The sequence below is a fragment of the Nonomuraea sp. NPDC050733 genome, assembly GCF_040654215.1.
Lineage (GTDB): Bacteria > Actinomycetota > Actinomycetes > Streptosporangiales > Streptosporangiaceae > Nonomuraea.
On record NZ_JBFAHO010000006.1, the window covers coordinates 171,950 to 227,719 of the forward strand.

General features: G+C 71.3%; 50 protein-coding genes and 2 pseudogenes (2 of these 52 only partly in view). 33 read left to right on the forward strand and 19 right to left on the reverse strand.

The features are described from left to right. Positions 1 to 82 carry the 3' portion of a dihydrofolate reductase family protein gene (locus AB0H64_RS14255; protein ID WP_357623785.1) on the forward strand. The gene continues 476 nt to the left of window position 1, outside the view, so 82 of the gene's 558 nt are visible here — the last part of the coding sequence; its start codon lies off the left edge, out of view; its stop codon occupies positions 80 to 82. A 34-nt stretch (positions 83 to 116) separates the two neighbouring features. Here the strand turns inward: AB0H64_RS14255 and AB0H64_RS14260 are convergent, their stop codons facing one another. Then, the gene (locus AB0H64_RS14260) at positions 117 to 752 is read right to left on the reverse strand and encodes a transcriptional regulator (protein ID WP_357623786.1); all 636 of its coding nucleotides are present in this window, start codon (positions 750 to 752) and stop codon (positions 117 to 119) included. Further along, positions 749 to 1,144, reverse strand: coding sequence for a DNA-binding protein (locus AB0H64_RS14265; RefSeq protein ID WP_357623787.1), 396 nt, complete (start codon positions 1,142 to 1,144; stop codon positions 749 to 751). The genes AB0H64_RS14260 and AB0H64_RS14265 overlap by 4 nt, the downstream gene beginning before the upstream one ends. A 57-nt stretch (positions 1,145 to 1,201) precedes the next feature. Here AB0H64_RS14265 and AB0H64_RS14270 point away from each other — a divergent pair, with 57 nt between their 5' ends. Together AB0H64_RS14270 and AB0H64_RS14275 are read left to right on the forward strand one after the other, a co-directional pair. Next, on the forward strand, positions 1,202 to 2,485 hold the full coding sequence (locus AB0H64_RS14270) for a PEP/pyruvate-binding domain-containing protein (RefSeq protein ID WP_357623789.1): 1,284 nt from the start codon (positions 1,202 to 1,204) through the stop codon (positions 2,483 to 2,485). Then, positions 2,482 to 3,096 (forward strand): histidine phosphatase family protein, encoded by a 615-nt coding sequence (locus AB0H64_RS14275; protein WP_357623790.1) that lies wholly within the window; start codon positions 2,482 to 2,484, stop codon positions 3,094 to 3,096. The genes AB0H64_RS14270 and AB0H64_RS14275 overlap by 4 nt, the downstream gene beginning before the upstream one ends. 24 nt (positions 3,097 to 3,120) lie before the next feature. Here AB0H64_RS14275 and AB0H64_RS14280 read toward each other — a convergent pair whose 3' ends face one another. Continuing rightward, positions 3,121 to 4,332 carry a sigma-70 family RNA polymerase sigma factor gene (locus tag AB0H64_RS14280; protein WP_357623791.1) on the reverse strand — a complete coding sequence of 404 codons (1,212 nt, stop codon included), beginning with the start codon at positions 4,330 to 4,332 and terminating at the stop codon, positions 3,121 to 3,123. After that, a complete protein-coding gene (locus tag AB0H64_RS14285; protein WP_357623792.1) occupies positions 4,329 to 4,700 on the reverse strand; it encodes a YciI family protein in 372 nt (123 codons plus the stop codon). Before AB0H64_RS14285 ends, AB0H64_RS14280 begins: the two co-directional genes overlap by 4 nt. Positions 4,701 to 4,883: 183 nt before the next feature. On the opposite strand from AB0H64_RS14285, the gene AB0H64_RS14290 reads away from it, so the two are divergent. Beyond that, a complete protein-coding gene (locus AB0H64_RS14290) occupies positions 4,884 to 6,377 on the forward strand; it encodes an MFS transporter (RefSeq protein ID WP_357623793.1) in 1,494 nt (497 codons plus the stop codon). A 34-nt stretch (positions 6,378 to 6,411) separates the two neighbouring features. Here AB0H64_RS14290 and AB0H64_RS14295 read toward each other — a convergent pair whose 3' ends face one another. After that, positions 6,412 to 7,236: an NmrA family NAD(P)-binding protein gene (locus AB0H64_RS14295; RefSeq protein WP_357623795.1), complete on the reverse strand. Its 825-nt coding sequence runs from the start codon at positions 7,234 to 7,236 to the stop codon at positions 6,412 to 6,414. A 104-nt stretch (positions 7,237 to 7,340) separates the two neighbouring features. Then, entirely contained in the window at positions 7,341 to 9,641 is a 2,301-nt protein-coding gene (locus tag AB0H64_RS14300; RefSeq protein WP_357623796.1) for an excinuclease ABC subunit UvrA, read from the reverse strand. A gap of 200 nt (positions 9,642 to 9,841) precedes the next feature. Between AB0H64_RS14300 and AB0H64_RS14305 the strand changes: the two genes are divergently transcribed. Beyond that, positions 9,842 to 10,945, forward strand: a complete 1,104-nt coding sequence (locus AB0H64_RS14305; protein ID WP_357623798.1) for a winged helix DNA-binding domain-containing protein — start codon at positions 9,842 to 9,844, stop codon at positions 10,943 to 10,945. A gap of 11 nt (positions 10,946 to 10,956) precedes the next feature. Here the strand turns inward: AB0H64_RS14305 and AB0H64_RS14310 are convergent, their stop codons facing one another. The 3 genes from AB0H64_RS14310 to AB0H64_RS14320 form a co-directional block, all read right to left on the reverse strand. Beyond that, complete coding sequence (locus AB0H64_RS14310) at positions 10,957 to 11,409, reverse strand: nuclear transport factor 2 family protein (RefSeq protein WP_357623800.1); 453 nt, start codon at positions 11,407 to 11,409, stop codon at positions 10,957 to 10,959. A 232-nt stretch (positions 11,410 to 11,641) separates the two neighbouring features. Then, positions 11,642 to 12,529 carry a VOC family protein gene (locus tag AB0H64_RS14315; protein WP_357623801.1) on the reverse strand — a complete coding sequence of 296 codons (888 nt, stop codon included), beginning with the start codon at positions 12,527 to 12,529 and terminating at the stop codon, positions 11,642 to 11,644. A 43-nt stretch (positions 12,530 to 12,572) separates the two neighbouring features. Next, complete coding sequence (locus AB0H64_RS14320) at positions 12,573 to 13,013, reverse strand: DoxX family protein (protein ID WP_357623803.1); 441 nt, start codon at positions 13,011 to 13,013, stop codon at positions 12,573 to 12,575. 104 nt (positions 13,014 to 13,117) lie between these two features. On the opposite strand from AB0H64_RS14320, the gene AB0H64_RS14325 reads away from it, so the two are divergent. Together AB0H64_RS14325 and AB0H64_RS14330 are read left to right on the forward strand one after the other, a co-directional pair. Beyond that, a complete protein-coding gene (locus AB0H64_RS14325) occupies positions 13,118 to 13,687 on the forward strand; it encodes a WHG domain-containing protein (protein WP_357623805.1) in 570 nt (189 codons plus the stop codon). A 38-nt stretch (positions 13,688 to 13,725) separates the two neighbouring features. Next, a complete protein-coding gene (locus tag AB0H64_RS14330) occupies positions 13,726 to 14,124 on the forward strand; it encodes a hypothetical protein (RefSeq protein ID WP_357623807.1) in 399 nt (132 codons plus the stop codon). Positions 14,125 to 14,170: 46 nt separating this feature from the next. Here the strand turns inward: AB0H64_RS14330 and AB0H64_RS14335 are convergent, their stop codons facing one another. After that, positions 14,171 to 14,392 carry a hypothetical protein gene (locus AB0H64_RS14335; protein ID WP_357623809.1) on the reverse strand — a complete coding sequence of 74 codons (222 nt, stop codon included), beginning with the start codon at positions 14,390 to 14,392 and terminating at the stop codon, positions 14,171 to 14,173. 107 nt (positions 14,393 to 14,499) lie between these two features. Here AB0H64_RS14335 and AB0H64_RS14340 point away from each other — a divergent pair, with 107 nt between their 5' ends. Together AB0H64_RS14340 and AB0H64_RS14345 are read left to right on the forward strand one after the other, a co-directional pair. Beyond that, positions 14,500 to 14,982: a metallophosphoesterase family protein gene (locus AB0H64_RS14340; RefSeq protein ID WP_357623810.1), complete on the forward strand. Its 483-nt coding sequence runs from the start codon at positions 14,500 to 14,502 to the stop codon at positions 14,980 to 14,982. A 26-nt stretch (positions 14,983 to 15,008) separates the two neighbouring features. Further along, positions 15,009 to 15,194 (forward strand): hypothetical protein, encoded by a 186-nt coding sequence (locus AB0H64_RS14345; protein ID WP_357623812.1) that lies wholly within the window; start codon positions 15,009 to 15,011, stop codon positions 15,192 to 15,194. On the opposite strand, the gene AB0H64_RS14350 is transcribed toward AB0H64_RS14345, so the two are convergent. Beyond that, positions 15,181 to 16,203, reverse strand: a complete 1,023-nt coding sequence (locus tag AB0H64_RS14350) for a LacI family DNA-binding transcriptional regulator (protein WP_357623814.1) — start codon at positions 16,201 to 16,203, stop codon at positions 15,181 to 15,183. The two genes, AB0H64_RS14345 and AB0H64_RS14350, sit on opposite strands and share 14 nt — an antisense overlap. 138 nt (positions 16,204 to 16,341) lie before the next feature. Between AB0H64_RS14350 and AB0H64_RS14355 the strand changes: the two genes are divergently transcribed. From AB0H64_RS14355 to AB0H64_RS14400, 10 genes are all read left to right on the forward strand, one after another. Further along, positions 16,342 to 18,240, forward strand: coding sequence for a beta-L-arabinofuranosidase domain-containing protein (locus AB0H64_RS14355; RefSeq protein WP_357623815.1), 1,899 nt, complete (start codon positions 16,342 to 16,344; stop codon positions 18,238 to 18,240). Positions 18,241 to 18,250: 10 nt separating this feature from the next. Further along, on the forward strand, positions 18,251 to 19,621 hold the full coding sequence (locus AB0H64_RS14360) for an extracellular solute-binding protein (RefSeq protein WP_357623817.1): 1,371 nt from the start codon (positions 18,251 to 18,253) through the stop codon (positions 19,619 to 19,621). Beyond that, a complete protein-coding gene (locus AB0H64_RS14365; RefSeq protein ID WP_357623818.1) occupies positions 19,622 to 20,503 on the forward strand; it encodes a sugar ABC transporter permease in 882 nt (293 codons plus the stop codon). Further along, positions 20,500 to 21,402 carry a carbohydrate ABC transporter permease gene (locus tag AB0H64_RS14370; protein ID WP_357623820.1) on the forward strand — a complete coding sequence of 301 codons (903 nt, stop codon included), beginning with the start codon at positions 20,500 to 20,502 and terminating at the stop codon, positions 21,400 to 21,402. The genes AB0H64_RS14365 and AB0H64_RS14370 overlap by 4 nt, the downstream gene beginning before the upstream one ends. 11 nt (positions 21,403 to 21,413) lie before the next feature. After that, entirely contained in the window at positions 21,414 to 23,342 is a 1,929-nt protein-coding gene (locus AB0H64_RS14375) for an Ig domain-containing protein (protein WP_357623822.1), read from the forward strand. Positions 23,343 to 23,353: 11 nt separating this feature from the next. Then, complete coding sequence (locus AB0H64_RS14380; protein WP_357623824.1) at positions 23,354 to 24,853, forward strand: Ig domain-containing protein; 1,500 nt, start codon at positions 23,354 to 23,356, stop codon at positions 24,851 to 24,853. A 175-nt stretch (positions 24,854 to 25,028) separates the two neighbouring features. Continuing rightward, positions 25,029 to 28,565, forward strand: a complete 3,537-nt coding sequence (locus AB0H64_RS14385) for a S8 family serine peptidase (protein WP_357623826.1) — start codon at positions 25,029 to 25,031, stop codon at positions 28,563 to 28,565. Between the two features lie 175 nt (positions 28,566 to 28,740). After that, positions 28,741 to 30,378, forward strand: a complete 1,638-nt coding sequence (ctaD, locus tag AB0H64_RS14390) for a cytochrome c oxidase subunit I (RefSeq protein WP_357624067.1) — start codon at positions 28,741 to 28,743, stop codon at positions 30,376 to 30,378. A 78-nt stretch (positions 30,379 to 30,456) separates the two neighbouring features. Further along, a complete protein-coding gene (locus AB0H64_RS14395) occupies positions 30,457 to 31,710 on the forward strand; it encodes an NAD(P)/FAD-dependent oxidoreductase (RefSeq protein WP_357624068.1) in 1,254 nt (417 codons plus the stop codon). 31 nt (positions 31,711 to 31,741) lie between these two features. Continuing rightward, a complete protein-coding gene (locus tag AB0H64_RS14400; RefSeq protein ID WP_357623828.1) occupies positions 31,742 to 32,569 on the forward strand; it encodes an MBL fold metallo-hydrolase in 828 nt (275 codons plus the stop codon). Between the two features lie 34 nt (positions 32,570 to 32,603). On the opposite strand, the gene AB0H64_RS14405 is transcribed toward AB0H64_RS14400, so the two are convergent. Further along, entirely contained in the window at positions 32,604 to 33,611 is a 1,008-nt protein-coding gene (locus AB0H64_RS14405) for an endonuclease/exonuclease/phosphatase family protein (protein WP_357623830.1), read from the reverse strand. 276 nt (positions 33,612 to 33,887) lie between these two features. On the opposite strand from AB0H64_RS14405, the gene AB0H64_RS14410 reads away from it, so the two are divergent. Next, positions 33,888 to 34,652, forward strand: a complete 765-nt coding sequence (locus AB0H64_RS14410; protein WP_357623831.1) for an SDR family oxidoreductase — start codon at positions 33,888 to 33,890, stop codon at positions 34,650 to 34,652. Between the two features lie 146 nt (positions 34,653 to 34,798). On the opposite strand, the gene ugpC is transcribed toward AB0H64_RS14410, so the two are convergent. After that, on the reverse strand, positions 34,799 to 36,019 hold the full coding sequence (gene ugpC / locus AB0H64_RS14415) for a sn-glycerol-3-phosphate ABC transporter ATP-binding protein UgpC (RefSeq protein ID WP_357623833.1): 1,221 nt from the start codon (positions 36,017 to 36,019) through the stop codon (positions 34,799 to 34,801). Positions 36,020 to 36,196: 177 nt separating this feature from the next. Here ugpC and AB0H64_RS14420 point away from each other — a divergent pair, with 177 nt between their 5' ends. Both AB0H64_RS14420 and AB0H64_RS14425 read left to right on the forward strand, forming a co-directional pair. After that, a complete protein-coding gene (locus AB0H64_RS14420) occupies positions 36,197 to 37,270 on the forward strand; it encodes a LacI family DNA-binding transcriptional regulator (protein ID WP_357623834.1) in 1,074 nt (357 codons plus the stop codon). 106 nt (positions 37,271 to 37,376) lie between these two features. Further along, positions 37,377 to 40,322, forward strand: coding sequence for a BTAD domain-containing putative transcriptional regulator (locus AB0H64_RS14425; RefSeq protein ID WP_357623836.1), 2,946 nt, complete (start codon positions 37,377 to 37,379; stop codon positions 40,320 to 40,322). A 7-nt stretch (positions 40,323 to 40,329) separates the two neighbouring features. On the opposite strand, the gene AB0H64_RS14430 is transcribed toward AB0H64_RS14425, so the two are convergent. Then, positions 40,330 to 40,503, reverse strand: coding sequence for a hypothetical protein (locus tag AB0H64_RS14430; protein ID WP_357623838.1), 174 nt, complete (start codon positions 40,501 to 40,503; stop codon positions 40,330 to 40,332). A gap of 114 nt (positions 40,504 to 40,617) precedes the next feature. Here AB0H64_RS14430 and AB0H64_RS14435 point away from each other — a divergent pair, with 114 nt between their 5' ends. Genes AB0H64_RS14435 through AB0H64_RS14450 form a run of 4 tightly spaced genes read left to right on the forward strand, consistent with a single transcriptional unit; the run spans position 40,618 to position 44,809 of the window. Continuing rightward, positions 40,618 to 41,586 (forward strand): alpha/beta hydrolase, encoded by a 969-nt coding sequence (locus AB0H64_RS14435; RefSeq protein ID WP_357623840.1) that lies wholly within the window; start codon positions 40,618 to 40,620, stop codon positions 41,584 to 41,586. Continuing rightward, positions 41,583 to 42,746, forward strand: a complete 1,164-nt coding sequence (locus AB0H64_RS14440; RefSeq protein WP_357623842.1) for an acyltransferase — start codon at positions 41,583 to 41,585, stop codon at positions 42,744 to 42,746. The genes AB0H64_RS14435 and AB0H64_RS14440 overlap by 4 nt, the downstream gene beginning before the upstream one ends. A 33-nt stretch (positions 42,747 to 42,779) precedes the next feature. Then, complete coding sequence (locus AB0H64_RS14445; protein ID WP_357623843.1) at positions 42,780 to 44,138, forward strand: sensor histidine kinase; 1,359 nt, start codon at positions 42,780 to 42,782, stop codon at positions 44,136 to 44,138. Further along, positions 44,135 to 44,809: a response regulator transcription factor gene (locus tag AB0H64_RS14450; protein WP_357623845.1), complete on the forward strand. Its 675-nt coding sequence runs from the start codon at positions 44,135 to 44,137 to the stop codon at positions 44,807 to 44,809. The genes AB0H64_RS14445 and AB0H64_RS14450 overlap by 4 nt, the downstream gene beginning before the upstream one ends. A gap of 10 nt (positions 44,810 to 44,819) precedes the next feature. Here AB0H64_RS14450 and AB0H64_RS14455 read toward each other — a convergent pair whose 3' ends face one another. After that, positions 44,820 to 45,929 (reverse strand): FAD-dependent oxidoreductase, encoded by a 1,110-nt coding sequence (locus AB0H64_RS14455; RefSeq protein WP_357623846.1) that lies wholly within the window; start codon positions 45,927 to 45,929, stop codon positions 44,820 to 44,822. Between the two features lie 193 nt (positions 45,930 to 46,122). Between AB0H64_RS14455 and AB0H64_RS14460 the strand changes: the two genes are divergently transcribed. Beyond that, entirely contained in the window at positions 46,123 to 46,485 is a 363-nt protein-coding gene (locus AB0H64_RS14460) for a helix-turn-helix domain-containing protein (protein ID WP_357623848.1), read from the forward strand. A gap of 311 nt (positions 46,486 to 46,796) precedes the next feature. On the opposite strand, the gene AB0H64_RS14465 is transcribed toward AB0H64_RS14460, so the two are convergent. Next, positions 46,797 to 48,155 (reverse strand): MFS transporter, encoded by a 1,359-nt coding sequence (locus AB0H64_RS14465; protein ID WP_357623850.1) that lies wholly within the window; start codon positions 48,153 to 48,155, stop codon positions 46,797 to 46,799. Here AB0H64_RS14465 and AB0H64_RS14470 point away from each other — a divergent pair. Further along, the gene (locus tag AB0H64_RS14470; RefSeq protein ID WP_357623852.1) at positions 48,154 to 48,306 is read left to right on the forward strand and encodes a hypothetical protein; all 153 of its coding nucleotides are present in this window, start codon (positions 48,154 to 48,156) and stop codon (positions 48,304 to 48,306) included. The two genes, AB0H64_RS14465 and AB0H64_RS14470, sit on opposite strands and share 2 nt — an antisense overlap. A gap of 28 nt (positions 48,307 to 48,334) precedes the next feature. Further along, entirely contained in the window at positions 48,335 to 49,315 is a 981-nt protein-coding gene (locus AB0H64_RS14475; protein ID WP_357623854.1) for a WYL domain-containing protein, read from the forward strand. 176 nt (positions 49,316 to 49,491) lie between these two features. Here AB0H64_RS14475 and AB0H64_RS14480 read toward each other — a convergent pair whose 3' ends face one another. Beyond that, positions 49,492 to 49,977: a glutathione peroxidase gene (locus AB0H64_RS14480; protein ID WP_357623856.1), complete on the reverse strand. Its 486-nt coding sequence runs from the start codon at positions 49,975 to 49,977 to the stop codon at positions 49,492 to 49,494. 344 nt (positions 49,978 to 50,321) lie between these two features. On the opposite strand from AB0H64_RS14480, the pseudogene AB0H64_RS14485 reads away from it, so the two are divergent. Together AB0H64_RS14485 and AB0H64_RS14490 are read left to right on the forward strand one after the other, a co-directional pair. Next, positions 50,322 to 50,615, forward strand: a pseudogene (locus AB0H64_RS14485) (transglycosylase SLT domain-containing protein); the annotation flags it as partial. Positions 50,616 to 51,410: 795 nt separating this feature from the next. Continuing rightward, positions 51,411 to 51,701, forward strand: a pseudogene (locus AB0H64_RS14490) (transglycosylase SLT domain-containing protein); the annotation flags it as partial. 51 nt (positions 51,702 to 51,752) lie between these two features. Here the strand turns inward: AB0H64_RS14490 and AB0H64_RS14495 are convergent. Beyond that, a complete protein-coding gene (locus tag AB0H64_RS14495; protein ID WP_357623858.1) occupies positions 51,753 to 52,403 on the reverse strand; it encodes a TetR/AcrR family transcriptional regulator C-terminal domain-containing protein in 651 nt (216 codons plus the stop codon). A 117-nt stretch (positions 52,404 to 52,520) separates the two neighbouring features. Here AB0H64_RS14495 and AB0H64_RS14500 point away from each other — a divergent pair, with 117 nt between their 5' ends. Next, the gene (locus AB0H64_RS14500; RefSeq protein WP_357623860.1) at positions 52,521 to 53,135 is read left to right on the forward strand and encodes an urea carboxylase-associated family protein; all 615 of its coding nucleotides are present in this window, start codon (positions 52,521 to 52,523) and stop codon (positions 53,133 to 53,135) included. 27 nt (positions 53,136 to 53,162) lie between these two features. Continuing rightward, a complete protein-coding gene (locus AB0H64_RS14505; protein ID WP_357623861.1) occupies positions 53,163 to 54,287 on the forward strand; it encodes an NADH:flavin oxidoreductase in 1,125 nt (374 codons plus the stop codon). Positions 54,288 to 54,312: 25 nt separating this feature from the next. On the opposite strand, the gene AB0H64_RS14510 is transcribed toward AB0H64_RS14505, so the two are convergent. Further along, positions 54,313 to 55,770, reverse strand: the 3' portion of a protein-coding gene (locus tag AB0H64_RS14510) for a helix-turn-helix domain-containing protein (RefSeq protein WP_357623863.1). The gene runs 99 nt beyond the window's last position; 1,458 of the gene's 1,557 nt are visible here — the last part of the coding sequence; its start codon lies off the right edge, out of view; the stop codon is at positions 54,313 to 54,315.

The following is a 55,770-nucleotide window of genomic DNA, read 5'->3' on the forward strand; positions in this document are numbered from 1 at the left end:
GGCTGTGAGCCTGCGCCTGGTGAAAAGCACGGCCTTCCCGTCGGGAGTCCTCGAGCTGGTGTACGTGCCGGCCGACAAGTAGGAAGAACCCCGCCCGGCCGCCCGAGCGTGTGGGGTCAGGGTTCCGCGTGGCGGTCGAGGCCGAGCGTGGCGATGAGGTCTTCGTGGAGCTCGAACCAGACTCGATGGCAGGAGTCGACGTCGGTGCGGTCGACCCAGGCGCTCTCCCCGGCTCGGGCGCGTGCCAGGGCTGTGGTGAATCGTGTGTCGTAGCCGCGGAACCGTGTGAGGACGCTCCCGAGCCGGTCCGCGAGCGGCCTGAGTGCGCGTTCGATGCCGGTGAGCTCGTGGAGGACCCGGGCGTCCCAGGCGGGATCGGAGTGATCGTTGACGGCGAGCCGATCGCCGGCGGTGGGCCGGAGTTGCCAGTCGGTGCAGGCTCGTAGCAGGAGCGCGTTCAGCGGCAGGAACTCGCGGTAGGCGTCACGGACCTCGTCGGCGCCGCCGACGCGGGCGAGCTCGGCCGCGAGCCGGCGCTCGTTCTCGGCCCGGCCCGATTCGGTCAGCGACCAGCCTCCGGTGCCGGCGAAGGCGGTGTGCTCCACCCAGCCACGCGCCTCTGCGTCGAGCAGCAGCTCTTTCGTCTCGGCCGCGTCGAGGCCGTACCGCTGGGCGATCACCGGGGTGTCCGCGAACCCGGTGATGCGCACGGCGTGCAGGGCCAGGAGGGCGGGCGGAGAGTCGGGCGTCATGAGTCGGCGTCCTGTCGTGCCGTCAGGCGGTTGTAGTGCTGCTGGCACGCCTGCGGGGAGTTGAACCCCATCGCCTGCGCCATCTGTGCCCAGGTCAGTCCGGCGCTCCGGGCTATGAACAGCAGGGCAGATTCGAGTCCGTCGACTTCGGCGCGTGCGGCGGGCAGGAGGGTGAGCGTGCTCAGGATGTCCTCCGGGTCCAGGTCGGCGTGGCGCCAGACGGCGAACTGCGCGAGGTCGACCGCCGTCGGCGGGGCGGGCGGGGGTCGCCACGGACGGGCGTCGAGCGTGTCCGCGCCCAGGCCGAGAAGACGCTGACGCGCCTCATGCTCACGCCGGGCCTGGACGTGGTCGGCGTGCGGCGGCTGAGCGATGTCGTGCTTGCGTGGCATACGACCTCCGGTGCATACTCAACAAAATATTGTCAATAATTTATTGAAGGGCAGGGGATGATTCTACCCCTCGGCGAGGCTGCCGCCGATACCTGCGGAGGCAAGGCCGGCGCGCTCGGCGCGCTGCTCCGCGCGGGTCTGCCGGTTCCCGACGGCTTCGTCGTCCCGTTCACCGTCTACCTCGCCGCCGTACGCGACCTGGACCTCGGACGGTTCGCCGGCGAGCCGTCCGCTCTCGACGCCGTGCGGCAGGGGATCGAGACCCGTCCCCTCCACGCCGACGTGGTCGACGCGCTGGGACGCGCACTCGACGGGCTCGGCGACCCGCCCGTGGCGGTGAGGTCGTCGGCAGCGGACGAGGACACCGGTCAGGCATCGGCGGCCGGTCAGCACGAGAGCTTTCTCGCCGTCCACGGAGCCGGCGAGGTCGCCCATGCCGTACGTGCCTGCTGGGCCTCGCTGTTCTCGCCACGTGCCATCGCCTACCGGGCTGTCTCCGGCCGCGACGGCCGGCCGTCCGGTGATCCCGCGATGGCCGTCATCGTCCAACGCCATCTGGACGCCGAGGTGTCCGGGGTCATGTTCACCCCCGCGGGCCCGAACGACGCGACCCGGATCGAGGCGTCGTGGGGCCTCGGCCCCACCGTCGTCGGAGGCACGGTCACCCCCGACACCTACCGCGTCGCCGGGGACGGGTCGGTCACACGCACCGTCGCGGAGAAACCGATCCGTCTTGACCGGCGCGGCACGCGGCTCGTCGTCAGCGACGTGCCCACCCGCACCCGGGACCAACCGGCGATCGACGACGCGACCGCCACACGGCTCGCCGAGCTGGGCGAGGAGGTCGCCGCCGTGATGGGCGGACCGCAGGACATCGAGTGGGCGGTCCTCGACGGCCGCACCTGGATCCTGCAAGCACGACCGGTCACCGCCGTACCCCCACCGCTCCCACCTTCCGCAGCCTCGGCGACCGCGGGCGCGTCCCTCACCGGAACACCCGGCAGCCACGGGACCGCGACCGGCGCCGCGAGGATCGTCCGCGGTCCCGGCGACTTCGCGCGCGTGCGGCCGGGCGACATCCTCGTCTGCCCCTGCACCGACCCCGCCTGGACGCCGCTGCTGCGCATCGCCGCCGGCGTCGTCACCGAGACCGGAGGCGTGCTCTCCCACGCCGCGATCGTCGCCCGCGAGCACGCCATCCCCGCCGTCCTCGGCATCCCGGACGCGACACGCAGGCTCCACGACGACACCCTCGTCACCATCGACGGCAGCACCGGCACCGTCACGACGACCGGGAAGGAAGCGGGCCCGCACGGACACCGCGCGCCTGACCACTCATGACAACACGACACCTCTACCTGGCACGCCACGGCGCGGCCGACGCGTTCGGGGAGCTCACCGGCATCGGGCGCCGGCAGTCGGGCCTGCTGGGCGAACGGCTCGCCGGCGTACCGATCGACGCCGTGTGGCACTCCCCGCTCCCACGCGCCGTGGCAAGCGCACACGAACTCGCCCGGCATCTGCCGAACGTGCCCGTGGCCGAGGCCGCCGAACTCGTCGACCACGTGCCCTACGTTCCCGGCCCGGCCGAAACGCCCCCGTCCTGGACCGGCTTCTTCGACGGCTACGACGACGCCGAGGCGGCCTCGGGCCACAGGCTCGCCGAGGCCCTGGTCGCCCGGTTCGCCAAGGCGCCCGACCCGACCACGAGAGGGGCTCAACCCGACACGCACGACGTCCTGGTGACGCACGCCTACCCGATCGCGTGGCTGGTGCGGCACGCACTGGACGCGCCGCCGTCCCGGTGGCTCGGACTGAACAGCGCCAACACCGCGCTGACGGTCATCGAGTACCGTGACGGCCTGCCGCCCACGATCGTGATGTTCAACGACATGAGCCACCTCCCGGCCGAGCTGCGCTGGACCGGGTTCCCCGACGGGAGGAGGCCGTGAACCGGCTCCTGCTGTCCCTTGGAGCTACGGTCTCACCCGGCCGGCTCGGGACTCCAGGTAGCGTTGCTCGGCGATGCTGGCGGTGGCCTTCGCGGCGCGGCGGTAGTGCTCGTACGCCCCGGCCGTGTCACCGGTCTTCTCCAGCAGATGCGCCCGTACGGACAGCAACCGGTGATGCGCGGCCATCCGGTCGTCACCGTCCAGCGTGGACAGCAGGGCCAGCCCGGCCGCCGGCCCCTCGATCTCGGCGAGCGCGATCGCCCGGTTGAGGGTGACCATCGGGTTGGGCGCTATCCGCTCCAGGATGAGGTAGAGAGCGTGCACCTGCGGCCAGTTCGTCTCCTCCGCCGTGGCCGCGTCGGCGTGCGTGGCGGCGATGGCGGCCTGCAACTGGTAGGGCCCCAGCTCCGGGCCGGCCAGCGACGCCTTGACCAGCTCGCTGCCCTCCTCGATCATCGCGCGGTCCCACTGCGTACGGTCCTGCTCGTCCAGCGGCACTAGGTCGCCGGCCGCGGTCGTCCGTGCCGCCCGGCGGGCGTGGGTCAGCAGCATCAACGCGAGCAGCCCGGTCACCTCGCCGTCCTCGGGCAGCTGCGCGTGCACCATCCTGGTCAGCCGGATGGCCTCGTGCGCGAGGTCGGCGCGGTGCAGCTCGCTGCCCGAGGAGGCGGTGTAGCCCTCGTTGAAGATCAGGTAGAGCACGTGCAGGACGACCCGCAGCCGCTCCTCGCGCTCCGCGCCGTCCGGCAGGCTGAACGAGCTGCCGGCGGCCTTGATGCGCTGCTTGGCCCTGCTGATCCTGACCGCCATCGTGGCCTCCGGCACCAGGAACGCGCGGGCGATCTCGGCAGTGGTCAGGCCGCCGACCGCCCGCAGCGTCAGGGCGGTCTGGGAGGAGGGGGTCAGCGTCGGATGGCAGCACAGGAACAGCAGGACGAGCGTGTCGTCGGTGTCCGGCACGTCCTCGGGCACGACCTCGGTGGCGGTCGCCGACTCCCGCTCGCGACGCGCATGGTCGCTGCGCAGCTGGTCGATGAACCGCCGGGACGCGACAGTCACCAGCCAGCCGCGCGGGTTGCCCGGCACTCCCTCGGCCGGCCACTGCACGGTGGCGGCGAGGACGGCCTCCTGGACCGCGTCCTCACATCCCTCGAACTGGCCGTACCGGCGGATCAACGCGCCGAGGACCTGCGGCGTGAGCTCACGCAGCAGGTCCTCGATGGCTGGTGCTGTCATGCCTCCAATTGTCCGTCAGCGAACATCACCTGCCGCACCTCGATCCCCAGCCCCTCGATCGCGGCGTCCGGGATCTGCGCCGCCAGCTCGATCGCCCGCTCCTTGTTCTCGCAGTCGATCAGGTAGAAGCCGCCCAGATACTCCTTAGCCTCCAGGAAAGGCCCGTCGGTCACCACCGGCTGGCCGTTGCGTACGGAGACCACGGCGGCCTGCGACGGGTCGACCAGCGCCTGCGTGGTGATCAGCTCGCCGGACTTCTTCAGCGTCTCGATGAACCTGCCGTGGCCGTCGCCGATCGCCGCCCTCTCCTCGTCGGTCAGCGCGTCCAGCACGTTCGGGTTGATGTGCATGCTGATCAGGAACTTCATCTCGTACTCCTCGTGGTTTCGCGAGCCCAGGCCGGGCCCTTCGATGGTCGGTCGGAGCCGCCCCCGTCGTCTTGACGTCCCCGGCCGGAATGCTCGCATGAGTTTTCCCGCCGTACCGATGTCAAGAAGCTCCCGGTCGCTCCGACCAACCGGCGAAACGTCAAGAGAACAGGAGTTCCGGGTATGCGAGTCGACAGGGCATGGCTGGGAGTGGCCGTCCTCATGCTGCCGACACTGCTCGTCGCGATGGACATGACGGCGTTGCTCCTCGCGCTCCCCCAGCTGAGCGCCGAGCTGGGGGCCACCAACGTCCAGCAGCTGTGGATCAGCGACAGTTACGGGTTCATGGTCGCCGGCCTGGTCATCACGATGGGTACGCTCGGCGACCGGATCGGCCGCCGGCGGCTGCTGATGATCGGTGGAGCGGCGTTCGCGGTGCTGTCGGTCGTGGCCGCCTTCGCGGTCAGCCCGCTGATGCTGATCGTCGCGCGTGCGCTGCTGGGCGTCGCCGGCGCGACCCTGGCGCCGTCCACGCTCGCCTTGATCACCAACATGTTCCGCGACGGACGCCGGCGCGGGCTGGCCATCGCGATCTGGGCGACCTGCCAGTTCACCGGCGGCGCGCTCGGCCCCGTCCTCGCCGGATTCCTGCTCCAGCACTTCTGGTGGGGATCGGTGTTCCTGGTGGCCGTGCCGGCGATGGCGCTGCTGCCGGTGGCCGGGCCGTTCCTGCTGCCGGAGTTCCGCGACGGCCACGCCGGCCGGCCGGACCTGGCCAGCGTCGGGCTGTCGCTCGTCGCGGTGCTCCTGACGGTCTACGGCGTCAAGCAGCTGACCGTCGAGAGCGCGCCGGTCGTGCCCGCGGTGGCCCTCGTCGCCGGCGCGGCCATCGGGTCGCTGTTCGTACGCCGGCAACTGCGGCTGCGCACGCCGCTGCTGGACCTGCGGCTCTTCCGCAACCGCCCGTTCACGGCCGTGCTCGTCGCGCTGGTCCTCGCCGGGATCGCCATGGCCGGCACGGGCCTGCTGGTGACCCAGTACCTGCAGAGCGTGCTGGGCTTCTCGCCGGTCGCGTCGGCGGTGCTGTTCGCGCCGATGGGCCTGGGCGTGGCGGTCGGCACCATGGCCGCGCCGGCGCTGGCCCGGCGGATGAAGCACACGACCGCGATCGCCGGCGGCCTGGTGGGGTCGGCGCTGGGCGGCCTGCTGCTGGCCGGCGTCGACGGTCCGCGCGCCCTGCCGCTGGTCATGATCGGCATCACCGTGCTGGCGCTGGGCACCGGCCCGCTGTTCGCGCTGGGCACCGGGCTGGTCGTCGGCTCCGTGCCACCGGAGCGCGCCGGCTCGGCGGCGTCGATGTCGGAGACCGGCAACTACTTCGGCGGCTCGCTGGGCTTCGCGCTGCTCGGCGTGGTGGCCGCGGTGGTCTACCGCGGCCACATGGACGGCACGTCCGACTCGCTGGCCGGCGCGGTCGCCGCCAGCCGGCGCCTTCCCGCCGGTCAAGGCGCGGAGCTGCTGCACGCCGCGCGGGAGGCGTTCACCGCCAGTCTGCACGTCATCGGCGTCGTCGCCGCGGTCGTCTTCGTCGCGTCGGCCCTGCTGGTCCTGACGATGCGCCCGCCGACCCGCACCACCCCGGCCACGCTTCCCGACTACGAGGCGACTCGCGCGTAGAACCCGGACGAGGCCGAGCCGGCAGTGTCCGGCGTCATGCGCCGAAGGCCGCGGCGTTCTCCCGTACCCACTGGGCGAAGGTCCGAGCCGGCCTGCCGGTGACCTTCTCCACGGTGGGCAGCACGGTGTAGCCGGCCTGTGGCGGGTCGGTCCGCATGGCCAGGAAGAACTCGATGTCCTCGTCGGAGTAGCCGGTCTGGCGCCACTGCATGACGATCTCGTCCTTGGTGAGTTCGATGTAGCGCACTTCGCGACCGAGGACGTCGCTGATCGTGCGCACCTTCTCCGGCGGGGTCAGCGCCTCCGGCCCGGTGAGCCAGTACTCCTGGCCGGCGTGGCCGTCGGCGGTCAGCGCGGTCGCGGCGACCGAGGCGATGTCCGCCTCGTGGATCATCGCGCTCCTGGCGTCGGCGAACGCCTCGCGGACGACACCTTCGGTCTTCACGGATCGCGCCCATTCCAGGGCGTTGGACATGAACTCCACCGGAGACAGGTGAGTCCACTCCAGGCCGCTGGCCTCGACGGCTTCCTCCAGCGGGCTCTTCGTCACCTCCCCCTTGAGCACCGTCACCTTGCGTACCCCGGCCTTCTTCGCCAGGTCGGCGATCTCCGGACCGTTGGTCAGCGGCGAGAAGTCCTCCCCGTCGAAGCTGATCAGGTGTGCGGCGCTGACGCCGGAGAAGGCCGTGGACAGGCTCGCGGTCACGGCCAGATTGCCGGCGACCACCTCGGCGCCTGCGGGAAGGTCCGCCTTCGCCGGGTTGCGGGTGAGGGCACGGACGCGGTGTCCGGCCGCCAGCAGCTGTTCAACGAGGGGGCGGCCGACATTGCCGGTGGCACCGGCTACCAGGATGGTCATCGAGATTCCTTTCGTCGCGGCACAGACACTAGAAGTGCTCGCGGTCAGCTTCGGTCCGCCATCGACCGCGGCTCCCGGCACGTCTTCGCGGGTGTTCTGTCGGCTCAGGCTGTACGGCAGCGGCGAAGGCTTTCGCCGGTGGCCGAGCCCTCGGCGGTGAGCAGCTCCGCCGGCGTGCCGGTGAACACGATCTCCCCGCCGTGCTTGCCGCCGTCGGGACCGAGGTCGATCACCCAGTCGGCCTGCCGGACGACGTCGAGGTTGTGCTCGATGACGATGACCGTGTTGCCCTGATCCACCAGTTTGTTCATCAAGCCGACAACGGTTTCCACATCCGACATGTGCAGCCCGGTGGTCGGTTCGTCGAGTACGTAGACGCAGCCGGAACGGTGCAATCGGCCGGCGAGCTTCAGCCGTTGCCGTTCACCGCCGGACAGCGTGCTCAGCGGCTGGCCGAGAGTGAGGTAGTCGAGTCCCACCTCGACGAGGCCGGCCAGCCTGCCGTTGATCTCGCTCTCGGTGAAGAACGCGACGGCGTCTTCGGCGGACAGTTCGAGCACGTCCGCGATGGACTTGCCGCGCAACAGGTGCGCCAGCACATCCTCCTTGAACCTGCGGCCGTCACATGAGTCGCAGGGCGTCCGCACCGGGTCCATGTACGCCAGCTCGGTGACGAGCTCACCCCGGCCGTTGCACTCGTCGCAGGCGCCTGCGGAGTTGAAACTGAACAGGCTCGCCGACGCGCCGCTCGCCCTGGCGAACAGCTTACGGATCGGGTCCATCACCTCGAGGTAGCCGGCCGGGGTGGAGCGTGACGACGCTCTGATGGCCGACTGGTCGACGAAGACCGCCTCCGGGTAGGTGCTCATGAACACCTTGGCGACCAGTGAGCTCTTGCCTGACCCCGCGACACCGGTGACGGCCGTGAGCACTCCGGTCGGGAAGCTGACTGACACGTTCTTGAGATTGTGCAGGTTCGCGCCCTCGATCGGTAGTTTTCCGGTCGGCCGGCGGACGACGTCCTTGACGGAGCCGGTGCGCCGCAGGCCGGCACCGGTGAGCGTGTCGGCCCTCGTCAGCTGTTCGTACGTCCCCTGGAAGACGATCTCGCCGCCATGGACGCCGGCCCGTGGGCCGACGTCGACGACATGGTCGGCGATCTCGATGACGTCCGGGTCGTGCTCGACGACGAGTACCGTGTTGCCCTTGTCCCGCAGTTCCCGCAGCAGGTCGTTGAGCCTGCCCACGTCACGCGGGTGCAGACCGGTGCTCGGCTCGTCGAAGATGAGGGTCATCCCGATCAGGCTGCTGCCGAGGTGGCGCACCATCTTCAGCCGCTGCGCCTCGCCACCGGAGAGCGACATGGTCGCGCGGTCCAGGGAGAGGTAGCCCAGGCCGATCGCGTCGATGCGCTCGAGTGCGGTGCGGACGCCGTCGGCGATCGGCTTCGCCACCGGGTCGTCGACGGCGTCGAGGCGCTTGATCAGTTCGCTGATCTCCATGCGGGACCAGTCCGCGATGGTATGGCCACCGATCGTCGTTGCGAGTGCGGTCGGATTCAGTCGAGTTCCCTCGCAGGCGGCGCAGTCGCCGAGGGTGATGAACCGCTCGACGTTGGCGCGGCCGCGTTCGCTCAGCGAGCTCAGGTCCCGCTTGAGGTTGGTCCGGGCGAAACGGTCCACGATGCCTTCGTACGTGAGCGTCATCGTGCTGTTCGCCGTGCTCACTGTCACCTTGCCGCCGCTGCCGTGCAGCAGCATGTGCCACTCGGCATCGCTGTAGTCGCACAGTGGTTTCGATGTGTCGAAGTGGCCGGAGTTGGCGTATTGCTGCCAGTCCATGCTTCCGACCTTGTGGGTGGGCAACCGGATCGCTCCGTCGTCGAGTGACTTCGTCCGGTCGAGCATCCGTTCCACATCGACGTGTCGCTCCTGGCCGAGGCCGTCGCAGCCGGGACACATGCCCTGCGGGTCGTTGAAGGAGTACACGGCGGGCGGGTTGTACGGCCTGCCATGGCGGGAGAACAGTACGCGGATCATCGAGTAGACGTCGGTCATCGTGCCCACGGTCGAGCGGGCGTTGCCGCCGACCGGCTTCTGGTCGACGATGACCGGCGCCGTGAGGTTCTCGATGGCGTCCGCGTGCGGCCGCCGGTATTTCGGTAGCTGGTTCCGGATGAACCAGCTGAAGGTGCCGTTCAGCTGGCGCTGCGCTTCGACGGCCAGGGTGTCGAAGACGATGGAGGACTTGCCCGAGCCGGAGACCCCGGTGAATACAGTGATCTTGTTCTTCGGTATGCGCAGTGACACGTCCTTGAGGTTGTGCTCACGCGCTCCCACGATGCGGATGTCGTCACGGCCGGCGTCGCCGGTCGCCGGAACAGTCATGAAGTCTTCCTGCGTCATGGCAGGCGACGCTAGGAGCGTTCGCGGTCAGCAACTGTCCGCGATCGGTGCCAAGGTCGTGCAGCGGCCGGCCTCCGCACCATGCGCCACGAATGCGCTGACACCGTCGTAAGCGCTCGGAAGGCATCAGAGCGGTCACCTGCCGCCGGCTGCCCTCCGGGTCCGCCGGATGGTGACCCGCCGACTCCCCTGGGGACGTTATGACAATCCTTACCCGCCGAAGCCTCAACCGGGCGACGTTGGAACGGCAGTTGCTCCTGGACAGGACGGACATGCCCGCGCTCGACGTGATCGATCGCCTCGTCGGCCTGCAGGCCCAGGATCCCGACCCGCCGTACATCGGGCTGTGGACCCGGATCGCGGCCTTCCGCCTCGATGATCTGACCCGGCTGCTGCACCAGCGGAAGGTGGTACGCGCCACGCTGTTCCGGGGTACCCAGCACCTGGTCACCGCCGAGGACTACCTGTGGCTTCGGCCGCTGTTGCAGCCGATGCTGGATCGCTGGCAGAAGGCGGCATTCGGCAGGTTCACCGCTGGACTGGACCTCACCGAACTGGCCGCCGCGGCGCGGACGGCCCTCCACCAGGACACACTGACCAGACCCGAGCTCGGCAGGGCACTGACTGAACGGTGGCCCGGACGCGACCCCGTCGCGCTGGCCCGGTCGGCGCAGGGTCTGCTGCCGGTGGTGCACCCGCCGCCGGACGGCACCTGGGGACGGCGAGGCACGACTCCCTTCACCCTCGCCGACCGGTGGCTCGGCCGGCCGCTGGCCGACGCCCCCTCACCACACGAACTGATCCTGCGCTACCTCGCATCCTTCGGTCCGGCCACGGTAAAGGACATCCAGGCATGGAGCGGACTGACCCGGCTGCGTGAAGTGGTCGAACCACTCCGGCCCCAGTTGCGCGTCTTCCGGAACGAGGCCGGAGGGGAGCTGCTCGACCTCCCGGACGCGCCACGGCCCGACCCGGACGTGCCGGCGCCCGTCCGTTTCCTGGCCGCTCTCGACAACGTGGTGCTCGGCCACGCCGATCGGACCCGGATCATGACCGACGAACAGCGCAGGCACACCATCGTCGAGGCGGCGATGACCGTGGACGGCTTCGTGCACGGGCTCTGGACCATCAAGCGGCACAAAAGCACGGCGACGTTGGCCGTCAGGCTCTTCGATCCCCTGCCCAGGGGTGACGAGGCCGCTGTGATCGAGGAAGGTGCCCGCCTCTTGCGCTTCGCGGCGGCGGAAGCCGACAACCATGACATCCGGTTCCACCCCGTCGACGACACCCCCGACTTTCGGTGAATCACTCCCGTTCAGCCGGTGACGGTCCGCCAGGACTGCTCCTCGACCAGCTCGCGGCTGCGCCAGCCGTCCGGGGTGCGGCACATGCGGTGGTGATACCAGCCGCCGCCCCGCAGCAGCCCGGGGGTGCCTGCCGCGACCATCTCCCGCGACGGGGCAAGGGTGTCGGTGAACGCGGCGCTCACCGCGGCCTCGTCCCGTCCTTCCATGTCGGTCCCGTCGAAGCTGATGGTGACGGAGCCGATCAGGTGCAGCCGGCCGGGCCACCCGGACAGCACCTCGGCCAGCCAGGCCGTGACCTCGGCGCGGGTGCCCCGGATGCCGCCCGCGGAGCGGTAGTCGATGACGGCGTCGGGGGTGAAGACGTCGTCGAGGAGGTTCCACTGGCCGGAGTCGACGGCGCGGGCGTAGCGGCCCAGCAGGTCGATGATCTCCAGCCGGTCGGTGATCTGGCGGAGGCCCATCCCTGGATTTAACCAAACGCTTGGTAGGCAAGCCAGGGGATTCAGATCGGCCGGCAAGCGCGACCCGCCTCGCGGGGCTGCTGGAAAGCGGCTGCGCTCACGATGCACCGGGTCGAGCCCGCCGGCCGTCGCGGTGGACGTGACGGCACCGTCCCGTTGATCGTGAGGCGAGTCGTCGTCAGGATGGCGAGCCAGGCCATGGGTGTGAGCCGGCGGGGCCGTGCGTGGTTGGTCAGCCCTGTGTGAAGGCGAGCGGCACGCCGCTGGCGTCCTCGGCGGCGACGTAGAACCCGTCAGGGGTGGTGTGCGTCGTGATGGCGTTGGTCTCGATGAGCTTGCGGGCGACGGCGAGGTCGATCACGGCGATGGTGTGAGCGGCCAGCAGGGGCACGGCGGGCGGCGTGTGTCCGGGCAGCAGCTCGTCGAGCGCGGACTGCGGAACGATCTCCACGCGGCCGTGCCGCAGCGGCACCACTCGCTTGGCGCCGTCGATCCACACGTCGGCGTCGAGCATCCGGGCGTAGCGTTCCTCGTGGGCGTCCAGGTCGCCGTCGGGCACGACCATGAGCACGCTGTGCAGCCCGGTGGCGCCGTTGGGGTGGGTGAGGAAGCGCGGCTGGTGGACGTACTCGGGAGTGTGATGCTGGGTGGCCTGGAGTGCGCCCTCCGGGGTGTGCTCCGCGTCGATGCGGACGCTGTCGGCGCGGACGGTGCGCGGTCCTTCCGGGGTGGACACCTCTCGCTCCAGCGCGCGCACACCGGTCGAGGCCAGCCCGGCGGCGTGCAGCCGGTCGGCGGCGGCCTGCACGTCACGGGAGCCGAGGGTCATCAGCAGGCCGGGGTAGGTTGCGCGCAACTGGTGGACGCCCCATGGGTCGGGGGCGGTGGGGTCGACGACGCCGAGCAGTTCGATGAACGAGTGGCCGAAGTAGGCGCACCGGTTGGCGGTGCAGGTGGGCAGGAGCGGGCCGCCGGGGCGTTCGGCGAGCATATGGGGCGAGGTCGGGCTGAGCGTGAAGCCGAGCGCCTCGAAGCGGGCTGAGGCCGCGGCGAGGTCGGTGGTGATGAGCACCGTGTGGTCGATGTAGTCGATGTCCGGGGTTCTGGGCGAAGCGTTCACTCGTGGTCCTTCGGTGTCGTGGTGTGTGCGGGTGGTCCGCGGCCTACACGGCCGCGGCGCCGGCGGCGGCGATGAACAGCACCTGCAGGGCGGTGCGCACCGGCAGCGGGGTCACCGGCTTCCCGGCCAGGGTGAGGTCGCGGCGGGCGGCCGAGACGTTGGCCGGGAACATGGCGACCATGAGCAGGGCGAGCCCGATCGCGGCGAACGGCGCCAGGACCGGGATCAGCAGCCCGGCGGCGCCGGCCAGTTCCAGCACTCCGGTGATGGTGACCAGCAGCGCCGGATGCGGGAACACCTCAGGGATCATCGCGACGAAGTCACGGCGCCACAAGGGCAGGAAATGCGGCACGCCGGTCGTGACGAACATCAGGGCGAGAGCGCCCCGCAACGCCTGCTGCCAGTCGTCCAGGACGTCGATGCCGACGAGGCCGAGCAGCCGCAGGACGACGAACCCACCGATCAGGGCGATGAACGGAACCATCCCGTCCCTCCAATCTTGTCATCGTAAAGACTGGAGGGGACTCGCTATCTTGTCAACGTAAAGATAAGGTTGGTCTGACCCTGTCGATCACAGAGAGCGCGGAGGTGAGGCAGATCAAGCAGACCGCCTACCACCACGGCAACCTGCGGCGCGCCATCATCGACGCCGCTCTCGCGGCCATCACCGAATTCGGTCCCGCAGGATGGAGCCTGCGCGAGCTGGCCAGGCGCGCGGGCGTCTCGCACGCCGCCCCCGCCCACCACTTCGGCGACAAGACGGGACTCCTGACGGCCGTGGCCGCCGAGGGGTTCGAGGTGTTCGCCGACACCCTGGAACGAGCGGCCGAGGACGTCCTCGACGTAGGAGTCGCCTATGTCCGCTTCGCCACCGGCCATCGGCCCTACTTCGAGGTGATGTTCCGGCCGGAGCTGTATCGCGTGGACGACCCCAGCCTGAAAGCGGCGCGTGAGCGCGCGGCTCATGTGCTCGTCGTCAGCGCCGGCCGGCTGTCACCGAGCCCGGCGCAGGACCGCCTGACCACCATCGCCGCCTGGTCGCTGGCACACGGCTTCGCCAGCCTGTGGTTGAGTGGCGCCCTGCCCGAGACCGCCCGCGACGATCCCGAGGCCCTGGCCCGCTCGGTGATCCAGCTCTTCATCGGCATGGCACGTTGACCGACGAAACCGCGATACTTGCATCGAGATGAGGGTGTATGAAAGCTGTCACGCGTCTGGTGGTCACTGTCGACGTCGACCATCAGGCGGCTGACACCGTCTCGGTGTCGGCGCTTCTCGAGGCGGAGCTGGCCGACGGAAGCCGGGTGCCGCTGCTGACTGACCGAGGTTGGGGCTCGTCGCAAGGGTGGGCCGCGGCGTCGGCAGCAGACATCCGAGAGACGGCCCGGACGGTGGTCGGGCCCGATGAGCCATGCGGCGGCCGCTCCCGGGAAGACATGGAAGCAGACCATTGGGCCTCGCTCCAGCAGATCGCCCAGCGGCAGGGAGTCATGGTCGAGGCGTCCGCGCTCAGGCGGCTCCCGCTCGACGTCGTGCTCAGCCGGCGGGTGCTCGCGCGCATCGCGGGCGAGCCGGCCGCGGGCTCCTCCGGCTGAGCCTTCCGCCCCCGGGTCACCGGCCCGCCGGGCGCGCGACTGTGCGCTACGAGCGGGCCACCGCGATGATCATCACGAGGCCGAGCACCGCCAGGGCGAGGTTGGCGAACAGCGGCTGGGCGGCCAGGAGGTCCACCCGGGGCACGATCACCCGGTTGAAGAAGTTCAGGAACAGGCCCATGAACGGCTGGACGGCCAGCTCGTCGATGGCGCCGCTGACGCCCTGGAGCAGCAGGATCAGACCGGTCACCTGGATGGCTTTGCGCATGATCGGACACTATGACCCGGTCCTCTGCCGGCGGATCGGTCATCGGGATGGGGCTGGGCGACTTTCGTAGGGGGTGCCCTCCCGGGGGAAACGGGCAGGGGGGAGTCGTGAGAGTGGTGGTCCTTTCCGACACGCACGCGCCCCGTCGCTGGCGTTCGTGCCCGCCCCGGGTGGCCGGGCACCTGCGCGGCGCCGACGTGATCCTGCACGCCGGAGACGTGTGCGTCGCCTCCGTGCTCGACGAGCTGGCGGCGTACGCGCCCGTCCACGTCGTCAAGGGCAACAACGACGGCCCGGACGTGACCGCGCCCGAGACGCTGGAGCTGACCCTGGACGGCCTGCGGGTCGGCATGATCCACGACAGCGGACCGGCCAAGGGCCGCCTGCCCAGGCTGCGCCGCCGCTTCCCCGGCGCGGACCTGGTGGTCTTCGGCCACTCCCACATCCCGATGGACGAGGCGGGCGACGGCCTGCGCATCTTCAACCCCGGCTCGCCGACGGACCGCCGCCGCCAGCCCCACGGCACGGTCGGCCTGCTGACGATCGAACACGGCGCCCTCCAGGAGGCCCGGATCGTCCCGGTCAGCTAGATAGTCACTGATGTTGACTATAAATTTTGGGGCCGCTGCTCAAGCCCGACGTCCTGGCCGAGTTCGCCCGCCCGCACTCCAGCGGGGCCGATCTGGTCACGGAGGAGCAGGACCACTTCCTGCTCGGCTTCGAGGCGCAGGCCCGGCGCTACCCGTTCCTGGGGGCAGGGAGCAGGGGGGCAGGGAGCAGGGGAGGGGTCAGGCTGGGTTGACGCGGGTGGACTCGCGCAGGACGAGGCTGCACGGCACCGTGAGCACCCCGCGCGCCCGCGGCGCGCCGCCGATCGCCTCCAGCAGGTGCTCCGCCGCGATCCGGCCGATCTCGCCCAGGTTCATGTCCACGGTGGTCAACGGCGGGCGGCTGCCCTCCACCATGGGCTCCCAGTTGTCGAAGCCCACCACCGCCACGTCGTCCGGGATGCGCAGCCCCCGCTCCCGCAACGTCTCCGACACCCCCCGCGCGATCTGGTCGCTCCCGCAGAAGATCGCCTCCACGCCCGGGTGCGCCCGCAGCAGGATGTCGGCCCCCTGCCGCCCCCACTCCTCGGTCCACTCGCCGAACAGCGGCTCGCCCGCGGGCCGGGCGCCCGCCTCGGCCAGCGCCCCCGTCATGCCCTCCGCCCGCCGCCGGGCCGCCTCGAACCGCTCCGGGCCCGTCACGTGGCCGATCCGGGTGCGGCCGGTGGCGAGCAGGTGGCGGGCCGCGAGCGCCCCTCCGCCCCGGTCGTCGGGAATGACCGAGAAGTCGTCGTCGCCGGAGGACTGGGTCATCGCGTAGACCACCGGCACCGGCAGGTCCGCGCCGATGCTGGGCCGCGGCTCGGTGCGCCGGCCGGTGACGATGATGCCCTCCACCCGCCGCGCCAGCAGCCGCTCCACGTAGTGCTGCTCGCGGATCGGGTCGTCACGCGTGTCGCACATGAACACGGAGATCTGCCCCGCGCCGAGCGCGTCCTCCGCGCCCAGCATGACGGGGATGCTGAACCGGCCGAAGCTGTCGCCGGTCACCAGGCCGACCGTGTAGGTGCGGCCGGCCAGCAGGCCCTGCGCGAGCGGGTTCGGGCGGAACCCGAGGCGCTCCGCCGCGGCGCTCACCCGGGCCCGGGTCTCCTCGCGCAGCTTGCCGCGGCCGTTGAGCGCCTTGGAGGCCGTGCCGATGGAGACGCCGGCGGCCGCGGCGACCTCGCGGATGGTGACGACATGAGCCTGTTCAGAGGACAAACCTTTTCCTTTCCAGTCACTCTCACTATAAGACTCTTGACGCTGACCTCGCGCTGGATCTACGTTCACCTGAGGAAAACCTATTCCTTATTTTCCTTCGAGGCGAGCGACGGGCTCGAAGGCGCGTGAAGGAGCTCCATGGTCAACCCCCCTCAGGTCTGTGGCCCGGCCGTGCCCACCCAGGGTGCCAAGGCGGTGCGGCGCCCGCTGGGAGTCCGTGACGTCGACATCACCGGCGGGCCGCTGGGCCGCTGGCAGCGGATCAATCGCGAGGCCAGCATCCCGCTCGGCCTGGAGCAGATGGAGCGCGCGGGCAGCGTGCCGAACCTGCGCCTGGCGGCGGGCGAGGCGGAAGGCGCCTACCAGGGGTACCGGTTCCAGGACTCCGACCTGTACAAACAGCTCGAAGCGGTGGCCTGGGAGCAGGCCCGCCGGCCCGGGTCCGGCTACCTGGAGTTCGTCGCCGAGTCGGCGGCCCTGCTCGGCCGGGCGCAGCGGGCCGACGGCTACCTCAACTCCCACTACCAGGTGGTCAAGCCCGACAAGATCTACGCCGAGCTGGAGTACAGCCACGAGATGTACTGCGCCGGCCACCTGTTCCAGGCCGCGGTGGCCGGGGCGCGGGCGGGCGCCGACGAGCGGCTGACGGCGGTGGCGCGCAGGCTGGCCGACCACCTGGTCGAGGTGTTCCTCAAGGGCGGCGACGACGGCATCGACGGCCACGCCGAGGTCGAGACCGCCCTGGTGGAGCTCTACCGGGTCACCGGCGAGCGCTCCTACCTCGACCTCGCGGGCAAGCTCATCGACAACCGCGGCAAGGGCCTGATCAAGGACAGCGGCATGGGCCCGCTGTACGCCCAGGACCACCTGCCGGTCAGGGAGGCCGGCACCCCGGTCGGCCACGCCGTGCGCCAGCTCTACCTGGAGGCCGGCGTCGTCGACGTCTACCTGGAGACCGGCGACGAGTCGCTGCTGGAGTGCTCGGTCCGCCGCTGGGAGGACATGGTCGCCACCAAGATGTACCTGACCGGCGGCGTCGGCTCCCGCCACGACGGCGAGGCGTTCGGCGAGCGCTACGAGCTGCCGCCGGACCGCGCCTACAACGAGAGCTGCGCGGCCATCGCCAGCATCCACTGGAACTGGCGGCTGCTGCTGGCCACCGGCCACGGCCGCTACGCCGACCTCATCGAGCGCGTCCTCCACAACGCCTTCGCCGCCTCCACCTCGGCCGACGGCCTGCGCTTCTTCTACGTCAACCCGCTCCAGCGCCGCGACGACACCGTCGAGGACGCCTATCTGGGGCGGCGGCGCGAGTGGTTCGCCTGCGCCTGCTGCCCGCCCAACATCATGCGGACGGTCTCCTCGCTCGGCCACTACATCGCCACGACGGCCGAGCGGGCGCTGCACGTCCACCAGTACGCGCCGGGCGCGATCCGCTCGGGCGACCTGGACCTCGCCGTCGCCACCGGCTACCCCTGGGACGGCAAGGTGGTCTTCACCGTGGAGCGGGCCCCGGCCGGCCCGTGGTCGCTGGCGCTGCGCGTCCCCGCCTGGAGCGCCGGCGCCGCCACCGTCACCGTCGGCGGCGAGACCGTGCCGGCCGAGCCGGACGAGCGCGGCTACGCCGTCCTCACCCGCGAGTGGCGGCTCGGCGACACGGTCGAGCTCGACCTCGACCTGACGCCCCGCCTCACCTACCCCAACCGGCGGATCGACGCCGTGCGTGGCACGGCGGCCGTCGAGCGCGGCCCGCTCGTCTACTGCTTCGAGCAGATCGACCAGCAGGCCGACGTGGACGACCTCGCGCTCGACCCGCGGGCCGAGCTGCGCGTGATCGACAAGGAGGACGTGCCGGGCCTCGGCCGGACCGTCCTCATCGAGGCCGGCGCGTACGCGGCCGACCCGCCCACCCTTGCCTACACCGGTACACCCCCCACGAGCACGCCCCCCACTCGTGTCACCGCCACCGCCGTCCCCTACTACCAGTGGGACAACCGCGGCGCGGGCGCGATGCGGGTCTGGCTGCCCCTCGCGTAAGGAACCACCAATGAATCGACGTGATCTGTTCAGGATCGGCGGGCTGGCCGCGCTCGGCGCCGCGGCGGCGGCCTGCGGGGGCGGCGGCGCCGGCGGCTCGAAGGGGAGCACCCAGCTCCAGTTCATGTACTGGGGGTCCACCTTCGAGAAGACGGCCGTGGAGAAGATGCTCCGGCAGTACGAGCAGAAGAACGCGGGCGTCGACGTCAAGGCGCTGTTCACACCCGACGAGTACGACGTCAAGCTCAACACCCTGGTCGCCAGCGGCCGGGTGCCCGACGTCGGCTACGTGCCCATGGGCATGTCGTTCCGGCTGGCCGAGCAGGGCACGCTGGTCAACCTGTTCCCGTACCTGAAGAAGTACCCGCAGCTCGCCGGCTGCCTGCCCGACGCCTACCTGTGGTACGGCCAGGACAAGCTGCACGGGCTGGCCACCGCCAACGAGGTCATGCTGCTCTGGTACGCCAAGGACGCCCTGACCGAGGCCGGCGTCGCGCCGCCGCCCGCCGACGCGGCCTCGGCCTGGTCGTGGGACCAGCTCGTCCAGAACGCCTACAAGCTGACGGTCGACCAGAACGGCAAGCACCCCGACGAGTCCGGGTTCGACCCCAAGCAGATCCGGCAGTTCGGCATCTCCAGCAGCATCACCTACGGCGCCGCCTGGTACGGCTTCCTGCGCAGCAACGGCGCCGACTTCGCCGACGAGGCCGGCAAGCGCTGCCTGCTGGACACGCCCGAGGCGATCAAGGTGTTCCAGAACCTCCAGGACCTCATCTACAAGCACCGGGTCATGCCCGGCCCCGGTCAGCTCGCCGCCACCGGCGACGACGTGCCCGGCACGAACGTGCTGCTCAAGACCAAGCGGGTGGCCATGGTCGTCGACGGCCACTGGTCGCTGCTCGACATGAACCAGAGCAAGGTGAACTTCGGGATCGGCGTGCTGCCCAAGTACGGCGAGCCGTTCACCACGACCCAGGTGGCGGGCGCGTCGGCGGTCTTCGCCGGCAGCAAGCACGTGGAGGAGGCGGTCGAGCTGTTCGCCTTCCACAACGACCCTCGCTACGTGGACCTGTTCCAGCAGGGCCTGTGGATGCCGCAGGAGAAGAAGTACTACGAGGACGCGGCGTCCGTGGACTCCTGGACGAAGAACGCGGCTCACCCGCCCGAGTTCCGCACGGCGGTCGTCGACTACACCCGCGAGCACGGGGTCCCCGACATGCGCAACCGGATCAAGAACATGTCGTCCATCTCCAGCGACGTGCTGACGCCGGCGCTGCAGGAGATCGAGTCGGGCAAGCGCCCCGCCGCGGACGTGCTCAAGGAGGCCGCCCCGAAGATCACCGCGATGCTGCAGGGCTGGCACCACACCCAGGAGCTCTAGATGCGCAGGTTCGAGGCGCGCTGGGGCGTCCTCATGGCGCTGCCCGCGATCCTCGGGTTCGTCATCTTCACGGTCGGCCCGATGATCGCGTCGTTCTTCTTCAGCCTGACCGACTGGCAGGTCGGTGGCACGCCCACGTACGTGGGGCTGGACAACTACACGGCCCTCGCCGACGACCCGCTGTTCTGGAAGTCGCTCGGCGCCACCACCTACTACACGCTCGGCGCGGTGCCGCTCACGCTGATCGTCAGCTTCGCGGTCGCCATGCTGCTCAACCAGAAGGCCCGCGGCCTGCCGCTGTGGCGGACGATCTTCTACCTGCCGACGCTGGTCCCGGCCATCGCCAACGTGGTGCTCTGGATCTGGATCTTCAACCCGGACTTCGGGCTGCTCAACTCGCTGCTGCGTGAGGCCGGCCTGCCGACCTCGCAGTGGGTCTACAGCGAGGAGATGGCCGTCCCGTCGCTGATCATCATGAGCACGTGGGGCTTCGGCAACACCATGGTGATCTTCCTGGCGGGGCTCCAGGGCGTGCCGCGCCACCTGTACGAGGCCGTGTCGATCGACGGCGGCGGGCCGTGGCGGCGCTTCTGGCACGTGACGCTGCCCATGATGACCCCGACCATCTTCTACAACCTGGTGGTCGGCGTCGTCGGCACCTTCCAGGTGTTCACCCAGGCGTACGTGATGACCGAGGGCGGACCCAACCAGGCCACGCTCTTCTACGTCTACTACATCTTCCGCAAGGCCTTCACCGAGAGCGAGATGGGCTACGCCAGCGCCCTCGCCTGGGTGCTGTTCATGATCATCATGGTGGTGACGTTCCTCATGTTCCGCAACGCCCGGCGCTGGGTCTACTACGAGATGGCGGGCGCCCGATGACCGCGCTCGCGGCGCCGGAGAAGACCCGGCCGCGGGGCGTCGCGCCGACCGCCGGGCTGCGCCGGCCGCGCCGGTACGGCAGGGCGCTGCTGTACGTGGCGCTGACCCTCGGCGCGATCCCGACGCTCCTGCCGTTCGTGTGGCTGGTGCGCAGCGCGCTCATGACCGACGCCCAGATGTTCGTCGCCCCGCCGGAGTGGATCCCGCGCCCGTTCCAGTGGTCCAACTTCGGCGAGGCGCTCACCGCCCAGCCGTTCGGCCTCTACCTGCTCAACACCGTGATCATCGCCGTCGTCTGCGTGATCGGCACGGTGTTCACCTGCTCGGTGGCCGCCTTCAGCTTCGCCCGGCTGCGCTGGAAGGGGCGCAACGCCGTCTTCGCGCTGCTGCTCACCGGCGTGATGCTGCCGTACGCCGTGACGATCATCCCGACGTTCGTCATGTGGCAGGAGCTGGGGGCGATCGACACGTTCGTCCCGCTCACCGTGCCGGCCTGGTTCGCCGGGGCGGGGGGCGGCGTGTTCAACGTGTTCCTGCTGCGGCAGTTCTTCCTGACGATCCCGTTCGAGCTGGACGAGGCCGCCTACATCGACGGCGCCTCGCCGTGGCGGGTCTACTGGACGATCGTCATGCCGCTGTCCAAGCCGGCCATCGTGGTCGTCACGATCTTCACCTTCATCGGCACCTGGAACGACTTCCTGGGGCCGCTGCTCTACCTGCAGGACGAGGAGAAGTACACGCTCTCGCTCGGGCTGGCCTCGTTCCAGAGCGTGTTCATCACGCAGTGGGGCTACCTCATGGCCGCCTCGGCGGCCGTCATCGCCCCGATCATCGCGCTCTTCTTCTTCCTGCAGCGCTACTTCATCGAAGGAGTCACGCTCACCGGCATCAAGAACTGAGAAGAGGCCCCATGAAACGATTAACCGCCGCCGTCGTCCTGTTCCTCGCCTCGATCCTCGTCCCGCTCGGCGTCGGCGTGCCCACCGCGCACGCCCTGTCCGCCGCCCAGGTCGTCGACATGTACGGCAGGGTCGTCAACGACCACGGCGTCAAGCTCGTGGACTGGCAGGGTTACCTGGCCAACCCGTACATCGAGCTGACTGTCAAGCCCCCGCAGGACGCCCGGTTCCCGGTCACGATCGACCTCAAGGCCGAGGGCACCTCCCGCCTGATGATGGACCTGCCCAGCCAGCTCACGGCGACGGGCTCCACCAAGACGCTGACCTTCGCGAGCGCGAGCGACCAGAAGACGTTCAAGCTGGCGATCCACTCCAAGCGCGGGCCCGGCGCCGACGAGCAGCACACGCTGCGGCTGTCGGTCAGGGACGCGAGCGGCGCCACGTTCCAGCAGAGCATGCCGATCATGGTGCAGCAGGACGAGAAGACGGCGCTGGAGCCGTCGATCCCCATCACCTTCGACTACCGCTACGACACGCTCACCGGCTACTTCTCCGACCCGGCCTTCCGCACGGCCGCGGAGGAGGCGGTCAAGGACTGGTTCCGCTTCTTCGACCTCCAGCCGTTCGACAGCGTGGCGGCCGGGGCCGAGACCAACCACCTGCCGGGCAACGACTGGCAGAACACGATCACCGTCACGAACGGCTCCGCCTACAACGGCATGTACGTGTTCTTCCGCGGCATCCAGTCCCCGTACTCGACCGGCTACCCCGCCGCCAACGGCAAGTACAGCACCCGGGGCGGTCAGCAGCTCCCGGGCCCGCTGCACCGCTCGACCGCGATGATCTTCGAGTACGACGAGGCCGGCAAGCGGCTGTTCACCTCCCTGGCCGACGAGGACTGGTACAAGACCGAGATCGCGGGCTCGGTCCTCGACGTCCACGGCCTGGTCATGCACGAGTACGGCCACGCCGTCGCCTTCCACAGCGACTGGGCCGGCATGCGCTCCTACGTCCAGAACGGCGGGAACGACCCGGACGTCGTCGAGTACATGGGTTACCCGGTGCCGCTGGACAGCAGCTACCACATCCCCGGCGACCAGAAGTACTGGGACCGGATCAGCGGCCAGAGCGGCGGCTGGACCCATCTGTTCCCGACCCGCCGGTGGATGATGACCAAGCTGTCCCTGCTGGTCGCCGAGAACGCCGGCTGGAAGCTGAACCGCAACCTCACCCCGTTCCTCAAGCCGTCGATCGTCACGGCCTCCCTGCCGCAGGCGTCGCCCGGCCAGGCCTACCGGCAGACGCTGGCCGCCAAGGGCGGCGTGCCGTTCTACGACTGGCAGGTCACCTCCGGCTCGCTGCCGCCGGGCCTGTCGCTCGACCGCTTCACCGGCGCGATCAGCGGCACGCCCACGACGGCCGGCACGTACGACTTCACCGTGCGGCTTCGCGACTACGACAAGCTGGGCACCCCGGTCACGAAGACCTTCCAGCTCACGGTCGGCGGAGGCGGCGGCACGTCCGTGAACGTGGCCGGCAGCGCGACCCCGTCGGCCTCGTACACCTCGGCCTGGGAGAGCGTCGCGGCCGTCAACGACGGGATCGACCCGCCGCGCTCGAACGACACCGTCAACCCCCGCTGGGGCACCTGGCCGAACACCGGCCAGCAGTGGGCCGAGCTGACCTGGCCGTCCGCGCAGACCCTCAGGTCCGCCGACGTGTACTTCTTCGACGACGCCGACGGGGTGCGCCTGCCAGCCTCCTGGAAGCTCCAGCAGTGGAACGGCTCGGCGTACGTGGACATCCCGGGGACCTATCCGGTCGTGGCCGACGCCTACAACCACGTGACCTTCACCGGCGTGACCACGACCCGGCTCAGGGTCGTGCTGCAGAGCGGCCAGGGCTCGGTGGGACTGCTCGAAGTCAAGGCGAACACCTAGGAAAGGACCTCATGAGGAAGACCGCCATCGTCACCGCGCTGGCCGGGCTGCTGGGTGCCCTCTCGGTACCCGCTCCCGGCCTCGCGGCCCGGCAGGCCGCGCCGAACCTCGACGTCTTCGACATCTTCTACCGCAACGTCAACGGCTACGGCGTGCAGCTCGTCGACTGGCAGGGTTACCTGGCCAACCCGTACGTCGAGCTGACCGTGCGGGCGCCCAAGACGCCGGGCATCGCCTACCCGCTGACCGTGGACCTCAAGGCCGAGGGCACGTCACGGCTGATGTTCAACATGCCGAGCGAGCTGACCGCGACCGGGGCGACGAAGTCCTTCACCCTCACCGGGCCGGCCGACCGGGAGGTGGTGCGGCTGGCCATCCACTCCAAGCAGGGTCCCGGCCAGGACGAGCGGCACAAGTGGATCATGAAGACGACCGACGCGACCGGCGCGACGGTCACCCAGACCATGCCCATCCGGGTCCAGCAGGACGAGAAGAAGAAGCTGGAGCCGACCATCCCGATCGACTTCGACTACCGCTACGACACGATCACCAAGTACTTCTCCGACCCCGGCGTCCGCACGGCCGCCGAGACGGCCGTGCGCAACTGGTTCGCCTTCTTCGACCTCAAGCCGTTCGACACCGTCCCGGCCGGCGACGAGGTCACGCGGCTGCCGGGCGACGACTGGCAGAACGAGGTGGAGGCGAGCAACGCCAAGCCGTACAACGGGATGTACGTCTTCTTCCGCGGCATCCAGACGCCGTACTCGACGGGCTTCCCGACGATCAACGGCAAGTTCCACACCCAGGACGGCAAGCCCACGCCGTACCACCGCTCGACCAGCATGATCCTGGAGTACGACGAGCAGCTCATGAAGCTGTTCACCTCGCTGGGCGACGAGGACTGGTACAAGACCGACCTCGGCTCGGTCATCGACGTCCACGGGCTGGTCATGCACGAGTACGGCCACGCCGTCGCCTACCACAGCGACTGGGAGGGCATGGCGAAGTACGTCGAGAGCAAGGGCCGGGACGACCAGGAGGTCATCGACTACCAGGGCTACCCGGTGCCGCTCGACTCCAGCTACCACGTGCCCGGCGACGAGCCGTACTGGGACCGGCTGAGCGGGCAGAGCGGCGGCTGGCGGCACGTGTTCCCGACCAGGAGGTGGGAGCTGACCAAGCTGTCCCTGCTCATCGCGGAGAACGCCGGCTGGAAGCTCAACCGGAAGCTCACGCCGTTCCTCAAGCCGTCCATCGAGACGGGCTCGCTCGGCCGGGCCACCGCCGGCCGGCCGTACGAGCAGCGGCTGGCGGCCAAGGGCGGCGTGCCGTTCTACGACTGGCAGGTCACGGGCGGCGCGCTGCCCGAGGGAGTGACGCTCGACCGGTTCACCGGCGCCCTCGCCGGGACGCCGGCCAAGGCGGGCACGTTCACCTTCACCGTGCAGCTCAGGGACTACGACAAGCTCAGCACGCCCGTGACCAAGGAGTACACCCTCACCGTCCGGTAAACGGCGCTATTTCCTGACATTCCACCTGACCAGATCACATTTCATGACCTTTCGGGTCTTGTTATGGCAGGACCCCTTGCAAAGCGGACACGATCTCTTCACCCTCGACCCGTAGGCGTAAAGATCAGCTCTACCCCGGCGGGGGCCCGCCCCCGCCGGGTGTGAAGGAGAGCGTGTGCCGAACACCCCCCGCCGGCGTGCGATCCTGACCGGGATCATCGCCGTCCTCACCCTCATCCTGCCGCTGGGCGCCCCCGCGCTGGCGGCGCCCGCGGCCGCCGGTGCCGGCGCGGACAAGATCAGTTCCACCGTCCAGGCCGAGCTGGCCGACGACGGCAAGGCCACCTTCTGGGTACGCCTCAAGGGCGCAGCCGACCTCAGCGCCGCCCGCCGGGCCAGGACCAAGGAGGCCAAGGCCGAGCAGGTCTTCGAGGCCAAGACCGAGCAGGCCAAGACCTCGCAGGCCGGCGTGCGCAAGCTCCTGGAGTCGCAGGACGCCGACTACACCTCGTACTGGATCGTCAACGCCGTCCGCGTCACCGCCGGGCCGAAGCTGGCCGCCGAGCTCGCCAAGCTGCCCGAGGTCACCGGCATCGAGCCGGTCCGCACGCTGACGCTGCCCAAGCCGGACCCGGGCAAGGCGGAGGCGCGGGTCAAGGCCGTCGAGTGGAACATCGACCGCATCGGCGCCCCGCGCGTGTGGAGCGAGCTGGGCGACCGCGGCGAGGGCATCGTCGTCGCGCACATCGACTCCGGCGCCCAGTTCGACCACCCCGAGCTGGCCGCCTCCTACCGGGGGCGCAACGCCGACGGCTCCTACACCCACGACTACAACTGGTTCGACCCCGCCCACATCTGCCCCACCGCCGCGCCGTGCGACAACAACGGCCACGGCACCCACACGATGGGCACCATGGTCGGCGCCGACGGCATCGGCGTCGCCCCCGGCGCGAAGTGGATCGCCGCCAAGGGCTGCGAGGTCAACACCTGCACCGACGCCTCCCTGCTCGCCGCCGGCCAGTGGGTCCTCGCCCCCACCGACCGCAACGGCGCCAACCCGCGGCCCGACCTCGCGCCGGACATCGTCAACAACTCCTGGGGCGGCGACGGCTTCGACCCCTGGTACAAGGAGACCGTCGAGGCGTGGGTGGCGGCCGGCATCTTCCCGGCCTTCGCCAACGGCAACGAGGGCCCCGCCTGCCGGACCAGCGGCTCGCCCGGCCAGTACGTGAGCAGCTACAGCGCGGGCGGCTTCGACGTCAACAACGCGGTCTACGCCCGCTCCAGCAAGGGCGAGGGCGAGAACGGCGAGATCAAGCCGAACATCGCCGCCCCGGCCGTGAACGTGCGCTCCTCGGTGCCCGGCGGCGGCTACGACTCCTACACGGGCACGTCCATGGCCTCGCCGCACGTCGCGGCCACCGTGGCGCTCATCTGGTCGGCCGCGCCCGCCCTCCAGGGTGACGTGGCGGCCACCCGGCCGCTGCTCGACGGCACGGCGATCGACGTGAACGACACCTCCTGCGGCGGCACCGCCGCCGACAACAACGTCTGGGGCGAGGGCCGGCTCGACGCCTACGCCGCCGTCCAGGCCGCGCCCCGCGACGGCGTCGGCGACCTGGCCGGGACCGTGACCTCCACCACGGGCACCACCACCGGCGGCCCCGTGGCCGGCGCCACCGTCACCATCACCGGCCCGGTCACCCGCACCGCCGTGACCGGCCAGGACGGCACGTACGCCGTGCCGCGCCTGCTGCCCGGCGACTACCGGATCACGGCCGAGAAGTTCGGATACGCCGACGGCGAGGCCACCGCCACGATCGTCGCCGGCCAGCGCGCGACCGCGGACGTCTCCCTGATCCAGCAGCCCTCCGCCGTCGTGTCCGGCACGGTCACCACGGCCGGCACGCCGGAGCCCGGCGCCAAGGTCGAGGCCGCCGGCACGCCGGTCAGCGCCGTCACCGACGCCGCCGGCCGCTACCGGCTGTCGCTTCCGCACGGCGAGTACACCATCACCGTCACCCCGTCCTCCCGCTGCGCCCGCGGCGCCTCCGTGGGCGTCACGCTCTCCGGCGACACGGTCCAGGACATCGAGCTGGGGCTGCGCGGCGACAATTTCGGCTACACCTGCCGCACCGGGGCCGAGCCGTACGTGGCGGGCACCGACAAGCTCGCCCTGACCGGCGACGACGATGCCGTGCAGGTGACGCTGCCCTTCCCGGTCCCCTTCTACGGCGCGGGCCAGGCCAAGGCGTGGGTCAGCACCAACGGCTTCGCCACCTTCGCCGCCGACCGGGTCGTCAGCGGCGCCAACGGCAGGATCCCGACCGTGGGCACGCCCAACAACGCGGTCTACCCGTACTGGGACGACCTCGTCGTGGACGCGAGCAGCGGCGTCTACACCGGCGTCACCGGCACCGCCCCGCACCGCCAGTTCGTGATCGAGTGGCGCAACGTCAAGTACTACAACGACGCCGCGCAGCGCATCTCCTTCGCCGCCCTGCTCGGCGAGGACGGCACCGCGAGCTTCCGGTACAAGGACGTCGACAGCCAGCGCGACCAGGGCATCAGCGCGACCGTCGGCATCGAGGACGCGGCCGGGACCGACGGCATGCTCTACTCCTACGAGGAGGCGGTCCTAGCCGACGGGCGGAGCCTGACGTTCACCGCCAGCAGGCACGGCCTGGTCACCGGCGTCGTCACCGACGCCAACGACGGCGACCCGCTGCCGGGGGCCACCGTCAAGATCGGCGACGTGGCGACCTTCACCACCGGCGCGGACGGCTCCTTCTACGGCCAGGTGCTCGCCGGCGACTACCAGGTCGAGGTGTCCAAGGAGAACTACGGCACCTTCACCAAGCCCGTCACGATCAGCCCGGCGGCGCCCACGAGGATCGACACCGCGCTGGTCACCGGCCGGGTCAGCTCCTCCGTGGGAGAGGTCACCGTGGTGATGCCGGCCGAGGCGAGCCGGACGCGCACGTTCGAGCTCACCAACCTCGGCTCTGCGACCGCCTACACCGTCGCCACCGATCCCGCGCAGGGCTGGCTCGCCGTCACGCCCACGTCCGGCGACCTGGCCAAGGGACAGCGGGTCACGCTGAAGGTCACCGCCTCCAGCGCCGGCGTCCAGCCCGGCACGCTGCGCAGCGGCAAGCTGCTCATCAAATCGGCCAGCGGGCGGCAGCCCGTCATCGAGGTCAAGGTGACGGTCGTCGTGCCCAAGCTCCAGGTCGCGGTGGACGTGGGCGCGAACAAGGGCGCGGTGGACGCCGCCGGCGACGCCTGGACGCCCGACCGCAAGTACACCCAGGGCGGCCACGGCTACGTCGCCACCTCCAACCGCACCCAGTCCACGTCCAAGACCGTCAAGGGCACCGACGACCAGGCGCTGTTCCGCACCGCCCGCGAGGGCATGCTGGAGTACCGCTTCGACGGCGTGCCCGCCGGCACCTACACCGTCGAGCTCGGCTTCGCCGACATCCGCTCGACGGGCATCGGCAAGCGGGTCTTCGACGTGCTGGTCGAGGGGCAGCTCGCCATCCCGGCCCTCGACCTCGCCCTGGAGGCCGGCACGTACACGGCGGTGAGCAGGCAGTACACGGTGAAGGTCACCGACGGCCAGCTCAACGTCCGCTTCGCCACCCGGCAGGGCGACCCGATCGTCAACGCCATCCGCGTCTCCGAGCGGCCGGACAAGGCGACCTCCTGACGGTCCCGGCGCGACTCGCCCCGCCGATGCGGGGCGAGTCGTGACCGGAGGCCGATCCTTCCTTGACCCGGCTACGGGTATCCCTGGTGGAAGGCGTCACGCGCGGGGGCTGGACGCCGGGACGTAGCAGGGGGAGGACCGGGTGACGACACAGAAGCCGGCCGCCGGCGAGCCGATGACCTCACCGCTCGCCCCGGTCAAGCGGCGCCGCACGGGCGAGATGATCGCCAACTGGCTGTCCACGACCGACCACAAGGTCATCGGCTACCTCTACCTGATCACGTCCTTCGGGTTCTTCCTCGTGGCCGGCGTGATGGCGATGATCATCAGGGCCGAGCTGTTCGAGCCGGGACTCCAGGTCGTCACGAACCAGCAGTACAACCAGCTCTTCACCAACCACGGCGTGATCATGCTGCTGCTGTTCGCCACGCCGCTGTTCGCCGGGTTCGCCAACGTCATCATGCCGCTGCAGATCGGCGCGCCCGACGTGGCGTTCCCCAGGCTGAACGCGGTGGCGTACTGGCTGTTCCTGTTCGGCGGCCTGATCACGCTCTGGAGCTTCGTGGTGCCCCTCGGGTCGGCGGACTTCGGCTGGTTCGCCTACACGCCGCTGTCGTCGATCACGTTCTCGCCCAGCATGGGGGGCGACTTGTGGATCATGGGCCTCGTCATGTCGGGGCTCGGCACGATCCTCGGGTCGGTCAACTTCATCACCACGATCATCTGCATGCGCGCGCCCGGCATGACGATGTTCCGCATGCCGATCTTCACCTGGAACACCCTCCTGACCAGCATGATGGTGCTCATCGCGTTCCCGGTGCTGGCCGCCGCCCTGCTGGCGCTGGAGAGCGACCGGAAGTTCGGCACGCACATCTACGACGCGGCCAACGGCGGGCCGATCCTGTGGCAGCACCTGTTCTGGTTCTTCGGCCATCCCGAGGTCTACATCATCGCGCTGCCGTTCTTCGGCATCGTCACCGAGGTGATCCCCGTCTTCAGCCGCAAGCCGCTCTTCGGCTACGTGGGGCTGGTGGGGGCCACGATCGCCATCGCGGGCCTGTCGATGACCGTGTGGGCGCACCACATGTTCCCCACCGGCCAGGTGCTGCTGCCGTTCTTCTCGTTCATGACCTTCCTCATCGCCGTGCCGACGGGCGTGAAGTTCTTCAACTGGATCGGCACCATGTGGCGGGGGCACCTGAGCTTCGCGACGCCGATGATGTTCGTGATCGGCTTCCTCGTGACGTTCCTGCTGGGCGGGCTGACCGGCGTCATCCTGGCCTCCCCGCCACTGGACTTCCACATCAGCGACACCTACTTCGTGGTGGCGCACTTCCACTACGTGGTGTTCGGCACGGTGGTGTTCGCGATGTTCGCGGGCTTCTACTTCTGGTGGCCCAAGATGACCGGCCGCATGCTGAACGACCGGCTCGGCAAGGTCCACTTCTGGATGCTGTTCGTCGGCTTCCACACCACGTTCCTCATCCAGCACTGGCTCGGGGTGGCCGGGTTCCCGCGCCGCTACGCCGACTACAGCCCGGCCGACGGCTTCACCACGCTGAACGAGATCTCCTCACTCGGCGCGTTCCTGCTCGGGCTGTCCACGCTGCCGTTCCTCTACAACGTCTGGAGGACCGCCCGCACCGCGCCGCGCGTCACCGTGGACGACCCGTGGGGCTTCGGCAACTCCCTCGAATGGGCCACCTCGTGCCCGCCGCCGCGGCACAACTTCACCTTCATGCCGCCGATCCGATCGGAGCGTCCCGCCTTCGATCTGCATTACCCGCGCGAACCCCTGGAACCGGCCGCCTGACCGGGAGCGGAGGTTTAGGAAGTTCCTTTTGTGCCATATGCACTGCGTGGGACGACACGCCGGAAGGGGCGCCTCGTGATGGTCGAAGGTACGCGGCAGGAACGGCATGAGAGGCCGGCCAGGCCGCACGTCGTGGTGGTGGGCGGAGGGTTCGCGGGGCTCAGCGCCACGCGCGAGCTCGCCCGCGGGGGAGCGCGGGTCACCCTCGTCGACCACCATCCCTACACCACCTTCCAGCCGCTGCTGTACCAGGTGGCGACCGCCGCCATGGCCGCCGGCGACGTGACCTTCCCGCTGCGGGCCTTCGCCGCGAAGTACCCCCGCGTGCGCGTGCACGCGGCCGGGCTCGGCAAGCTGCTCCTCGACCAGAAGCAGGTCGAGCTCACCGACGGCGCCGTCCTCGACTACGACTACCTGGTCCTCGGCACCGGCGTCACCACCAACTGGCTCGGCATCGAGGGCGCCGAGAAGAACGCGCTGCCCATGTACTCGGTGCGCGACGCCGCCACGCTGCGTTCGCGGCTCCAGCGCTGCCTGGAGGAGACCGCCATGGGCAAGCGCCCGAGCACCCACGTGGTGGTCGTGGGCGGCGGGGCCACCGGCGTGGAGATCTCGGGCAGCATGGCCGAGCTGCGCGCGCGGACGATCCCGCTCACCCATCCCGAGATCAAGCCTGACCAGACCAGCGTCACCCTGGTCGAGCGGTTCGACTACGTGCTGGCGCCGTACAAGCCGAGCCTGCGGGACGCCGCCGCGCGGGCGCTGCGCAAGCGCGGGGTGCGGATGCGGCTCGGGGCGACCGTCGCCTCCGTCGAGCCGGACGCGGTCGTCCTGGCCGACGGCACGCGCCTGCACAGCGACGTGACCGTCTGGGCGCTGGGCGTCACCGCCCCCAAGGAGATCGCCAACTGCGGCCTGCCGCAGGGCAAGGGCGGCCGGGTCCCCGTCACCGAGGCACTGAACCTGAGCGAGCACCCCGAGGTCTACATCGTCGGCGACCTCGCGCTGCCGCCCGAGCCGCTGCCGCAGCTCGCCCAGCCGAGCATCCAGATGGGCAAGCACGCCGGCCGGCAGATCCTCGCCGCGGCGAAGGGCCGCCCCACCGTGCCGTTCCGGTACAAGGACCCCGGCATCATGGCGATCGTCGGGCGCGCCCAGGCCGTCGTGCAGCTGTCCAACGGCTTCACCTTCCGCGGGCTCCCGGCCTGGCTCGTCTGGATCTTCCTGCACGTCGCGTACCTGCTCGGCGGGCGCAACCGGGTCAGCGTGCTCGTCAACTTCTTCTGGCGTTACTTCGGGCCGCGCAGGAGCCGAGCGTCCGTCGCGGAGTGACCCGTACCGAGCGGACAAGGGGGTCTGCACCATGCGGAGAGGGGACAGCGGGAGCGTGCTGTTCATCGGCAACGCCACCACGCTCATCCGGTACAACGGCTTCACCCTGCTGACGGACCCGAACTTCCTGCACCGGGGGCAACGGGCCCACCTGGGCTACGGCCTCACCTCGCGCCGCCTCACCGACCCGGCCGTGGAGCTGGAGGACCTGCCGCCGCTCGACGCGGTGATCCTGTCGCACCTGCACGGCGACCACTGGGACCGCGTGGCGCGCGACGGCCTCGACAAGGGCACGACCGTCGTCACCACGAGGCACGCCGCGCGGCGCCTCCGGAGGCAGGGCTTCGAGCGGGCCGTCGGCCTGAAGACCTGGCAGGAGCACCAGCTGCGCAACGCGACGGGGGCGCTCACCATCACCTCGGTGCCCGCCCGGCACGCGCACGGCGCGGTGGAGGCGATGCTGCCGCCGGTGATGGGCAGCGTGCTGGAGTTCCGCAGCGAGGGCCGCATCGACCTGCGGCTGCACATCAGCGGGGACACCCTGCTGGACCACCACCTGCACCAGATCCCGAAGCGCTTCCCGGACCTCGACGTGGGCATCGTCCACCTGGGCGGCACCAAGCTGCTCGGCACGGTCATGGTCACCATGGACGGGCGGCAGGGCGCGGACTGGGTGGACCTGATCGGTCCCGGGCGGGTCCTGCCCGTCCACTACGACGACTACACGGTCTTCAGCTCGTCCCTGGACGACTTCCGGAGCCACATGGAGCACTCCGGCCACGGCGACCGGGTCGTCTACCTGGACCGCGGCGACACCTGGACCCTTCCGGTCCGTCCCACGGCCCGGACCCGGAGCTGAGGGGCCGCCGGGAGAGGCGCGACCCGGAAGCGCGTCAGCCGGCGGCCGGGAGGCGGAGCTCGGCGAAGACGCCACGGTGGTCCGTGCCCGGGACGTCCAGGATCTCCACCCGTCCCACGTCCGCGCGCCGGTCCACCAGGACGTGGTCGATCGTGATGATCGGCGGGACACGGCGCCCGTTGGGCCAGGTCGGCACCAGTCCCTTGCCGGCCTGGTCGGCGGCGTCCAGGTAGCCGCGCTCCAGCAGGTCGCGGAAGGCGCGGTGGTCGAGGGAGGCGTTGAAGTCGCCGGCCAGCACCCGCGTCACCTCCCGCGAGGGCGGCGGTAGCGCGTCCAGGGCGGCGTTCCACTCGGTGACGCGGGCGCCCAGCGGCGGGTTCGGGTGGACGGCGACCACCTGCGCGGTCGTCCCGCCCGGCAGGGTGATCGTCGCCGAGGGCATGTTGTGCCCGATGGGGGTGAACAGCCCCTTGAGCTCGGTCAGCGGGTGCTTGGCGTACAGGCCGCTGCCGGTGGCGCCGTGGTCGGCCTGGAGCACCTGGTACGGCATGAGCCGCCCGAGACCGGCCGCCTCGAGCGCGGCCACCTCGCGGTGGGTGAGCTCCAGCGCGCTGAACACGTCCGGGTCGTACGCCTGGACGAGCCGCACGACGGCGTCCGCGTCGGCCCGCCCGAACAGGTTGACGGCCAGCACCCGCAGCGCCGGCCCGGATGTCGCCGCCCGGCCGTCGGCCGTGGCCGGGACCGCCCGCGGCGCCACCAGCGTCACCAGCGCGACGCAGGACAGGGCGGTGACCACCGCCGCCGGCCGGTTCCGGAACGCGAACAGCACGGTCAGCAGCGCCGTCATCACCACCGCGTACGGCGTCATCGTCATGAGCTGGGTGACGAACGATCCCTGCTCGATCCCGGCCAGCCGCACCAGCGTCCACAGGGCGAGGAGGACGGCGACGGTCCACGAGGGCCAGCGCCCGCGCCTCTTCGGGGAAGCCGCACCGGGCTCCCCGTCCGCCGCTCGCCGGCGGCCGGCCGTGATGTTCACCTTCGCTGCCCGCTTTCACCGGTAATGGGGTGAAGATTCGCTATATCGCCGTTGGTACGACGTTGCGCTGATCGTCGGCTAAGCCACCTGACGTCTGCCGAGTCCGACGATAGACGCCCGCCGCCCGGACCGCTGACCATGGCCCCGTCCGCCCTCCGGCCCGCTCGCGTCGCCCCCCGCTGACCTGCGGGAAACGCCGGTGCGCTTCCTGAAAGCCTTCTCAGGTGCGGGCCGCGTGAGCGCGGGGGCGGGCGGGCCACGGGTTAGGGTGCTGGCATGCCTACCGCACTGATCACCGGCGCGACCGCCGGCATCGGCGCCGCCTTCGCCCGGCGGCTGGCCGCCGACGGCTTCGGCCTCGTCCTCGTGGCGCGCGACGAGCAACGACTCGGCGAGGCCGCCGACCGGCTCAAGCTCAGGTACGGCGTGAGCGTCGAGGTGCTGCCCGCCGACCTCGCCACGGAGGAGGGGCTGTCCCGGGTGGAGGCCCGGCTGCGCGAGGACGACGACCGGCAGGTCGACCTGCTCGTCAACAACGCCGGCTTCGGCCACCCCGGGGCGTTCCTCGACGTGCCGGTCGAGGACGAGCTGCGCATGCTCAAGCTCCACTGCGAGGCCGTGCTGCGGCTGACGCTGGCCGTCCTTCCCGGGCTGAGGCGGCGCGGCAGGGGAGGCGTGATCAACGTGGCCTCGGTCGCCGCGTTCTTCACCCGCGGCACCTACAGCGCCTCCAAGGCGTGGGTGGTGAACTTCAGCGAGTCCGTCGCGGTCGAGGTGCACGAGCCCAAGGTCCGGATCATGGCGTTGTGCCCGGGGTTCGTGCGGACCGAGTTCCACGAGCGGGCCTCGATGGACGTGAGCGGCATCCCGGGCTTCCTGTGGCTGGACGCCGACGCCGTGGTCGGCGCCGCCATGCGGGACCTCGCGCTGGGCAGGCGCGTCTCGGTGCCCGACGCCCGCTACAAGGCCATCGTCGCCGTCGGCAAGTTCGTGCCCCGCGGCCTGGTGGGCGCCGTCTCGGCCCGCCTCGGCCGCCGCTGACCCACGGTCCGGCCGGAAAAAGGGCGGGCCCCCGCCGCGGGAGGGGGTCGCGGTGGGGGCCCAGTCGGTGACGAGCGTGGCCCGTCACCGACACCTTGGAAGATCACTGGCCCCGGCCGTCACAGGCCGGGGACCACTGATGAGGACTACAGGCCGCGGTTCTGCTCGTGGCCGATCGACAGACCGCTGTTGGTGTCGAAGAAGTGCAGGTTGTGCGTGTCCAGGACCAGGTCGATGCTCTGGCCGGGACGGACGTGGCTGCGGGCGTTGACGCGCGCGGTCCACAGCGACTTGTCGCCCACCAGCGGCAGCGCGGCCTCGTCGTCGTCGCCCTGGTCGGCGGCGGCGACGGTGTCCTTGTGCTCGACGGGCGGGGCGTCGATGAGGAACAGCACGTTGATCTCGGAGCCCAGCTCCTCCGTGACCTCGGCCTTGACGGGCAGCGTGGCCCAGCCGTTGGCGTGGCTGCCGGCGGAGGCGGCGTCCTCGAAGTCGGAGGGGCGGATGCCCAGGATGATCTGCTTGCCGATGTACTTGTCGAGGCCCGGCTTGTCGGTGAACGTCGAGTCGGGGATCGGCAGGTTGATGCCGGCGAACGTCACGGCGGCGCCGCCGTCGCCACGGACCAGCTCGGCGGTGACGAAGTTCATCGACGGGGAGCCCATGAAGCCGGCGACGAACAGGTTGACCGGCTTGTCGAACAGGTTCTGCGGCGTGTCCACCTGCTGGAGCAGGCCGTCGCGCAGGACGCAGACGCGGTCGCCCAGCGTCATGGCCTCGACCTGGTCGTGGGTGACGTACACGGTCGTGACGCCGAGGCGCTCGTGCAGCGTGTTGAGGGAGGCGCGCATGGACACGCGGAGCTTGGCGTCCAGGTTGGACAGCGGCTCGTCCATGAGGAACGCCTGCGGCTCGCGGACGATCGCGCGGCCCATCGCGACACGCTGGCGCTGACCACCGGACAGGGCGGCCGGCTTGCGCTTGAGGTACGTCTCGAGGCCCAGCATCTTGGCGGCCTCGTTCACCCGCTTCTGGATCTCGGGCTTCGGCATCTTGCGGAGCTTGAGGCCGAAGGCGAGGTTCTCCTCGACCGTCATGTGCGGGTAGAGGGCGTAGTTCTGGAAGACCATGGCGATGTCGCGGTCCTTCGGCGGGAGGTGGTTGACCACCTTGTCGCCGATGGCGATCTCGCCGCCGCTGATGTCCTCCAGACCGGCGATCATCCGCAGGGCGGTCGACTTACCGCAACCGGAGGGGCCTACCAGCACCATGAACTCGCCATCCCTGATCTCAAGGTTGAGCCCGTTCACGGCCTTCACGCCACCGGCGTAGATCTTGTCGACATTGGTCAGAACGATGGATGCCATGCCATTCCTTCGGGGTCCAGGGCGGCGGCCTAGGTGTTGGGCGGGTGTCCACTCACATGGATACGTTTTCATGCATCTCACCCGAAAGGGACAGGGGTGTCAAGGGTTGCGGGGTGACCAGCTTCTGCGGAGCCCCCGGGGTTCCGGTCGGATGGAAACCATGATGGAATCGTTTCCATGGAGGCGAAGCGGGCGACCATCAAGGACGTCGCCGAGGCGGCGGGCGTGGGCGTGGCCACGGTGTCCCGGGTGCTGTCGGGCGGCTCGGCCAGCCCGCACACCAGGGAGCGGGTGCTGGCCGTCGCGGCCCAGCTCGACTACCGGCCGAGCGCGCTCGGCCGCAACCTGCGCCAGCGCCGCACCGGCGGCATCGGCCTGCTCGTCCCCGACCTGACCGACACCTTCTTCGGCCAGCTCGCCGAGGGCGTGCTCGCCTGCGCCCGGTCCGCGGGCGAGCCCGTGGTGCTCGGCTCCACCGGCGACGACCCCGAGCAGGAGGCCGAGCTGGTCGGCATGCTGCTGGAGCAGGGGGTGGACCGGATGATCGCCGTGCCGTCGGGCGGCGCCGACACCTGGGGGCCGGCGGCGCGGGCCGGCATGACCGTGGTCTTCGCCGACCGGCTCCCCGCCGAGCGGGCCGCCGACGGCCTGACCGGCGGGGGGCCGCCGGGGGGAGCCGGCGACCTCATGCTGCTCGACGGCGTTCCGCCGCCCCCGCCGGCCCGTCCCGCCGAAGTGCCCGCCGTCCTGGCCGACGACCGGACCGGCATCCGCACGGCGGTCCGCTACCTGCGCGGCCTCGGTCACCGGCGCATCGCCTTCCTCGGCGGCCCCGGCCACGACCGGCGGGTCGCCGCGTTCCGCGAGGCCGTCGGCCCGCCGGTGGACGAGGACCTCGTCGTGTTCGCCACCGGCAGCCGCGACTCCGCCTACGCCGCCGCCTCGGGGCTGTTCCAGAGCCGTCCCGACCTGACGGCCGTGTTGGCGGGCGGCAACATGCTGGGGGAGGCGGCCGTCCTGGCCGCCCGCGAGCTGGACCTGCGGGTGCCGCGGGACGTGTCGCTCGTGATGTACGACGACGTGCCGTGGGCGGAGCTGTGCTCGCCGCCGCTCACGGTGATCGCCCAGCCGGGACGCGACATCGGCTACCGCGCCGCCGAGCTGGTGCTGCGCACCTCGGGCCGCCGCCCCCGCGCGGTCGTCCTGCCCACGGAGCTCATCGTCCGCGGAAGCTGCGGCCCCCGCCGCTGACCTCCGACCGTGCCTTCCGCGCCCCGACCGGTCCCGTGGTTGCCATACTGATCGGCAAGGGATGTACTCGCTCCTGGGCTCCGGACGGTCTCGGGGAGATGCCACGGTGGATTTCGCGATTCTGGGATCCCTGCGCGTGCGCGGCGCGGAAGGACCCCTTCGGCTGAACGCCAAGCAGCGCGCCGTGCTGAGCGCCCTGCTCCTCCAGCCCAACGTCGCCCTGTCCACCGAACGCCTCGTCGAAGCCGTCTGGGACGCCCCGCCGTCCTCGGCCGTGGCCAACCTCCAGACGTACGTCTCCCAGCTGCGCCGCGCCCTGCGGGGCGGCTCGCTGAGCCTGCGCAGGGAGTCCTCCGGGTACATCTGCGAGGTGACGCCCGACCAGCTCGACCTGCTCGCGTTCGAGGACGCCGTCCGGCGGGCGCGGCGCGCGCGGCGGGCGGGCGAGCTCCAGGCGGCGGCGCGGGCCTACGCGGCGGCTGTGTCCCTGTGGCGGGGCAGCCCCGCGGAGGACGCCCGGCTCGGCATGGCGATGGCGCCCAGGATCGCCGAGCTGGAGGAGCAGCTCGTCGTGGCCAGGTCCGACTGGATGGACGTGCGGCTGGAGCTCGGCGAGGAAGACCTGGTGGCCGAGCTGCGGACGCTGGTCGCCGCCCACCCGCTGCGTGAGCGGCTGTGGGCGCAGCTCATGCTGGCCCTGCAGAAGAGCGGGCGGCGCAGCGAGGCGCTGGACGCCTTCCGCCAGGCCCGCGCGGTGCTCCGCGCGGAGCTCGGCATCGAGCCGGGCCGCGAGCTGGCCGGCCTGCACGCCGCCCTGCTCGCCGGTGATCCCGTGCCGGCCCCCGCCCGCTGCGCCCCCGTCTCCCGGGCGCCGCTGTGCCAGCTTCCCGCCGACACCTGCGACTTCGTGGGCCGGCGGGCCGAACTGGACGCCCTGCTGGCCGCCGCGCGGGCGCGGCCGGACCGGATGTCGCCGCCGATCGTGGTCGTGTCGGGGCTGCCGGGGGTGGGCAAGACCACGTTGACCGTGCACGCGGCGCACCTGCTGCGCGCCGACTACCCCGACGGCCAGGTCTTCCTGCGGCTGGGCCGCGACGCGGCCGGGCCCCGCAGGCCTGACGACCTGGTGGGCGAGCTGCTCAGATCGCTGGGCGTGGACGGCACGCTGATCCCCGGGCCGCTGGAGGAACGCGCCAGACTGCTCAGGCAGCGCCTGGCCGACCTGGCCGTGCTCATCGTGCTCGACGACGCCCAGGACGCGACACAGGTGCGCCACCTGCTGCCGGGCACGGCGCGCTGCTGCGTACTGCTGACGTCCAGGTCGCGGATGCCCGCACTGGAGGGGGCCACCCGGCTGCCGCTGGAGCTGCCCGGCGAGGACGACGCCCGCCTGCTGCTGGAGCGGGTGGCGGGCGGGGTCCGGTTCGGGGCGGCGCCGGAGGCGACGGGAGCCCTCCTGCGGGCCTGCGGGATGTTACCGCTGGCGATCAGGGTGGCGGGCGTCCGGCTGGCCATCCGTCCTTCCTGGCCGGTACGCGAGCTCGCCAGCCGGCTAGAGGACCGGCGGCTCGACGAGCTGATCGTGGGCGGGCTGGACGTGCGCGGCACGTTCTCGGAGAGCTACGCGGCCCTGCCGGACCCGGCGCGGCGGGCGTTCAGGCTGCTCGGGCTGGCCGACCTGGAGAGCATCGCCGAGTGGTCGGTCACGGCGCTGCATGGCGGGTCGGCACTCGAGGCTGACGCGGCGCTGGAGACCCTGGTGATCAGCGGGATGCTCGACACCGGCGAGGTCGACGTGGCCGGCCAGCCGCGCTACCGGCTGCACGATCTGCTGCGGGTCTACGCCGGCGAACGCGCCCACGCCGAGGACGCACCGGAGGAACAGCGGGCAGCGCTGGCCAGGCACGTGAGGGAGTGCCTGCGCCGGATCAGGGCGGCCACCCGTGAGCTGCCCATACCGACCGCGCCGCCGTACCCGGAGGCCGAGGCGACCGGAGGGGTGGGCGCCGCGTGGCTGGCCGCCGAGCACAGGACGCTCATCCACGGCGTGCAGGTGGCCGTCGACCTGGGGATGGCGGAGGAGGCCGCCGAGCTGGCGCATCATCTGTCCGCGTACCTGAACCTCGAAGGGTTCCTCGACGACGTGGAGCGGCTGCAGCGGCTCGTGATCGCCGCGGCTCCCGGTGAGCGGATCGCGCTGCGGGCGGAGCTGCTCCTGGCGGGGGTGCCGCTGTCGCGAGGGGCCTACGGGAGCGCGAGCGCGCACTTCGGCCGGCTGTTACGGGACTTCCAGCGGATCGGCGACCAGCACGGGGCCGCGTACGCGCTGATCAACCTTGCCGCGTGCCACCACGGGGCCGGGCATTGGGAGCAGGGGCTGGACGACGCGAACCGAGCCATCGCCATGATGGAGGAGCTGGGCGACAGCGGCGGGGTCGACTACGCCGCGATCTGGCCCATCTGGATCCACATGGAGCTCGGCCGGTACGGCGAGGCGATGCGGCTCTGCCAGGAGCGGCTGGCCAAGGCGGGCGACGACCCCCGCGTGCGCGGCGACCTGCTGCGGGCCCTGGGCACCGTCCGCTACATGCGCGGTGACGTGGCCGAGGCGGTGCGGTGCTACCGGGAGAGCCTGCTGATCAGCGAGGCCATCGGGGACCGTGTCGCGGTGAGCAAGGTGCTGCGCAGGCTCGGTGAGGCGGTGGGGGCGCTCGGCGGGTTCGACGAGGCCGTGGACGCGCTCGGCCGGGCCCGGTCGCTCTTCCGCGAGTGCGGCGACGAGCTGGGCGAGGCCCTGGCCACGTACGCGCTCGGCGAGGTGCGGCTGCGGCAGGGCCGCGCCGGGGAGGCGCTCGGCCTGCTGGGCGCCGTACGCGAGCGGCTCGGGACCGACGGGCCGCCCGTGTGGCGGGCCCGCGTGCTCAGGGAGCTCGGGCGCGCGCACGCCGAGCTGGGGGAGCGCGAGCGCGCGGCCGCGGCGTGGCGCGAGTCGATCGAGTTGTTCGAGAGCGGACCGGAGCGCGCGCGGGTGGAGGCCTACCTGGCCGGCTGATACCTGGTCATCGGCACGGCCGGGGATCGTGCCGCCGAGCGCCTGCTCCACCTGCGGCCGCGACGTCGCGGCAGTGGGGCGCCCGCGCCAAGAAGAGCCACTGCGCGACGATGAGCCCGGTGGCCAGCGTGTCGTAGCAGGGCAGAGCGGCGGCCAGGGCCGCCACCTGGGCCGGGGTCATACCTGAGAGCTACGCCGAAGTGGGCTCCCCGGGGTGAGGACGACCACGAGGCGTGATCCCTAGCGTCGGTGTCGGAAAACACGAGTGATCTCCGGCATGAAAGGACCGACAGCCATGGCCTCCCCGCCGCGCGGCACCCGCCTGCGCCGCGCCCTGCTCGCCGCGTTCGTCGCCGGGGCGGTGGCCGTGCCCGTGTCGGGTGCGGCCCGTCCCGGCGCCGTACCGGCGCCCGCCCCCGCCGCCCTGCCCCCGTTACGCGCCGTGACGCCCGCCGCCCTCGCGCAGCGGTACGCCGCCACCCGCGAGGACATCCGCGCGGCCGAGCGGGCCGCGGCCCGCCACGGCGACGTCCGCCGCTCCGGCCGGCTGCGCGAGATGGGCGGACCCGACCGGAGCTTCCTGTCCTTCGACGGGCGCGACGGCGGACGCACCGTCGAGGTCTTCGGCGACCTGTCCCGCGCGGACCGGATCGCGGTGCTGGTGCCCGGCTCCGACACCAACCTGGACATGTACGACCGGCTGCGGGCCGGCGCGACCCGGCTGCGCGACGCGCTGGGCGAGGGGGCGGCGGTCGTCGCGTGGCTGGGGTACCGGACGCCGAGCACGGTGAGCACCGAGGTGCTGACCACCGGCCGCGCCGACGAGGCCGCGCCCGCCCTGCGCGCCTTCGTGCGGACGCTGCGCGGGCTCGAACCGCACGCGAGGATCTCCCTGCTGTGCCACTCGTACGGGTCGGTGGTGTGCGGGCGGGCCGCGCCGGGCCTGGAGGTGGCCGACATCGTCCTGTACGCCAGCGCCGGTGTGGGCGTCGACACGGTCGCTGAGCTGCGCACGCGGGCCACCGTCTGGGCCGGCCGGGCCAGCGGTGACTGGGTCGCCGCGGTGCCCAACGCGCGGATCAGGCTCCCGTTCGCCACGGTGGGACTCGGCGCCGACCCGGCCGGGCGGGGGTTCGGCGCCCGGGTCTTCGCCGCGGGCGACGGCGGGCACAGCGACTACCTGAAGGCGGGCTCGCTCAGCCTGGCCAACCTCGCCGCGATCGCGTCCGGCCGGCCCCCGGCCCCGCCGGGACACGACTCATGACCGCGCAGGGGGTGTCCGGGCGTGGCCTGGCCGGGCGTGACCTGGTCACGCGGATCGAGGCCGCGACCCCGCCGGGGCGGGACAGGGCGCTGGACGGGTTGCGCGCGCTGGCGATCGCCGGGGTGGTCCTGGGCCACTGGCTCGTCACCGCCCTCGTGCTGGACAGCGGCACGCTGCGCGGCGCGAGCCCGCTGACGTACCTGCCCGAGCTGACCCCCGTCTCCTGGTCGCTGCAGACCCTGGCGGTGTTCTTCTGGGTGGGCGGCCGGGCCGCGGCGCGCGGCCACGCCTCCGCGCGCGCCCGGGGAGTGGGATACGGGCCGTGGGTCCGCGGCCGGCTGGCCCGGCTGTTCCGGCCGGTCGCGGCCGTGACAGCGGTCTGGAGCCTGGCGGCGGTGGTGATGCTCGCCTCGGGCGCCGGCCAGCAGACCGTGTACGCGCTGGTCAGGCTGGTGCTGTCGCCGCTGTGGTTCCTGCTGGTCTACGCCGCGCTGACGGCGGCCACGCCGCTGGCCGCCCGGCTGAACCCCCTGTGGCCGCTCGCCGTCGTCGCGCTGGCCGACCTCGTCCGGTACGGGCTTGACGGCCCCGCCTGGGCCGGCTGGGTCAACGTGCCTGCGGGCTGGCTGGTGCCGTACTGCCTGGGCGCGGCCCGCGTCTGGGACGGCCCGCGTGCCCGGGCGGCCGCGTGGGGCCTGCTGGCCGGAGCCGGGCTGGTCGCGGCCGGGCTCGTGCTGTGGGCCGGGTATCCCGCCGCCATGGTCGGGGTGCCCGGCGCGCCCGTCTCCAACCTGGCTCCGCCCACCCTGGCGGCGGTCGCCTTCGGACTGGCCCAGTGCGGCGCGGCCCGGCTGCTGTACGACCCGCTGCGGCGGGCGCTGCGACGGCCCGCCGCCTGGGCGGCGGTGGCACTGGTGAACCTGTCGGCCATGACCCTGTTCCTCTGGCACCAGACCGCGATGATGGTGGTCACGGCGCTCGGCCTGCTCGCCGGCGTGCCCCTGCCCGGCCTGCACACGCTCCCCTCGGACGCCGGATGGGTGCTCGCCCGCCTGCTCTGGCTGCCCGCCTTCGCGCTGGCCCTGCTGGGCTGCTGGGCGGCCTTCCACGCGTACGAGCGGGTGGGGACCCGTTCCGGCGGCGGGGCGCGGCATGTCTAGGGTGGTCCCGATGACGGGAAGGGGCGCAGGGGCGTGAAGGGGCAGGGGCGTGGGCCGCGCGCGCTGTTCGCGGACCTCCGGACGGACCTCCTGGCCCTCGGGCCGGACCCGCTGCCGCGCATGGCCGGGCCGCGCCCGCTGGCCCGGCTGCCGCACGTGCTCGTGGTGCTGTTCGCGGTCACCCTGGGGCTCACCGGCCGCGGCTATCCCGACTACCCGGCCTTCCAGGGGCTCGCCCTGGTGCACGCGGTGGTGCTGGTCGTGGCGATGTCCCGGCCGCTCATGGCGTGGTGGGCGTCCCTGGCCGTCACCGTCGCCGGCTCGTGGCCCACCGAGATGAGGGCCGTGGGGGACCTGCCGTTACGGTGGACGCCCTCCCCGCGGCTCCCCGGGCCGGTGACACCGGATGTGGGGCGGGTGGCGGCCGAGTGGCTGCCGCTCGTCTGGTCCTGGACCGCACCCGCGGTCGGCCTGCAGGCGGGGGTGCTGTTCCTGGTCGCGCTGCGGGTGCGGCCCCGGGTGGCGGCCGAGACGCTGACGATCACCATCCTGGTGGGGACGGCCTGCCTCTTCCTGGTCAACGCGCCGGAAAGCCTCGGCGACGCTCCGGCCGGCCTGCCCGTCCTGCTGGTCGCGACCGTGACCGGCGCCGCGTTACGCGGCCGTCGCGTGGCCCGCAGCCGCCTGATCGAGCAGGAAGTGATCACCGCCGAGGAGCGCGCCCGCCGCGCCGTGCTGGAGACGCGCAGCCGGATCGCCCGCGAGCTGCACGACGTCGTCGCCCACCACATGTCGGTGATCTCCATCCAGGCGCAGGTCGCGCCCCATCTGGTGGACAACCCGCCCGGCGAGCTGACCGACAACCTGGCGGGCATCCGCCAGAACGCCGTCGAGGCGCTGACGGAGCTGCGGCGGATCCTGGGCGTGCTGCGCTCGGAGGACGCCCACGCCGACGGGTCGCGTGACAGCCCGCAGCCCACCCTCGACCGGCTGGACGAGCTGGTCGACAACGTGCGCGGCGCCGGGCTGACGGTGACCGCCGAGACCATCGGCGAGCCGCGCCCGCTGTCGCCGGGAGTGGAGCTGTCGGCGTTCCGGATCGTCCAGGAGGCGCTCAGCAACGTGCTGCGCCACGCGCCCGGAGCGGACGCGCGGGTAGAGATCCGGTACCTGCCCGCCGCCCTGGTGATCCGGGTCGCCAACACCGCGCCGGACCGCCCCATGCCGCCGCCGAGCGGTCCCGGGCACGGGCTGCTGGGTATGCGGGAGCGCGCGGCCATGCTGGGCGGCGAGCTGGCCACCGGTCCGGCACCGGACGGCGGCTTCGAGGTGACCGCCGTCCTCCCCGTCACCCCGGCCCCCGCTGCCGCCTTCGGTGAGGAGATCGCATGACACGGTCCATCCGCGTGGTGATCGCCGACGACCAGGTGATGGTCCGGCAGGGCTTCACGGTCCTGCTCGACGCCGAGCCCGGCATCGAGGTCGTCGGCCAGGCCGTGAACGGCCTCGACGCCGTCGCCATGACCGCCGAGCTGTCCCCGGACGTCGTCCTGATGGACATCCGCATGCCGGAGCTCGGCGGCATCGAGGCGACCCGGCGCATCACCCGGACCGCCGGCGCCACCGCCAAGGTCCTCGTCCTGACCACCTTCGACCTCGACGAGTACGTGTACGAGGCGCTGCGCGCCGGCGCGTCCGGCTTCCTGCTGAAGGACGCCTCGGCCGCCGAGCTGGCGCACGCGGTGCGGGTCGTGGCGGCGGGCGACGCCCTGTTGGCCCCGAACATCACCAAGCGGCTCATCTCGGAGTTCTCCCGCATGGCCGGGGCTCCCCGCGCTCCGCTCAAGGAGCGGCTCGGCGACCTGACGGAGCGCGAGACCGAGGTCCTGTCCCTGATCGCGCAGGGTCTGTCGAACGCGGAGATCGCCGGACGCCTGGTGGTGGCCGAGCAGACCGTGAAGACCCATGTGGGCCGGATCCTGGTCAAGCTGGGCCTGCGCGACCGCACCCAGGCCGCCGTCTTCGCGTACGAGACCGGCCTCGTCCGTCCTTCCGGCTACTGAGACCCGCCGGCTACCGGCCCCCCTCCTGGCCGAACATCTCGGTGAAGCGGCCGACGAGCATCTCCCGGCCCTTGACCTGGGCGATCGTCTGAGGGTCGGCGATGCCCTCGCCGAAGGAGCCCGATCCGCCCTCCGGTCCGAGCGTGACCGCGATGAGCGGCCCGAGCGGCGTGTACTCCTGCTGCTCACCCTCGCCCGTGATCAGCGCGCGGATGTTGCCGGCCACCAGCTCCGCCTGCCGGCCCGCTATGGCCGCCATGTCGCGGTCGGCGTTCGCGATGTCGCCGACGGCGAAGACGCGCGTCTCGCCCTCCACGCGCAGCCGGGCGTCGACGCGGACGTAACCCCGCTCGTCGCGCCGGTCCGCGAGCGAACCGCCGTCGAGGTACTCGGTGTGCACCCGGACGCCGAACGCGCGGTACCACAGGTCGGCGGTGATCTCCTCGCCGTCGGTCGTGGTGACGCTGACGGCGCCGCGCGTGGCGGGCGGCGTGCCCGGCAGCTCCCGCAGCTTGACCCCCAGCCGCAGCTCGACGCCCAGCTCGCGAAGCTGGCGGCGCAGCTCGTCGCGCAGCTCCTGGATGAACGGGCCGGCCAGGACGTCGTCGGCGGTGTCCGTCACGGTGACGTGCTTGTCGGGGTGGAACGCCTTGATCTCGCCGGCCAGCTCCAGCCCGGTCGGTCCCGCGCCCACGATCAGCACGCGCCCGGCGCCGGCCAGCTCCTGGTGGGCCGCCCGGTGACGCGCCTTGGCGGCGACGAGGTCGGGCTCGTCGTTCTTGGCGGGGAACGGGTACGAGGAGCCGGTGGCGAGGACCAGGTAGTCGGGTTCGAGGACACCGCCGGACTCCAGCTCGACCCGGCGCCCGTCCACCCGTACGGCGCGGTCGCGGACGAACCGGCCGTGGACGAGCAGCCGGTCGTACGGGAAGTAGATGCGGTCCACCCAGTCGGGCTGGACCAGCGAGCGCAGCGCGGCGACGTTGTGCACGAACCCCTCGGTGGGGTCGACGAGCGTGACGTCGGCCACGTCGTCGAGCGCCTTGGCGACGCTGATGCCCGCGTACCCGCCGCCGAGGACGGCGACGGACGGGCGGACGGCGGAGGTGTTGTCGGTCATGGCGACTCCAGCTGTGGGTGTGTGAGCGGCGTCATCTGATAGCGGAAGAAGAGTTACTTCTATTTCCGAAGTGACAAGCTACACGCTAGCGCCTTGGGTTGCGAGAGGGTGGAGCGGAGCACTGTTCCGATCCCGTCCGGACAGGGAGGTTCGCGGCCGTCCGCGGGCCGTACGCGTGCGCTAGCGTGGAATCATGGCGGTGACCCCCAACCAGAGCCACGACACCGCGTCGGAGGCATGCGTCCGCGCCGACGCCGCGCTCGCCCGCGCGTTCGTGTTCCTGGGGAAGCGCTGGAACGCCGTCATCCTCGGCACCCTGAGCCAGGGCCCGGTGGGCTTCCGCGACCTCTCGCGCGCCATCGGCGGGATCTCCGACTCGGTGCTGTCCGACCGCCTCGCCGACCTGGCCGCCGCGGGCCTGATCACGCGCAGGGTCGAGGAGGGGCCGCCGGTCGCCGTCTCGTACACGCTGACCGACCGCGGCGTCGCCCTGATGCCGGCGCTCAGCCAGATCTCGGCCTGGGCCAGCGAGCACCTGCTGGCCGACGACTGTTAGCACTACAGGAGCTGCTCGCCTTCTCCGGTTGTCCGGCCGAGCACTGGGGGCGTCCGCGCACCACCAATCCGATCGAGTCCACCTTCGCCTGTCGCCCTCGTCCGTGCGAGGCGCCCGCTTCGAACGCGGTGTGCTGCTGGAACGTCACGAAGGGAAAGACGCCGCATGACCGACCCCGGCCGCTACGACCACTGCGGGCTCTATCCACGGGGCGCCGACCACGAGGCTGCGATCGAAACCATTGCTCGGCGTGTCTGCTGCTTCCTGTAGAGCCCATGCCGGGGCGATGCGTTCGCCCCGGCATGGGCTCTCTACTCGGCGTGCGCGGGCTTCGGGAGCGCGAGCATCACAAGTGCCGTGATCACGTAGAGCGCGGCGGAGACGATCAGGACGATGCTGAGCGCGTGACTGTAGTCGGCCAGCACCGGTGCTCCGGTGGCTGAATCGGTGACGGTGGTGAAGAAGATCGTGCCGAGCACGGCGATGCCGACGGCGCCGCCGATCTGGTTGACGGTGGAGAGCACCCCGCCTGCGGCGCCTGCGTTGCGTCCGGGGACGCCTGCGAGGACGACGTTGACGAGAATGGGTGCGGCGAGACCGAGCCCGAGGCCACCGATGAGGAGTGCGAGGGCGAGGAGCCAGTATCCGGGATCGTTGCCGTCCTTGACGATGTACCACAGGACGAGCTGAGATGCCGCGATGGTGAGCGAGCCGGTGATCAGGAGCGTTCTGCCCGCTTTGGCGGCGAGAGCGACGCCGAGGCCGGAGGTGATGATCGAGCCGAGCGCGTACGGGAGGATCACCAGGCCGGCCTCCCACGCGGTTCGGCCGGTTCCGTTCTGGAGATAGATCGAGAGGGTGAGGAAGTAGGACCCGATGCCGCCGAAGAAGAGCACCGAAGCGCTCAGGCCGACTGCGAAGGCGCGGATTCTCAGCAGAGCCGGGTCGAAGACAGGTTCGTCGCCGCGTCCGGTGAGGCGGCGCTCGTGGGCGAGGAAGATCGCGAGCACGATGATTCCGGCTGCGAGGAGGGCGTAGCCGGCCCAGGTCCATCCCCATGTCTCGGTCTGGATGATCGGCAGCAGCAGGAGCAGGATGCCCGTGGCCGCGAGGAGAGCGCCGGGGAGGTCCAGTCGCGCTGTGGAGGCTGAGCGGGACTCCGGCAGGACCTTCGCGCCGATGATGAGCGCGAGGATCGAGACGGGCACGTTGATCCAGAAGATCGTGCGCCAGCCCAGGCCGAACAGGTTGGCGTCGACGAGCAGCCCGCCCAGCAGCGGGCCGGCGACCGAGGCGAGGCCCTGGACCGCTCCGTAGGCGCCAAAGGCCTTGGCGCGCTCCTCCGGAGCGAATGATGCCCGGATGATCCCGAACACCTGCGGGACCATGATCCCGGCGGTCAGTCCCTGCCCGGCCCGCATGCCGATGAGCATCCCTGGATCGACGGCCAGCGCGCACAGCGCCGAGGTGACCATGAACCCGGCCAGCCCGATCATGAACAGCCGCTTGCGGCCGTACTGGTCGCCGAGCCGTCCGCCGGTGATCAGGCCCGCGCCCAGGGTGAGGGTGTAGGCGGCGATCGTCCACTGGATCTGGGCGTCGCCGGCACCCAGGTCTTGGGCTATCGCCGGGGCCGCGACGGTGACGATCGTCGCGTCGAGAAGGTCCATGAAGGAACCGAAGAGCACTACCAACAGCGTCATGGTCGCGCCGGCGCTGGCGATGAGTGTCGGCGAAGCCTCAGTGGTGCGGGTGCCCTCTCGGGGGCTCGGTGAATCGGTCATGGCGGCCACCATCGCGGGCATAGTTGCCATCGAGTGACCGCTATGGGGGAGAGAATCGGAGAATCATGGCTGCTACCTCCGCGCGGACGCTCAAGCTGCTGTCAATCTTCGGGATCGGCGCGACCCTGACCGCCGAGGAACTCGCCACCCGCCTCGGAGCGTCGGTGAGAACCGTGCGTCGCGACATCGACACGCTGCGCGACCTCGGGTACGAGATCGAGGCCGTCCGCGGAGCGGGCGGGGGATATCGGCTTGGTCGCGCCACCCGCTTGCCGCCAGTCGTATTCGACGAAGATCAGGCCATCGCCACGGCCGTCGCGCTTCAGACCGTGCCGACGGTCCTTTCCGGCATCCGCGAGAACGCGGCCCGTGCGCTCGCCACGCTGCACCAGGCGATGCCCGCGCGCAGCCGCCTGCACGCCGAAGCGTTCACCGTCTCTTCGGCCCGCAACTACTGGGAGTTCCCCGCGCCACCGATCGACGCCGAGATCGTCCGCGCCGTCGGCAGCGCGATCAACCGGCGGCACGTCGTTCGCGTGGACTACACCGGTGACGGCGAACCTGTCACGCTCACGCTGGAACCGCACGACCTCGTGGTCTGGGCAGCACGCTGGTACCTGGTCGCCTTCGACCCGGATGCGGACCGGTGGCGGGCGATGCGCGTGGACGGCATCAAACCACACATGCCCACGCACACCCCCTTCGACCGACGTGACATCCCGCAGGGCGATCCCGTCGCCTTCGTCATGACCGCACACGACCGCGGAGACGCCGCCGCCGAATGGCAATGCCGCGGCTCAGCCATCGTCGCTCTGCCCGCCTCCACCGTCGCCCGGTTCGCTCCCGGCGGATCGACAGTCGGATACGACACCGAGAACACTTGCCGACTCACGCTCGGCGCATGGTCATGGCCAGGACTGGCAGGACTGCTCCTCACCTTCGACGCCGACATCACGGACATCCAACCAGCTGAACTCAGGCAAGCCCTGCACTCCTTGCGCGACCGCATCAGCAAGGGACTCGGACCCGACAGACCCGACCGGTGACCCTTCGCCTCGGCGACCCGGCGCAGCGCCTCCACGAGAGCGCGGCTGTGATCCACGTTCTCGCTGGAGAACCGCGGGCTGTTGAGCCGCTGTGGCGTGTGCGCGCCTTTGGTGTCCCTCCGGTTCTGGGTTCTTGAAGCTGGTTTGGGGTTGGGGTTGCTTCCTTGGGGCCCGCTTTACAGGGAGTTTTCGATGGCGGCCACGATCGCCGGGTCCTCCGGAGGGGTGCCGGGGCGGAAGCGGGCGGCGACCTCGCCGTCCCGGGTGACCAGGAACTTCTCGAAGTTCCACTGGACGTCTCCCGCCTCGCCTGCCGCGTCCGGGGTCTGCGTGAGCGTGGCGTAGAGCGGGTGGCGGTCCGGGCCGTTGACGTCGGCCTTCTCCAGCAGCGGGAAGTCCACCCCGTACGTCGTCGCGCAGAACTCCTGGATCTCCTCGGCCGAGCCCGGCTCCTGGCCCATGAACTGGTTGCAGGGCATGCCCACCACGCTGAAGCCGCGCGGCCCGTAGCGCTGGTGGAGCTCGACGAGGCCCGCGTACTGGGGGGTCAGGCCGCACTTGGAGGCGACGTTCACGATCAGGAGGGTCTGGCCGCCGGCGAGCTCGCCGAGCGTCGTGGGGTCGCCCGCGAGGATGCGGAGCGGAATGTCGCGAAGAGTCATGATCTGACCCTATAGAGCCCCACTCGGGGTCGGTGCGAGGGCGCGGGTTGTGGATCTCCAAACGTGATCGCCCGAAAGTGTGACGAGCTTCACATTTGGCTACAAAAGCCCTGAATACGGACATATTGCTCTCTTTGCTACGAATCTACGCAGAGATGGACAACTAGCGATAAAGGTCTCTTTTCCGGCATGGTGTCGCTTCCCCGACCCCCGCTCGAAAGGGACCCCCATCCATGTCCATGCTTCGTCGTGCCAGTGTCCTGCTCCTCTCGGCCGCCCTCGTGGCCGGTGGCGGGGCGACGGCCGCGCAGGCGCAGACCGCCCAGGCGGCCGGCGCGAAGAACAAGGCCATCGCCAAGACCCTGGCCGCCAAGCGCGGCTGGACGAAGAACGGCCAGTTCAAGTGCCTCGTCAAGCTCTGGCGCAAGGAGAGCGGCTGGAACCACCGCGCCCAGAACAGCTCCTCCGGCGCCTACGGCATCCCCCAGGCGCTGCCCGGCAGCAAGATGGCCTCCAAGGGCAGCGACTGGCGCACGAACCCCAAGACGCAGATCAAGTGGGGCCTGTCCTACATCAAGCAGCGGTACGGCTCGCCGTGCGGCGCGTGGGCGCACTCCGAGTCGCACGGCTGGTACTGAGCGAGCCTCGCGGACGTCCCCGTTTCCCGTAAAGGTGGCGCAAGCCCAGCGTCGGGCCGCTTCACGGGAGCCCAGCGAGACGGCGACGAGTCGTGAAGGATCACGCAAACACCTGTCCAGCGCGTGTCGCTGTGCGTGACCGATGATTACGGAGCGTAATAGAAACCCGCTAGAGGAACGTCGCGGAGCCCTCCGGGCCGCCCAGCACGATCGGGCGGTCACCGGAACCCGGAGTGGCCGCGCGGGCCCTCCTCGTCCGAGCCACGGACGCGGAGCGGCAGGGTGTCCGGGTGACCGGGGCGCCCGTCCGCACGCGACCCGACAGCAAGGATCGCATTGGACAGCAAACGCGCCCTTCACAGCGCTCTGACCGTGACGGCAGCCGCCGTCGCACTCGGCACCACGGCGACGCCCGCCGTCGCCGCACCCGGCGCCACCGCGCCGGCCAACGGAGCCGACTCACACGCACAGGCCCACCAGTGGAAGGCCGGGCCACAGGCTCTCCCGTGGAGGACCGACACACGGGCCCTCCAGGGGAGGACTGACACACGGGCCCTCCAGCGGGGGGCTGACACAGAGGCCCTCCAGCGGAGGGCCGCGACACGGTCTCTCCAGCGGAGGGCCGACACGCGGGCCCTCCGGCGGAGGGCCGGGACGCCGGTCGTCCACCAGGGCTCATGGCACGCCCCGGTCATTCAGCTCCGCACCTGGACACCCTCGGTCAAGCCACCCGGACTCGCCACCCGGCTGCTGAACGCCCGGCAGGCCGCCGACCTGAGGCCCCAGCGCCGGAACAAGGTGATCGCCCTGGACCAGGTGGTCCGCAGGTCCTGGTCGTACCAGGAGTTCCAGTGCCTGGACAGCCTCTGGACAAGGGAGAGCAACTGGAACCACCGCGCATACAACAGCTCCTCCGGCGCCTACGGCATCCCGCAGGCCCTGCCCGGGGGCAAGATGAGTGGAGCGGGCGCCGACTGGCGCTCGAACCCGGAGACGCAGATCCGCTGGGGCCTCGCCTACATCAAGGGCAGGTACGGCCGGCCGTGCGGCGCCTGGGGCCACTTCCGATCGCACAACTGGTACTGACGGCAGCCGTTCTGGGGAAGGAACGGCTGCCCGAGCGGAGGGCGCCCGGTGTCAGCGGGTGCCCTCCCTGCGTGCCGGATGCACGGTGATCGCCTGGATGAGCAGCTCCACGCCGAACGCGAACTCGGCCTCGTGGTCGCAGGCGCCGAGCAGCGGCGCGAGGGCGCTCACCTCCGGGAACAGGGCCGGGTCGGCGGCCTCCGCGCCGGCCAGGTGCCGGTGGTGGGTGGGCGCGAACGTCGGCGTCACCCCCACCTCGCGCAGCAGCGAGCCCACGACGAAGGCGATGAACAGCCGCAGCACCCGCACCGCGTCGGGCCCGTCGAACCCGGCGCTGCGCAGCGTGGCCAGGGCGCGCTCGACCGGCAGCAGCCCGGCGGCGGAGTGGAGCTGGCGGCTGACCACCAGCATGGTGCAGCGCGGGTAGTGGTGCGCGATCTGCCGGAAGGCGCGCGCCTGCGTCCGGACCCGGTCGGTCCAGTCGGCGTCCGGGTCGTCGGTGAACTCGATCTCGCTGAGCACGGTCTCGGCCACGCCGTCGAGCAGCGCGTCCTTCGTCGGCACGTGGTTGTAGAGGGACATCACCCCGACGCCCAGCTCGGCCGCGATGCGCCGCATGGACACCGCGTCGGCGCCCTCCCGCTCGATCAGGCCGATCGCGGCCGTGACGATGCGCGCCCTGGACAGCGGCTCCGTGGTCATGACTCATTCTATTGACGCGCGTCCTCCGCCAGGGGTGTGTGTTCCGCCAGCTTCAGGCGCGAACGCTGGATGAACGTCCATGGTCCCGCCGGGCCGTCCGATGGTTGCCTTTGGGGCATGGAAGCCATGACAGCCACGGGCCGCACGGTCGTCCCCGCGCGGGAAGCGCGTGCGGCGCGGCTGGCCGCCGGGCAGCGCGTGAGCGTGGTCGACCTTGACGGCGGCCAGGTCGGCGACGTGTTCGCCTTCGCCGCCGAGGACGTGACCGAGCACCTCAGCGCCGCCCACACGCGCGCCGCCACGAAACGGTTGTTCCCCGCGGTGGGCGAGCCGTTCGTCACCGACCGGCGGCGACCGATACTGACGCTCGTCTCCGACACCTCTCCGGGCCGGCACGACATGTTGATCGCGGCCTGTGATCCGGCCCGGTACGCCGGACTGGGCGCGACGGCCTCGCACCCTTCGTGCGCGGACAACCTGCGTCGCGCGCTCGCCGCGATGGGGTTGTCCGTCCCCTTCACGCCGCAGCCGGTCAACGTGTTCATGCGCATCCCTGTCGGCGAGGACGGACGGCTCAGCTGGCTGCCCGCCCTCAGCCGTCCGGGGGACGCCATCACGTTCGAGGCGGCCATGGACTGCGTGTTCGTGGTCTCCGCCTGCCCCCAGGACCTCGTCGGGATCAACGCCGGCGAGCCGACGTCGCTGGCGATGGACGTCAGCGCCCCGAACTGACCCTTGAAGCCGAGGAAGCGAACCATCATGAGTGCATCACACCCCGCGCTGCTGCCGGCCCGCATCGGCGGCGTCGACCTGCCCAACCGGCTCGCGGTCGCCCCGATGACCCGCGTCTCCGCCGCGCCGGACGGCACGCCGACGCCCGAGATGGCCGACTACTACGCGAGCTTCGCCGACGGCGGCTTCGGCCTGCTGATCAGCGAGGGTACCTACACCGACACCGCCTACAGCCAGGGATATCTCAACCAACCGGGAATCGTCACGCAACGGCACGCCGCCGCCTGGCGGGAGATCGCCGCCCGGGCGCACGCCGCCGGAGCGCGCGTCGTTCTCCAGCTCATGCACGCCGGCGCGCTCTCCCAGGGCAATCCGCACCGGAGCGAGACCGCCGGCCCCTCCGCCGTGCCGCCGATCGGGGAGAAGATGCCCGAGTACGGCGGGCACGGACCGTGGCCGGCGCCCAGGCCGATGACCGCGGACGACATCGAGGAGGTGGTGCGCGGCTTCGCCGCCTCGGCGGCACGCGCCCGCGCCGCGGGCTTCGACGGCGTCGAGGTCCACGCCGCCAACGGTTACCTGCTGGACCAGTTCCTCACGGACTACACCAACCGGCGCGACGACTCCTACGGCGGCCCCGTCGCGAACCGGGTGCGCCTGACGGCCGAGGTCGTGTCGGCCATCAAGGCGGAAGCCGGGAACGACTTCTGCGTCGGCGTGCGGCTGTCGCAGACCAAGGTCAACGACTTCGTCCACCGCTGGCCGGGCGGCGCGCACGACGCGCGGATCATCTTCGCCGCGCTCGCCGCGGCGGGGGCGAGCTACCTGCACATCGCCAGCGAGGGACGCGACTGGATCGACACCGCCAAGCTGGACGGCGGCGTCACGATCACCGGTCTGGCACGCCAGGTGACCGGCCTGCCGGTCATCGCCAACGGCGGCATGCACGACGTGGCGCAGGCGGCGCAGGTGCTCTCGGACGGCCATGCCGACGTGGTGTCCGTCGCGCGAGGCGCGCTGGCCAACCCCGACCTGCCTCGCCGCCTGGCCGAGGGCCTGCCGCTGAAGGGGTTCGACCACATGATGCTGCAGCCCATGGCGACCCTGGGCAACGCCAGGCAGTGGCGGCAGGCGGCCGAGGCGACGGTGTGACCGTGCGGGCGGCCGGGGGCGGCGTTCAGCCCATGGCGTCGATGGCCAGGGCGAGGAACAGGTCCACCCGGTCCTCCGTGCGGCCCACGTCCCTGCCCGTCAGCTCGGCGATCCTGTCGAGCCGGTTGCGCAGGGTGTTGACGTGGATGTGCAGGGCCGCCGCCGTCGCCGCCCAGTGCCCGTCGTGATCGAGGAAGGCGCGTAGCGTCCGCTCCAGGTCGCCGCCGCGCCTGGCGTCGTGCTCCCTGACGGGCGCCAGCAGGTCGCCGGAGAACCCGCGCAGCGTGCCGGCGTCCACCAGGCCGAGCAGCAGCCGGTGCGTGCCGAGCTCGGCGAAGCTGCGCACCGAAGGGCCGCCGCGGCTGCGGCGCAGCACCCGGCACGCCTCCCGCGCGTGCACGAGCGGCTGCCTGAGCTCCGCCGAGTGCGGTGCGATGCCGCCGAGCCCGGTGACGGGCCGCCGCCCGGGGAACCGTCCCGCCACGCCCTGGAGCAGCCGTTCCGCGAGCCTGGGCAGGTCGTGCTCCGGCTGCCGCCAGGTGAGCACGGCCACGACGTCCTGGGTGCCGCCCGCGACCACGGACGGCACCCCCTCGTTCGCGAAGAACTCGCCGACCACCTCGGCGAGACCGTGCAGTGTGGGCCCGTCCGCACCGGCGAAGGCCACCGCGCAGACCGCGAGCGGCCCGGCCGGGTCCACGCCGAACGCGCGCAGCCGTTCGGCCGCCTCCGCGGCGCGCCGCCCGCCGGACAGCACCATCTCCAGCAGCTCGCTGGCGAACCGCAGCTCGATGGCCTGCACGGCCTGCTGCTTGGCCACTTCCAGGCTGAGGAACTTGGCGGCCTGCTCCAGCGCCTCCCGCTCGACGGAGGTGAGAGCGGAGAGCGGGCGCAGGCAGATGAGCGCCGCGTCGACGTCGCCCACCGCGCCCACCGGGTACAGCGCCGCGAGGCCGGTGCGGAGCCGCAGCTCCAGCGCCGGTGGCCGCCTGGCCAGCCCGGCCGTCACGACGCGGACCTGCTCGTCGTCCAGCTCGGCTCCGGCGGCGGCGAGCAGTCTGCCCATCCGGTCGACCACCGCCAGCGGCAGATCGTGGTCGCGGGTCAGGACGCGGAGCACACCGGAGGCGCCGGCTCCGCGCGAGATCGCCGTGGCCAGGGCGTCGCCCCTGCGGATCATGCCCACCAGGGCCTCCTGGCGCTGATCGGCGTACAGCGCGGAGACCGCGTGGGAGACGGCGGTGAACGGCACCTCCGCGGAGATCTCCAGCAGCGGCAGCCCGGCCTCCTCGCAGGCCTTCACCAGTTCCTCCGGCGCGCGCGGCACCTTGGCGCGCAGCCCGAACACGATGCCGCCCGCCCTGGCCCGCCGCACGCCGGCCACGAACTCGGCCGGTGTCACCTGCCCGTCCCACAGGCCGTTGGTCAGCACCAGCTCCCGCTCCCTGACGTACGGGGAGGGGTCGGGCAGCTCGGTGTTGTG

Excerpts from the sequence above, each read along its gene's own strand:
- AB0H64_RS14260 (WP_357623786.1), bottom strand. The coding sequence starts at position 752 with ATGACGCCCGACTCTCCGCCCGCCCTCCTGGCCCTGCACGCCGTGCGC.
- AB0H64_RS14265 (WP_357623787.1), bottom strand. The coding sequence starts at position 1,144 with ATGCCACGCAAGCACGACATCGCTCAGCCGCCGCACGCCGACCACGTC.
- AB0H64_RS14270 (WP_357623789.1), top strand. The coding sequence starts at position 1,202 with ATGATTCTACCCCTCGGCGAGGCTGCCGCCGATACCTGCGGAGGCAAG.
- AB0H64_RS14275 (WP_357623790.1), top strand. The coding sequence starts at position 2,482 with ATGACAACACGACACCTCTACCTGGCACGCCACGGCGCGGCCGACGCG.
- AB0H64_RS14280 (WP_357623791.1), bottom strand. The coding sequence starts at position 4,332 with ATGACAGCACCAGCCATCGAGGACCTGCTGCGTGAGCTCACGCCGCAG.
- AB0H64_RS14285 (WP_357623792.1), bottom strand. The coding sequence starts at position 4,700 with ATGAAGTTCCTGATCAGCATGCACATCAACCCGAACGTGCTGGACGCG.
- AB0H64_RS14290 (WP_357623793.1), top strand. The coding sequence starts at position 4,884 with ATGCGAGTCGACAGGGCATGGCTGGGAGTGGCCGTCCTCATGCTGCCG.
- AB0H64_RS14295 (WP_357623795.1), bottom strand. The coding sequence starts at position 7,236 with ATGACCATCCTGGTAGCCGGTGCCACCGGCAATGTCGGCCGCCCCCTC.
- AB0H64_RS14300 (WP_357623796.1), bottom strand. The coding sequence starts at position 9,641 with ATGACGCAGGAAGACTTCATGACTGTTCCGGCGACCGGCGACGCCGGC.
- AB0H64_RS14305 (WP_357623798.1), top strand. The coding sequence starts at position 9,842 with ATGACAATCCTTACCCGCCGAAGCCTCAACCGGGCGACGTTGGAACGG.
- AB0H64_RS14310 (WP_357623800.1), bottom strand. The coding sequence starts at position 11,409 with ATGGGCCTCCGCCAGATCACCGACCGGCTGGAGATCATCGACCTGCTG.
- AB0H64_RS14320 (WP_357623803.1), bottom strand. The coding sequence starts at position 13,013 with ATGGTTCCGTTCATCGCCCTGATCGGTGGGTTCGTCGTCCTGCGGCTG.
- AB0H64_RS14330 (WP_357623807.1), top strand. The coding sequence starts at position 13,726 with ATGAAAGCTGTCACGCGTCTGGTGGTCACTGTCGACGTCGACCATCAG.
- AB0H64_RS14335 (WP_357623809.1), bottom strand. The coding sequence starts at position 14,392 with ATGCGCAAAGCCATCCAGGTGACCGGTCTGATCCTGCTGCTCCAGGGC.
- AB0H64_RS14355 (WP_357623815.1), top strand. The coding sequence starts at position 16,342 with ATGGTCAACCCCCCTCAGGTCTGTGGCCCGGCCGTGCCCACCCAGGGT.
- AB0H64_RS14360 (WP_357623817.1), top strand. The coding sequence starts at position 18,251 with ATGAATCGACGTGATCTGTTCAGGATCGGCGGGCTGGCCGCGCTCGGC.
- AB0H64_RS14365 (WP_357623818.1), top strand. The coding sequence starts at position 19,622 with ATGCGCAGGTTCGAGGCGCGCTGGGGCGTCCTCATGGCGCTGCCCGCG.
- AB0H64_RS14370 (WP_357623820.1), top strand. The coding sequence starts at position 20,500 with ATGACCGCGCTCGCGGCGCCGGAGAAGACCCGGCCGCGGGGCGTCGCG.
- AB0H64_RS14375 (WP_357623822.1), top strand. The coding sequence starts at position 21,414 with ATGAAACGATTAACCGCCGCCGTCGTCCTGTTCCTCGCCTCGATCCTC.
- AB0H64_RS14380 (WP_357623824.1), top strand. The coding sequence starts at position 23,354 with ATGAGGAAGACCGCCATCGTCACCGCGCTGGCCGGGCTGCTGGGTGCC.
- ctaD (WP_357624067.1), top strand. The coding sequence starts at position 28,741 with ATGACCTCACCGCTCGCCCCGGTCAAGCGGCGCCGCACGGGCGAGATG.
- AB0H64_RS14395 (WP_357624068.1), top strand. The coding sequence starts at position 30,457 with ATGGTCGAAGGTACGCGGCAGGAACGGCATGAGAGGCCGGCCAGGCCG.
- AB0H64_RS14400 (WP_357623828.1), top strand. The coding sequence starts at position 31,742 with ATGCGGAGAGGGGACAGCGGGAGCGTGCTGTTCATCGGCAACGCCACC.
- AB0H64_RS14410 (WP_357623831.1), top strand. The coding sequence starts at position 33,888 with ATGCCTACCGCACTGATCACCGGCGCGACCGCCGGCATCGGCGCCGCC.
- ugpC (WP_357623833.1), bottom strand. The coding sequence starts at position 36,019 with ATGGCATCCATCGTTCTGACCAATGTCGACAAGATCTACGCCGGTGGC.
- AB0H64_RS14420 (WP_357623834.1), top strand. The coding sequence starts at position 36,197 with ATGGAGGCGAAGCGGGCGACCATCAAGGACGTCGCCGAGGCGGCGGGC.
- AB0H64_RS14430 (WP_357623838.1), bottom strand. The coding sequence starts at position 40,503 with ATGACCCCGGCCCAGGTGGCGGCCCTGGCCGCCGCTCTGCCCTGCTAC.
- AB0H64_RS14435 (WP_357623840.1), top strand. The coding sequence starts at position 40,618 with ATGGCCTCCCCGCCGCGCGGCACCCGCCTGCGCCGCGCCCTGCTCGCC.
- AB0H64_RS14440 (WP_357623842.1), top strand. The coding sequence starts at position 41,583 with ATGACCGCGCAGGGGGTGTCCGGGCGTGGCCTGGCCGGGCGTGACCTG.
- AB0H64_RS14450 (WP_357623845.1), top strand. The coding sequence starts at position 44,135 with ATGACACGGTCCATCCGCGTGGTGATCGCCGACGACCAGGTGATGGTC.
- AB0H64_RS14455 (WP_357623846.1), bottom strand. The coding sequence starts at position 45,929 with ATGACCGACAACACCTCCGCCGTCCGCCCGTCCGTCGCCGTCCTCGGC.
- AB0H64_RS14460 (WP_357623848.1), top strand. The coding sequence starts at position 46,123 with ATGGCGGTGACCCCCAACCAGAGCCACGACACCGCGTCGGAGGCATGC.
- AB0H64_RS14470 (WP_357623852.1), top strand. The coding sequence starts at position 48,154 with ATGAAGGAACCGAAGAGCACTACCAACAGCGTCATGGTCGCGCCGGCG.
- AB0H64_RS14465 (WP_357623850.1), bottom strand. The coding sequence starts at position 48,155 with ATGGACCTTCTCGACGCGACGATCGTCACCGTCGCGGCCCCGGCGATA.
- AB0H64_RS14475 (WP_357623854.1), top strand. The coding sequence starts at position 48,335 with ATGGCTGCTACCTCCGCGCGGACGCTCAAGCTGCTGTCAATCTTCGGG.
- AB0H64_RS14480 (WP_357623856.1), bottom strand. The coding sequence starts at position 49,977 with ATGACTCTTCGCGACATTCCGCTCCGCATCCTCGCGGGCGACCCCACG.
- AB0H64_RS14495 (WP_357623858.1), bottom strand. The coding sequence starts at position 52,403 with ATGACCACGGAGCCGCTGTCCAGGGCGCGCATCGTCACGGCCGCGATC.
- AB0H64_RS14500 (WP_357623860.1), top strand. The coding sequence starts at position 52,521 with ATGGAAGCCATGACAGCCACGGGCCGCACGGTCGTCCCCGCGCGGGAA.
- AB0H64_RS14505 (WP_357623861.1), top strand. The coding sequence starts at position 53,163 with ATGAGTGCATCACACCCCGCGCTGCTGCCGGCCCGCATCGGCGGCGTC.